This is a genomic window from Pseudomonas sp. 1912-s (assembly GCF_029269205.1).
GTDB lineage: Bacteria > Pseudomonadota > Gammaproteobacteria > Pseudomonadales > Pseudomonadaceae > Aquipseudomonas.
The window spans coordinates 1-57,671 of sequence record NZ_JARIXR010000007.1 but is presented as its reverse complement, the minus strand read 5'-3'; the positions used below and the strand labels follow the sequence as shown (position 1 = coordinate 57,671).

Annotated in this window: 47 protein-coding genes and 1 pseudogene (1 of these 48 running past the window's edge); 23 read left to right on the top strand and 25 right to left on the bottom strand. The window is 62.0% G+C overall.

Annotation, left to right across the window (positions count from 1 at the left end; all coding sequences use genetic code 11):
• From mraY to lpxC, 10 genes are all read left to right on the top strand, one after another.
• On the top strand, nucleotides 1–903 hold the 3' portion of the coding sequence (gene mraY, locus P3C29_RS11020) for a phospho-N-acetylmuramoyl-pentapeptide-transferase (protein ID WP_017738698.1). The gene continues 180 nt to the left of window position 1, outside the view; only the last 903 of its 1,083 coding nucleotides appear in the window; its start codon lies off the left edge, out of view; it ends in the stop codon at nucleotides 901–903.
• Nucleotides 904–909: 6 nt separating this feature from the next.
• A complete protein-coding gene (gene murD / locus P3C29_RS11015) occupies nucleotides 910–2,256 on the top strand; it encodes a UDP-N-acetylmuramoyl-L-alanine--D-glutamate ligase (protein ID WP_275964551.1) in 1,347 nt (448 codons plus the stop codon).
• The gene (gene ftsW, locus P3C29_RS11010; RefSeq protein ID WP_003216215.1) at nucleotides 2,253–3,476 is read left to right on the top strand and encodes a putative lipid II flippase FtsW; all 1,224 of its coding nucleotides are present in this window, start codon (nucleotides 2,253–2,255) and stop codon (nucleotides 3,474–3,476) included. The genes murD and ftsW overlap by 4 nt, the downstream gene beginning before the upstream one ends.
• Entirely contained in the window at nucleotides 3,466–4,536 is a 1,071-nt protein-coding gene (gene murG / locus P3C29_RS11005) for an undecaprenyldiphospho-muramoylpentapeptide beta-N-acetylglucosaminyltransferase (protein ID WP_201125342.1), read from the top strand. Before ftsW ends, murG begins: the two co-directional genes overlap by 11 nt.
• Nucleotides 4,529–5,974, top strand: a complete 1,446-nt coding sequence (murC, locus tag P3C29_RS11000; protein WP_275964550.1) for a UDP-N-acetylmuramate--L-alanine ligase — start codon at nucleotides 4,529–4,531, stop codon at nucleotides 5,972–5,974. Before murG ends, murC begins: the two co-directional genes overlap by 8 nt.
• The gene (locus tag P3C29_RS10995) at nucleotides 5,971–6,927 is read left to right on the top strand and encodes a D-alanine--D-alanine ligase (RefSeq protein ID WP_010170475.1); all 957 of its coding nucleotides are present in this window, start codon (nucleotides 5,971–5,973) and stop codon (nucleotides 6,925–6,927) included. Before murC ends, P3C29_RS10995 begins: the two co-directional genes overlap by 4 nt.
• A gap of 4 nt (nucleotides 6,928–6,931) precedes the next feature.
• Nucleotides 6,932–7,798 carry a cell division protein FtsQ/DivIB gene (locus tag P3C29_RS10990; RefSeq protein ID WP_029615882.1) on the top strand — a complete coding sequence of 289 codons (867 nt, stop codon included), beginning with the start codon at nucleotides 6,932–6,934 and terminating at the stop codon, nucleotides 7,796–7,798.
• Nucleotides 7,799–7,813: 15 nt separating this feature from the next.
• Nucleotides 7,814–9,076, top strand: a complete 1,263-nt coding sequence (ftsA, locus tag P3C29_RS10985) for a cell division protein FtsA (RefSeq protein WP_003216224.1) — start codon at nucleotides 7,814–7,816, stop codon at nucleotides 9,074–9,076.
• 66 nt (nucleotides 9,077–9,142) lie between these two features.
• Nucleotides 9,143–10,339 (top strand): cell division protein FtsZ, encoded by a 1,197-nt coding sequence (ftsZ, locus tag P3C29_RS10980; protein WP_010170471.1) that lies wholly within the window; start codon nucleotides 9,143–9,145, stop codon nucleotides 10,337–10,339.
• A 112-nt stretch (nucleotides 10,340–10,451) separates the two neighbouring features.
• The gene (lpxC, locus tag P3C29_RS10975) at nucleotides 10,452–11,363 is read left to right on the top strand and encodes a UDP-3-O-acyl-N-acetylglucosamine deacetylase (RefSeq protein ID WP_003216227.1); all 912 of its coding nucleotides are present in this window, start codon (nucleotides 10,452–10,454) and stop codon (nucleotides 11,361–11,363) included.
• A 109-nt stretch (nucleotides 11,364–11,472) separates the two neighbouring features.
• On the opposite strand, the gene P3C29_RS10970 is transcribed toward lpxC, so the two are convergent.
• The 3 genes from P3C29_RS10970 to P3C29_RS10960 all read right to left on the bottom strand — a co-directional run bounded on the left by P3C29_RS10970 (nucleotide 11,473) and on the right by P3C29_RS10960 (nucleotide 15,932).
• Nucleotides 11,473–12,978, bottom strand: coding sequence for a diguanylate cyclase (locus P3C29_RS10970; RefSeq protein WP_275964549.1), 1,506 nt, complete (start codon nucleotides 12,976–12,978; stop codon nucleotides 11,473–11,475).
• A gap of 51 nt (nucleotides 12,979–13,029) precedes the next feature.
• Entirely contained in the window at nucleotides 13,030–14,523 is a 1,494-nt protein-coding gene (locus tag P3C29_RS10965) for a sensor domain-containing diguanylate cyclase (protein WP_201125338.1), read from the bottom strand.
• 86 nt (nucleotides 14,524–14,609) lie between these two features.
• Nucleotides 14,610–15,932, bottom strand: coding sequence for an OprD family porin (locus tag P3C29_RS10960; protein WP_201125337.1), 1,323 nt, complete (start codon nucleotides 15,930–15,932; stop codon nucleotides 14,610–14,612).
• A gap of 349 nt (nucleotides 15,933–16,281) precedes the next feature.
• Here P3C29_RS10960 and P3C29_RS10955 point away from each other — a divergent pair, with 349 nt between their 5' ends.
• The 4 genes from P3C29_RS10955 (at nucleotide 16,282) to P3C29_RS10940 (ending at nucleotide 19,593) form a co-directional block, all read left to right on the top strand.
• Nucleotides 16,282–17,256, top strand: a complete 975-nt coding sequence (locus P3C29_RS10955) for a D-glycerate dehydrogenase (protein WP_201125336.1) — start codon at nucleotides 16,282–16,284, stop codon at nucleotides 17,254–17,256.
• Between the two features lie 96 nt (nucleotides 17,257–17,352).
• Entirely contained in the window at nucleotides 17,353–18,255 is a 903-nt protein-coding gene (locus P3C29_RS10950; RefSeq protein ID WP_010170462.1) for a chemotaxis protein, read from the top strand.
• A gap of 3 nt (nucleotides 18,256–18,258) precedes the next feature.
• Nucleotides 18,259–18,741 (top strand): N-acetyltransferase, encoded by a 483-nt coding sequence (locus P3C29_RS10945; RefSeq protein ID WP_169386279.1) that lies wholly within the window; start codon nucleotides 18,259–18,261, stop codon nucleotides 18,739–18,741.
• 108 nt (nucleotides 18,742–18,849) lie between these two features.
• Complete coding sequence (locus tag P3C29_RS10940; RefSeq protein WP_169386278.1) at nucleotides 18,850–19,593, top strand: YkgJ family cysteine cluster protein; 744 nt, start codon at nucleotides 18,850–18,852, stop codon at nucleotides 19,591–19,593.
• Between the two features lie 163 nt (nucleotides 19,594–19,756).
• Here the strand turns inward: P3C29_RS10940 and P3C29_RS10935 are convergent, their stop codons facing one another.
• From P3C29_RS10935 to P3C29_RS10925, 3 genes are all read right to left on the bottom strand, one after another.
• Nucleotides 19,757–21,334, bottom strand: a complete 1,578-nt coding sequence (locus P3C29_RS10935) for a PAS domain-containing methyl-accepting chemotaxis protein (protein ID WP_275964548.1) — start codon at nucleotides 21,332–21,334, stop codon at nucleotides 19,757–19,759.
• Between the two features lie 107 nt (nucleotides 21,335–21,441).
• A complete protein-coding gene (locus P3C29_RS10930) occupies nucleotides 21,442–22,233 on the bottom strand; it encodes a transporter substrate-binding domain-containing protein (protein WP_275964547.1) in 792 nt (263 codons plus the stop codon).
• Nucleotides 22,234–22,401: 168 nt separating this feature from the next.
• Nucleotides 22,402–22,644 (bottom strand): hypothetical protein, encoded by a 243-nt coding sequence (locus P3C29_RS10925; protein ID WP_010170456.1) that lies wholly within the window; start codon nucleotides 22,642–22,644, stop codon nucleotides 22,402–22,404.
• A gap of 214 nt (nucleotides 22,645–22,858) precedes the next feature.
• On the opposite strand from P3C29_RS10925, the gene P3C29_RS10920 reads away from it, so the two are divergent.
• From P3C29_RS10920 to P3C29_RS10905, 4 genes are read left to right on the top strand one after another with little or no spacing between them, the layout of a single operon-like run.
• On the top strand, nucleotides 22,859–24,025 hold the full coding sequence (locus P3C29_RS10920; RefSeq protein ID WP_010170455.1) for an efflux RND transporter periplasmic adaptor subunit: 1,167 nt from the start codon (nucleotides 22,859–22,861) through the stop codon (nucleotides 24,023–24,025).
• Nucleotides 24,022–27,117, top strand: coding sequence for a multidrug efflux RND transporter permease subunit (locus tag P3C29_RS10915; protein ID WP_201125331.1), 3,096 nt, complete (start codon nucleotides 24,022–24,024; stop codon nucleotides 27,115–27,117). Before P3C29_RS10920 ends, P3C29_RS10915 begins: the two co-directional genes overlap by 4 nt.
• A 31-nt stretch (nucleotides 27,118–27,148) precedes the next feature.
• The gene (locus tag P3C29_RS10910; RefSeq protein ID WP_003216255.1) at nucleotides 27,149–27,826 is read left to right on the top strand and encodes a heavy metal response regulator transcription factor; all 678 of its coding nucleotides are present in this window, start codon (nucleotides 27,149–27,151) and stop codon (nucleotides 27,824–27,826) included.
• Complete coding sequence (locus tag P3C29_RS10905) at nucleotides 27,816–29,180, top strand: heavy metal sensor histidine kinase (RefSeq protein WP_010170451.1); 1,365 nt, start codon at nucleotides 27,816–27,818, stop codon at nucleotides 29,178–29,180. The genes P3C29_RS10910 and P3C29_RS10905 overlap by 11 nt, the downstream gene beginning before the upstream one ends.
• A 13-nt stretch (nucleotides 29,181–29,193) precedes the next feature.
• On the opposite strand, the gene P3C29_RS10900 is transcribed toward P3C29_RS10905, so the two are convergent.
• Entirely contained in the window at nucleotides 29,194–30,162 is a 969-nt protein-coding gene (locus tag P3C29_RS10900; RefSeq protein ID WP_010170450.1) for a LysR family transcriptional regulator, read from the bottom strand.
• Nucleotides 30,163–30,343: 181 nt separating this feature from the next.
• On the opposite strand from P3C29_RS10900, the gene P3C29_RS10895 reads away from it, so the two are divergent.
• The 4 genes from P3C29_RS10895 to P3C29_RS10880 are packed head-to-tail and all read left to right on the top strand — an operon-like array spanning nucleotide 30,344 to nucleotide 35,110.
• A complete protein-coding gene (locus P3C29_RS10895; protein WP_275964546.1) occupies nucleotides 30,344–31,855 on the top strand; it encodes an efflux transporter outer membrane subunit in 1,512 nt (503 codons plus the stop codon).
• 10 nt (nucleotides 31,856–31,865) lie between these two features.
• Complete coding sequence (locus tag P3C29_RS10890) at nucleotides 31,866–34,049, top strand: FUSC family protein (protein WP_275964545.1); 2,184 nt, start codon at nucleotides 31,866–31,868, stop codon at nucleotides 34,047–34,049.
• The gene (locus P3C29_RS10885; RefSeq protein ID WP_003216262.1) at nucleotides 34,039–34,239 is read left to right on the top strand and encodes a DUF1656 domain-containing protein; all 201 of its coding nucleotides are present in this window, start codon (nucleotides 34,039–34,041) and stop codon (nucleotides 34,237–34,239) included. The genes P3C29_RS10890 and P3C29_RS10885 overlap by 11 nt, the downstream gene beginning before the upstream one ends.
• A 10-nt stretch (nucleotides 34,240–34,249) precedes the next feature.
• Nucleotides 34,250–35,110 carry an HlyD family secretion protein gene (locus P3C29_RS10880; RefSeq protein ID WP_275964544.1) on the top strand — a complete coding sequence of 287 codons (861 nt, stop codon included), beginning with the start codon at nucleotides 34,250–34,252 and terminating at the stop codon, nucleotides 35,108–35,110.
• 150 nt (nucleotides 35,111–35,260) lie between these two features.
• On the opposite strand, the gene P3C29_RS10875 is transcribed toward P3C29_RS10880, so the two are convergent.
• Complete coding sequence (locus tag P3C29_RS10875; RefSeq protein WP_201125329.1) at nucleotides 35,261–35,653, bottom strand: DUF4440 domain-containing protein; 393 nt, start codon at nucleotides 35,651–35,653, stop codon at nucleotides 35,261–35,263.
• Complete coding sequence (locus P3C29_RS10870; RefSeq protein ID WP_275964543.1) at nucleotides 35,650–36,840, bottom strand: MFS transporter; 1,191 nt, start codon at nucleotides 36,838–36,840, stop codon at nucleotides 35,650–35,652. The genes P3C29_RS10875 and P3C29_RS10870 overlap by 4 nt, the downstream gene beginning before the upstream one ends.
• A gap of 111 nt (nucleotides 36,841–36,951) precedes the next feature.
• Between P3C29_RS10870 and P3C29_RS10865 the strand changes: the two genes are divergently transcribed.
• Complete coding sequence (locus tag P3C29_RS10865; RefSeq protein ID WP_275964542.1) at nucleotides 36,952–37,815, top strand: LysR family transcriptional regulator; 864 nt, start codon at nucleotides 36,952–36,954, stop codon at nucleotides 37,813–37,815.
• A gap of 33 nt (nucleotides 37,816–37,848) precedes the next feature.
• Here the strand turns inward: P3C29_RS10865 and P3C29_RS10860 are convergent, their stop codons facing one another.
• The 16 genes and pseudogenes from P3C29_RS10860 to P3C29_RS10785 form a co-directional block, all read right to left on the bottom strand.
• Nucleotides 37,849–38,661, bottom strand: coding sequence for an SDR family oxidoreductase (locus P3C29_RS10860; RefSeq protein ID WP_275964541.1), 813 nt, complete (start codon nucleotides 38,659–38,661; stop codon nucleotides 37,849–37,851).
• A 20-nt stretch (nucleotides 38,662–38,681) separates the two neighbouring features.
• Complete coding sequence (locus P3C29_RS10855; RefSeq protein ID WP_201125325.1) at nucleotides 38,682–39,146, bottom strand: multidrug transporter; 465 nt, start codon at nucleotides 39,144–39,146, stop codon at nucleotides 38,682–38,684.
• Nucleotides 39,147–39,298: 152 nt separating this feature from the next.
• The gene (locus P3C29_RS10850; protein WP_010170433.1) at nucleotides 39,299–40,750 is read right to left on the bottom strand and encodes a mannose-1-phosphate guanylyltransferase/mannose-6-phosphate isomerase; all 1,452 of its coding nucleotides are present in this window, start codon (nucleotides 40,748–40,750) and stop codon (nucleotides 39,299–39,301) included.
• A 145-nt stretch (nucleotides 40,751–40,895) separates the two neighbouring features.
• Nucleotides 40,896–41,543, bottom strand: coding sequence for an alginate O-acetyltransferase AlgF (locus tag P3C29_RS10845; RefSeq protein WP_008434181.1), 648 nt, complete (start codon nucleotides 41,541–41,543; stop codon nucleotides 40,896–40,898).
• 16 nt (nucleotides 41,544–41,559) lie between these two features.
• Entirely contained in the window at nucleotides 41,560–42,744 is a 1,185-nt protein-coding gene (locus P3C29_RS10840; protein ID WP_201125324.1) for an alginate O-acetyltransferase, read from the bottom strand.
• A gap of 11 nt (nucleotides 42,745–42,755) precedes the next feature.
• The gene (locus P3C29_RS10835) at nucleotides 42,756–44,321 is read right to left on the bottom strand and encodes an MBOAT family protein (RefSeq protein ID WP_275964540.1); all 1,566 of its coding nucleotides are present in this window, start codon (nucleotides 44,319–44,321) and stop codon (nucleotides 42,756–42,758) included.
• 145 nt (nucleotides 44,322–44,466) lie between these two features.
• A complete protein-coding gene (locus P3C29_RS10830) occupies nucleotides 44,467–45,576 on the bottom strand; it encodes a mannuronate-specific alginate lyase (protein ID WP_169386266.1) in 1,110 nt (369 codons plus the stop codon).
• 8 nt (nucleotides 45,577–45,584) lie between these two features.
• Nucleotides 45,585–47,033 (bottom strand): alginate O-acetyltransferase, encoded by a 1,449-nt coding sequence (locus tag P3C29_RS10825; protein WP_010170425.1) that lies wholly within the window; start codon nucleotides 47,031–47,033, stop codon nucleotides 45,585–45,587.
• Between the two features lie 11 nt (nucleotides 47,034–47,044).
• Nucleotides 47,045–48,637, bottom strand: a complete 1,593-nt coding sequence (gene algG, locus P3C29_RS10820; protein WP_029615879.1) for a mannuronan 5-epimerase AlgG — start codon at nucleotides 48,635–48,637, stop codon at nucleotides 47,045–47,047.
• Nucleotides 48,637–50,124, bottom strand: a complete 1,488-nt coding sequence (locus tag P3C29_RS10815) for an alginate export family protein (RefSeq protein ID WP_010170420.1) — start codon at nucleotides 50,122–50,124, stop codon at nucleotides 48,637–48,639. Before P3C29_RS10815 ends, algG begins: the two co-directional genes overlap by 1 nt.
• A complete protein-coding gene (algK, locus tag P3C29_RS10810; protein ID WP_169386265.1) occupies nucleotides 50,121–51,512 on the bottom strand; it encodes an alginate biosynthesis TPR repeat lipoprotein AlgK in 1,392 nt (463 codons plus the stop codon). Before algK ends, P3C29_RS10815 begins: the two co-directional genes overlap by 4 nt.
• Nucleotides 51,513–51,514: 2 nt before the next feature.
• Nucleotides 51,515–52,684: an alginate biosynthesis protein Alg44 gene (locus tag P3C29_RS10805; RefSeq protein ID WP_201125320.1), complete on the bottom strand. Its 1,170-nt coding sequence runs from the start codon at nucleotides 52,682–52,684 to the stop codon at nucleotides 51,515–51,517.
• 36 nt (nucleotides 52,685–52,720) lie between these two features.
• Complete coding sequence (gene alg8 / locus P3C29_RS10800; RefSeq protein WP_169386264.1) at nucleotides 52,721–54,202, bottom strand: mannuronan synthase; 1,482 nt, start codon at nucleotides 54,200–54,202, stop codon at nucleotides 52,721–52,723.
• Between the two features lie 84 nt (nucleotides 54,203–54,286).
• A complete protein-coding gene (locus P3C29_RS10795) occupies nucleotides 54,287–55,603 on the bottom strand; it encodes a nucleotide sugar dehydrogenase (protein ID WP_010170413.1) in 1,317 nt (438 codons plus the stop codon).
• Between the two features lie 892 nt (nucleotides 55,604–56,495).
• Complete coding sequence (yaaA, locus tag P3C29_RS10790; protein ID WP_275964539.1) at nucleotides 56,496–57,275, bottom strand: peroxide stress protein YaaA; 780 nt, start codon at nucleotides 57,273–57,275, stop codon at nucleotides 56,496–56,498.
• A 212-nt stretch (nucleotides 57,276–57,487) separates the two neighbouring features.
• Nucleotides 57,488–57,671 (bottom strand): annotated as a pseudogene (locus P3C29_RS10785) (IS481 family transposase); the annotation flags it as partial.

Genomic DNA, 57,671 nt, shown 5'->3' with positions numbered 1-57,671 from the left:
GGCCCGCAGTCGCACCTGTCCAAATCAGGCACCCCGACCATGGGCGGCGCGCTGATCCTGTCGTCCATCGGCATCAGTACGCTGCTGTGGGCTGACCTGCATAACCGCTACGTCTGGACCGTGCTGCTGGTGACTTTGCTGTTCGGCGCCATCGGCTGGGTGGATGACTACCGCAAGGTGATCGAGAAGAACTCCAAGGGGCTGCCAAGCCGCTGGAAGTATTTCTGGCAGTCGGTGTTCGGCCTGGGCGCGGCGATCTTCCTGTTTATGACTGCGCCAAGTGCGGTGGAAACCACCCTGATCATCCCGATGCTCAAGGATGCCAGCATTCCACTGGGCGTCGGCTTCGTGGTGCTGACCTACTTCGTGATCGTGGGCTCCAGCAACGCGGTCAACCTGACTGACGGCCTCGACGGCCTGGCGATCATGCCGACGGTGATGGTGGGCGGCGCGCTCGGCATCTTCTGCTACCTGTCGGGTAACGTGAAATTCGCTGAATACCTGCTGATCCCGTATGTACCGGGCGCGGGTGAACTGATTGTGTTCTGCGGCGCGTTGATCGGTGCGGGCCTCGGCTTCCTGTGGTTCAACACCTATCCAGCGCAGGTCTTCATGGGCGACGTCGGCGCACTGGCGCTGGGCGCGGCCCTGGGCACCATCGCGGTGATCGTCCGTCAGGAAATCGTCCTGTTCATCATGGGCGGTGTGTTCGTGATGGAAACCCTGTCGGTGGTGATCCAGGTTGCTTCCTTCAAATTGACCGGGCGCCGCGTGTTCCGCATGGCGCCGATTCACCACCACTTTGAACTCAAGGGCTGGCCTGAGCCGCGGGTGATTGTCCGTTTCTGGATTATCACCGTGATTCTGGTCCTGGTCGGCCTTGCCACCCTGAAACTGAGGTAGAAACGAGTGTCCCTGATCGCTTCAGACCACTTCCGCATCGTTGTCGGCCTCGGCAAGAGCGGCATGTCCCTGGTTCGCTTCCTGGCGAACCGGGGCACGTCGTTTGCCGTGGCCGATACGCGGGAAAATCCACCGGAGCTGGTCACGCTGCGCCGTGACTACCCGCACGTGGAAGTGCGTTGTGGCGAGCTGGATGTGGAGTTTCTGTGCCGTGCCGACGAGCTCTACGTGAGCCCCGGCCTGGCGCTGGCGACCCCGGCCCTGCAAGCGGCTGCGGCCCGTGGTGTGAAGTTGTCCGGCGATATCGAGCTGTTCGCGCGTAACGCGAAGGCTCCGATCGTGGCCATCAGCGGTTCCAACGCAAAAAGCACTGTTACCACCCTCGTGGGTGAGATGGCGGATGCGGCCGGCAAGCATGTGGCGGTGGGCGGCAACCTTGGTACGCCGGCGCTGGACCTGCTCAACGACAACGTCGAGCTGTACGTGATGGAGCTGTCGAGCTTCCAGCTGGAAACCACCGACCAGCTCAACGCTGAAGTGGCCACCGTGCTGAACGTCAGCGAAGACCACATGGACCGCTACAGCGGCCTGCCGGCCTATCACCTGGCCAAGCACCGGATCTTCCGTGGCGCGCGGCAAGTGGTGGTCAACCGCCAGGATGCCCTGAGCCGTCCGCTGATTGGCGAAGGCTTGCCGTGCTGGACCTTCGGCCTGAACAAACCTGACTTCAAGGCTTTCGGGCTTCGGGAAGAGAACCGCGAGAAATACCTGGCCTTCGAATTCCAGAACCTGATGCCGGTGCGTGAACTGAAGATCCGTGGTGCCCACAACCAGGCCAATGCCCTGGCTGCGCTGGCGCTCGGTCACGCTGTTGGCTTGCCGTTCGACGCCATGCTGTCGGCCCTGCGTAGCTTTGCCGGGCTTGAGCATCGCTGCCAGTGGGTTCGCGACCTCGACGGCGTCGGCTATTACAACGATTCCAAGGCCACCAACGTCGGTGCGGCGCTTGCTGCCATCGAAGGATTGGGTGCCGATATTCAAGGCAAGGTTGTGCTGATCGCCGGTGGCGACGGCAAGGGTGCTGACTTCAAGGACCTCAAAGGGCCAGTCGCTGCACACTGCCGCGCCGTGGTGCTGATGGGCCGTGATTCCGGCTTGATTGCCGATGCGCTGGGCGACGCGGTACCGCAGGTGCGCGCGCAATCCCTGGACGACGCCATCGCCCAATCCAGATCCCTGGCCCAGCCGGGTGATGTGGTGCTGCTGTCGCCTGCCTGCGCCAGTTTCGACATGTTCAAGAACTACGAAGAGCGCGGCCAGCTGTTCGCTCGCGCCGTGGAGGCCTTGGCATGAGTATCAATTTCCGGAACATCATCAAGCCGTACCCGTCGCCGATCATTACCGGGCGCGGTATCGACCTTGATTTCCCGATGCTCGCCGGTTGCCTCGCGTTGCTGGGCCTGGGCCTGGTGATGATCACCTCGGCGTCTTCGGAAGTGGCCGCGGTGCAGTCGGGCAACACCCTTTACATGATGATCCGCCACTTGGTCTACCTGGTGATCGGCCTCGGTGCGTGCATTGTCACCATGATGATCCCGATCGCCACCTGGCAGCGCCTGGGGTGGCTGATGCTGGTGGGGGCGTTCGGCCTGTTGGTGATGGTGATACTGCCCGGCATCGGGCGTGAGGTGAATGGTTCGATGCGCTGGATCGGCTTCGGTGCGTTCAACGTGCAGCCGTCGGAAATTGCCAAGGTGTTCGTGGTGATCTACCTCGCCGGTTACCTGGTGCGGCGCCAGAAAGAAGTACGCGAAAGCTGGATGGGCTTCTTCAAGCCGTTCATCGTGCTGCTGCCCATGGCCGGCCTGTTGCTGATGGAGCCGGACTTTGGTGCCACCGTTGTAATGATGGGCGCGGCGGCGGCGATGCTGTTCCTCGGTGGCGTGGGCCTGTTCCGCTTCACCTTGATGGTGGTGCTGGCGGTGGCCGCCGTGACAATTCTGGTGCAGGCGCAACCCTACCGGATGGCGCGCCTGATTACCTTTACCGACCCGTGGTCCGATCAGTTCGGTTCCGGCTACCAGTTGACCCAGGCGTTGATTGCCTTCGGTCGCGGCGAGTGGCTGGGCGTGGGCCTGGGCAACAGTGTGCAGAAGCAGTTCTACCTGCCGGAAGCCCACACCGACTTCGTGTTCTCGGTACTCGCCGAAGAGCTGGGCGTGGTCGGTTCGCTGTGCACCGTCGCGCTGTTCGTGTTTGTGTGTGTGCGCGGCATGTACATCGGCTTGTGGGCCGAAAAGGCCAAGCAATATTTTGCCGCCTACGTGGCGTACGGCTTGTCGTTCCTGTGGATCGGCCAGTTCCTGATCAACATCGGGGTGAACGTCGGCCTGCTGCCGACCAAGGGCCTGACCTTGCCGTTCCTCAGTTACGGCGGCAGTTCGTTGGTGATTTGCTGCGCCTGTCTCGGGTTATTGCTGCGCATCGAGTGGGAGAGTCGAACCCACCTGGGCAGCGAAGAGATGGAGTTCAGCGAAAGCGACTTCGCCGAGGAGCCGAACCATGGGCGCTAACGTGCTGATCATGGCAGGCGGCACCGGTGGCCACGTGTTCCCGGCGCTGGCCTGTGCCCGCGAATTCCAGAACCGCGGCTACACCGTGCATTGGCTCGGCACGCCCCGTGGCATCGAAAATGACCTGGTACCGAATGCCGGCTTGCCCCTGCATTTGATCAACGTCACCGGCCTGCGGGGCAAGGGCAAATTGTCCCTGCTCAAGGCGCCGTTCGTGTTGCTCAAGGCGGTATGGCAAGCGCGCAAGGTGATCCGTGAAGTGAAGCCGGTGTGCGTGCTGGGCTTTGGTGGCTACGTCACCGGCCCCGGCGGCGTCGCGGCAAGACTCGCCGGCGTGCCGGTGATCGTCCACGAGCAGAACGCCGTGGCCGGCACTGCCAACCGCCTGCTGGTGCCATTGGCTGCACGGGTGTGCGAGGCCTTCCCGAAAACCTTTGGTGCCGCGGACAAACTGCGCACCACCGGTAACCCAGTGCGTACTGAACTGTTCATGGACATCGCCCGCCAGCCGTTGGCCGGTCGCAAGGCGCACCTGCTGATCCTGGGCGGGAGCCTGGGTGCCGAACCCTTGAACAAATTGCTGCCTGAAGCAGTGTCGCAACTCCCTGAGGCGCTGCGGCCCGAGATCTTCCATCAGGCCGGCAAGAATCACGATGAAGTGACCGCTACGCGTTATCGCGATGCGGGCGTGGAGGCGAATGTGCAGCCTTTCATCAAAGACATGGCCCAAGCCTATGGCTGGGCCGACCTGGTGGTCTGTCGCGCAGGTGCGTTGACCGTCAGTGAACTGGCCGCCGCCGGTCTGCCGTCCTTGCTGGTGCCTTTGCCCCACGCCATCGACGACCACCAGACCCGCAACGCCGAATATTTGGCCGGGGAGGGCGCTGCCTTCCTGCTGCCGCAAAGAACGACTGGCGCCGCCGATTTGGCCGCACGCCTGACCGAGGTATTGATGCAACCGGAACGACTGAACAGCATGGCGAGCACCGCAAGCCGCCTGGCCAAACCTGACGCAACCCGCACCGTGGTCGATATCTGCCTGGAGGTGGCCCATGGTTGAGAATCAGAAAGCCATGCCACAACCGGAAATGCGCCGCATCCGTCGCATCCACTTCGTCGGTATCGGCGGCGTGGGCATGTGCGGCATCGCCGAAGTGCTGCTGAACCTGGGTTACCAGGTGTCCGGCTCCGACCTGAAAATGTCGCCGGTCACCGAGCGCCTGGAATCGTTCGGCGCAAAAATCTTTATCGGCCACCGTGCCGAGAACGCTGCCGAAGCCGACGTGCTGGTGGTCTCCAGTGCCGTGAACACCTCCAACCCGGAAGTGGCTACTGCCCTTGAACGCCGCATTCCCGTAGTGCCGCGTGCCGAAATGCTGGCCGAGCTGATGCGCTACCGCCACGGCATCGCCGTTGCCGGTACCCATGGCAAGACCACCACCACCAGCCTGATCGCCTCGGTGTTCGCCGCCGGTGGCCTGGACCCGACGTTCGTCATCGGTGGCCGCCTGAATGCAGCCGGCACCAATGCACAGCTCGGCACCAGCCGTTACCTGATCGCCGAAGCCGATGAAAGCGACGCCAGCTTCCTGCACCTGCAACCGCTGGTGGCCGTGGTGACCAACATCGACGCCGACCACATGGCGACCTACGACGGTGACTTCAACAAACTGAAGAAAACCTTCGTCGAGTTCCTGCACAACCTGCCGTTCTACGGTTTGGCCGTGGTGTGCCTGGACGATCCGGTGGTGCGTGAAATCCTGCCACTGGTCAAGCGCCCGACCGTGACCTACGGCTTCAGCGAAGACTGCGACGTGCGCGCGATCAATGTGCGCCAGCAAGGCATGCAGACCTTCTTCACCGTGCTGCGCCCTGACCGCGAGCCGCTGGATGTCTCGGTGAACATGCCGGGCAACCACAACGTACTCAACTCCCTGGCGACCATCTGCATCGCCTCCGACGAAGGCGTCAGCGATGAAGCCATCGTTGAAGGCCTGTCGGGTTTTGCCGGTGTGGGGCGTCGCTTCCAGGTCTACGGCGAACTGCCGGTGGACGGCGGCAACGTGATGCTGGTGGACGACTACGGTCACCACCCGACGGAAGTCGCTGCGGTGATCAAGGCCGTACGCGGTGGCTGGCCGGAGCGCCGCCTGGTGATGGTGTATCAGCCGCACCGCTACAGCCGTACCCGCGACCTGTACGACGACTTCGTCAATGTACTGGCGGACGCCAACGTGTTGCTGCTGATGGAAGTCTACCCGGCCGGTGAAGAGCCGATCCCGGGTGCCGACAGCCGCAAGCTGTGCAACAGCATCCGTCAACGTGGCCAGTTGGACCCGATCTACATCGAGCGCGGTGTGGACCTCGCACCGATCGTCAAGCCGCTGCTGCGTGCCGGCGACATCCTGCTGTGCCAGGGTGCCGGTGATATCGGTGGTCTCGCTCCTAAATTGCTGGCAAGCCCGCTGTTTGCCGCGGTAAAGGGGCAGTCGAAATGACCACTGACTACGGCTCCCTGTTCTCGACGATTCAACCTGCCGACTTCGGCCGCGTTGCGGTGTTGTTCGGTGGCAAGAGCGCTGAACGTGAAGTGTCGCTGAAGTCCGGCAATGCCGTGCTGGAAGCGCTGCAGAGCGCCGGCGTGAATGCATTCGGCATCGACGTGGGTGATGACTTCCTGTCGCGCCTGCAGGCCGAGAAAATCGACCGCGCGTTCATCATCCTTCACGGCCGTGGCGGTGAAGACGGCAGCATGCAGGGCCTGCTGGAGTGCCTGGGCATTCCGTACACCGGCAGCGGCATCCTGGCGTCGGCGCTGGCCATGGACAAGTTGCGCACCAAGCAGGTGTGGCACAGCCTGGGTATTCCGACCCCGCGTCACAGCGTATTGTGCAGCGAAGACGATTGTATTTCTGCAGCCAAGGAACTGGGCCTGCCTTTGATCGTCAAACCAGCCCATGAAGGCTCCAGTATCGGCATGGCTAAAGTGAACTCAGCCGCCGAATTGATTGACGCATGGAAAGCGGCCAGTACCTACGATTCGCAAGTGTTGGTGGAACAGTGGATTCAAGGTCCCGAGTTCACCATCGCTACGCTGCGTGGCCAGGTATTGCCGCCTATCGCATTGGGCACGCCCCACACCTTTTACGACTACGACGCCAAGTACGTGGCTTCCGATACCCAGTACCGGATCCCGTGCGGCCTCGATGCAACCAAGGAACAGGAATTGATGGACCTCACGGCGAAAGCCTGTGAGGCGCTGGGTATCGCCGGTTGGGCGCGGGCAGACGTGATGCAGGATGACCAAGGGAATTTCTGGTTCCTTGAAGTCAACACCGCACCCGGGATGACCGACCACAGCCTGGTACCCATGGCCGCTCGTGCCGCGGGCCTGGACTTCCAGCAGTTAGTGCTGGCGATCCTGGCCGCAAGCATTGAGCCACGAGGCTAAGACCATGAACGGCGCATCGCTTCGTCATCAGCAACCCGCTCCCGGCCGCAAGCCGGTGCCGCGTGGTGCCAGCCGAATGGTGGCTAAAGAGCCGATGTCGGCGCGCATGCCGAAAGCCAACTTTGGTTTTCTCAAGGCGCTGTTCTGGCCGGTGATTCTGGTGGCGTTGGGGTTTGGTACATACGAAGGCGCCCAGCGTCTGTTGCCGTATGCCGACCGGCCGATCACCAAGATCAGCGTGCAGGGCGACTTGAGCTACATCAGCCAGCAGGCCGTGCAGCAGCGAATCGCCCCGTTTGTGGCGTCGAGCTTCTTCACCATCGACCTGGCCGGCATGCGTTCCGAGCTGGAACAGATGCCATGGATTGCCCACGCCGAAGTACGTCGTGTGTGGCCGGATCAAGTCACGATCCGCCTGGAAGAACAACTGCCCGTGGCCCGCTGGGGAGATGGGCAGTTGTTGAACAACCAGGGCCAGGCGTTTGCGCCTCGCGAAGTGGCGAATTACGAACACCTGCCGCAGTTGTTCGGGCCGCAGCGGGCGCAACAGCAAGTGATGCAGCAGTACCAGGCCTTGAGCCAGATGCTGCGGCCATTGGGTTTCTCGATTGCGCGACTGGAATTGCGTGAGCGGGGCAGCTGGTTTTTGACCACGGGTGCAGGCAGTTCCGGCCCGGGTATCGAGTTGCTGCTGGGACGCGGCAACCTGGTAGAAAAGATGCGCCGTTTTATCGCCATCTATGAAAAGACCTTGAAAGAACAGATTACGAACATTGCGAGCATCGACCTGCGTTACGCCAACGGCCTTGCCGTCGGCTGGCGGGCCCCTGCGGCGCCCACGGCAGCGCAACCTGCTGTCGCGAAGAATTAAGAAGAGGCAGGACCCATGGCAAACGTGCAAAGCGGCAAAATGATCGTCGGTCTGGATATCGGCACCTCCAAGGTGGTGGCGCTGGTAGGCGAGGTCGCGGACGACGGCACGCTGGAAATCGTCGGAATCGGCACGCATCCGTCCCGGGGCCTGAAGAAGGGCGTGGTGGTGAATATTGAATCCACCGTGCAATCGATCCAGCGCGCCATCGAAGAAGCGCAGCTGATGGCCGGTTGCCGGATTCACTCGGCATTCGTCGGCGTTGCCGGCAACCACATTCGCAGCCTGAACTCCCACGGCATCGTGGCGATTCGCGACCGCGAAGTCAGCTCGGCTGACCTGGAGCGGGTACTCGACGCAGCGCAAGCCGTGGCGATCCCGGCTGACCAGCGCGTGCTGCATACCCTGCCGCAGGACTACGTGATCGATAACCAGGAAGGTGTTCGTGAGCCCCTGGGCATGTCGGGCGTACGCCTGGAAGCCAAGGTTCACGTGGTGACCTGCGCCGTCAACGCTGCACAGAACATTGAAAAATGCGTGCGCCGCTGTGGCCTGGAAATCGACGACATCATTCTCGAGCAGCTTGCCTCCGCGTATTCGGTACTGACCGACGACGAAAAAGAACTGGGCGTGTGCCTGGTGGACATCGGCGGCGGCACCACTGACATCGCGATCTTCACCGAGGGTGCGATCCGTCACACCGCCGTGATCCCGATTGCCGGTGACCAGGTGACCAACGACATCGCGATGGCGTTGCGCACACCGACCCAGTACGCCGAAGAAATCAAGATCCGTTACGCCTGCGCCCTGGCCAAGCTGGCCGGTGCCGGCGAAACCATCAAGGTGCCGAGCGTGGGCGACCGTCCACCGCGCGAACTGTCGCGCCAGGCGTTGGCCGAAGTGGTCGAGCCGCGCTACGACGAGCTGTTCACCCTGATCCAGGCTGAACTGCGCCGCAGCGGCTACGAAGATTTGATCCCGGCCGGCATCGTGCTGACCGGTGGCACCTCGAAGATGGAAGGCGCGGTCGAACTGGCCGAGGAAATCTTCCACATGCCGGTCCGCCTGGGTGTGCCCCATGGCGTGAAAGGCCTGGGCGACGTAGTGCGCAACCCGATTTATTCCACCGGTGTGGGCTTGCTGTTGTACGGGCTGCAAAAGCAGACCGACGGCATTTCCCTGTCGGGCCCGAGCAACCGCGACAGCTACAGAAGCGACGACGAAGCGAAAGCGCCGTTGTTCGAGCGGTTGCAGGCTTGGGTGAAAGGCAATTTCTGACGATTTACCGCAACACCGTTTCAAAGCAGTAGGCGAAAAAACTAGAGAAATGAAAGGAGAGGGAAAATGTTCGAACTCGTAGACAACATCCCCGCAAGCCCGGTCATCAAAGTGATCGGCGTCGGCGGTGGCGGCGGCAACGCTGTCAACCACATGGTCAAAAGCAACATTGAAGGCGTTGAATTCATCTGCGCCAACACTGACGCCCAGGCCCTCAAAAGCATCGGTGCACGCACCATCCTGCAATTGGGCACAGCCGTGACCAAGGGCCTGGGTGCCGGCGCGAATCCGGAAGTCGGCCGTCAAGCCGCTCTGGAAGACCGCGAGCGCATTGCTGAAGTGCTGCAAGGCACCAACATGGTGTTCATCACTACAGGCATGGGCGGTGGTACCGGTACCGGTGCTGCGCCGATCATTGCCGAAGTGGCCAAGGAAATGGGGATCCTGACGGTTGCCGTCGTGACCCGTCCGTTCCCGTTCGAAGGTCGCAAGCGCATGCAGATCGCCGATGAAGGCATCCGTCTGCTGTCCGAAAGCGTCGACTCGTTGATCACCATTCCCAACGAGAAGCTGCTGACCATCCTCGGTAAGGACGCCAGCCTGCTGTCGGCTTTCGCCAAGGCTGACGATGTACTGGCCGGTGCCGTTCGCGGTATCTCCGACATCATCAAGCGTCCGGGCATGATCAACGTCGACTTTGCCGACGTACGTACCGTGATGAGCGAAATGGGCATGGCGATGATGGGCACTGGCTGCGCCAGCGGTCCGAACCGTGCACGTGAAGCCACTGAAGCGGCCATCCGCAACCCGTTGCTGGAAGACGTGAACCTGCAAGGTGCACGCGGCATCCTGGTGAACATCACCGCCGGTCCTGACCTGTCCCTGGGTGAGTACTCCGACGTGGGTAGCATCATCGAAGCCTTCGCTTCCGAGCACGCCATGGTCAAGGTCGGTACGGTTATCGATCCGGACATGCGCGACGAACTGCACGTGACCGTTGTTGCTACCGGCCTGGGTGCAAAAATCGAGAAGCCTGTGAAGGTCATCGACAATACCGTCCATACCAGCCACGCCAGCCAGCAAGCTGCCGCTCCAGCGCCTGCGCGCCAGGAACTGCCGTCTGTGAACTACCGTGACCTGGATCGTCCGACCGTGATGCGCAACCAGGCTCAGGCCGGTGCTGCTGCCTCCCGTAGCCCGAATCCGCAAGATGACCTGGACTACCTGGACATCCCGGCTTTCCTGCGTCGTCAGGCCGATTAATGGAATGTATCAGGGCTATGAAGGTGATTGGTGTTCAGCAAAGGTCTGGTCTGCTATTATCGCCAGCCTTTGTTGATACCAGTTCGCAATTTGCGCTGAAGCGGTCCAAGCCATGATTAAACAACGCACCCTGAAGAATATTATCCGTGCCACAGGTGTAGGTCTGCACTCCGGGGAGAAGGTATACCTGACCCTCAAGCCCGCACCTGTCGACACCGGCATCGTGTTTGTTCGTGCCGACCTGGACCCTGTGGTGCAGATTCCTGCTCGCGCGGAAAATGTTGGCGAAACCACGATGTCGACCACGTTGGTCAACGGTGACGTCAAAGTGGACACGGTGGAGCACTTGCTCTCGGCCATGGCCGGTTTGGGCATCGATAACGCCTACGTCGAGCTCTCCGCGTCCGAAGTCCCAATCATGGATGGCAGCGCTGGACCCTTCGTATTCTTGATTCAATCTGCCGGCCTGGAAGAACAGGACGCAGCCAAGAAGTTCATTCGCATTCTGCGGGAAGTGACAGTAGAAGACGGCGACAAGCGCGCCACCTTCGTCCCGTTCGAAGGCTTTAAAGTGAGCTTTGAGATCGATTTCGATCACCCGGTATTCCGTGACCGCACCCAGAGTGCAAGCGTGGATTTTTCCAGCACTTCGTTCGTAAAAGAAGTCAGCCGCGCCCGTACCTTTGGTTTCATGAGTGACATCGAGTACCTGCGCAAGCACAACCTCGCACTCGGCGGCAGCGTTGAAAACGCCATTGTGGTCGACGCGGATGGTGTACTGAACGAAGACGGCCTTCGCTATGAAGACGAGTTCGTGAAGCACAAGATCCTCGATGCAATCGGTGACCTCTACCTGCTGGGCAATAGCCTGATAGGCGAGTTCAAAGGCTTCAAGTCGGGCCACGCCCTGAACAACCAACTGCTGCGCAAGCTGATTGCACAGACAGATGCCTGGGAAGTCGTGACCTTCGAAGATGCCAGCACCGCACCGATCTCTTACATGCGTCCCGTCGCGGCGGTGTAAGTAACAACTCTCTTTCCTTTTGTTTTTAAAGGCTGCCTTCGGGTGGCCTTTTTTTATGCCTGATCGTTCCCCACGCTCTGCGTGGGAACGGCTCCTGTGACGCTCCGCGTCACGCCTTTAAAGCGGACGCATCCACAATGCGATTACGCCCGGTGTGCTTGGCCTCATACAACGCCTGATCCGCACTGAGCAGTAACGCTTCCAGGGTGATACGGCTTTTTTTGGTCCAGGTACTCAGGCCAATGCTGACGGTAATCGGCACCCTGTCCCCGCCGACCCTTGGCAGGTGCTCGACGCTGCTGCGGATATGTTCGGCAATCAACAACGCACCCTGGCTGTCGGTATGCGGCAGCACCACCGCAAATTCTTCACCGCCATACCGGGCCGCGAGGTCGGCAGGGCGGCGGATATTGCCCTCGACCACCTGCGCCACCGTGCGCAGTGCCTCGTCGCCACCCTGGTGGCCATGCCGGTCGTTGAACGCCTTGAAGTGGTCCACATCAATCATCAGCACCGTCAACGGTTCGCCCGAACGCTGGGCGCGGTCCCATTCCAGGCGCAGGCGCTGGTCCAGGGTGCGGCGGTTGGCCAGGCCGGTGAGGGCATCGGTGGCTGCCAGTTCTGACAGTACCTGCTCGGCGCGGTGGCGCCTGCGCAGTTCCATGCAGAGCATCCAGGTCAGCCACAGCAAGCCGATGCACAAAATCCCGGTGGCACCGCTGATCAGCAACGCCGCACGTTTCCAGGGCGCGAATATGTCGTTGGTGGACAGGGCCACCACGACAACCAGTGGTAAGTCCCCCACGGTCGAGAAGGTGTAGAGGCGGCTCTCCTCATCCACACTGGAGGTGCCACGAAAGCTGCCGTCGCCGTCGTGCAGTATGCGCGCGACGTTGGGGCGCTGGCTGAGGTCCTTGTCGATCATGTCCCGTTCCAGCAACGGCTGTTGGGCCAGCAGGATGCCTCGCTGGTTAATCAGGTTGATGGTGCTGTCGTTGCCGATATTCAGGCTTCGAAACAGCTGCTGGAAATAGGACAGGCGCATGGACGCCACGGCAACCCCGAGGAACCGCCCGTCGGGCCCGGAAACCCGGCGGCTGAATGCGATACGCCATTGGTCGTCACACACGCAGCGCGCCATAAAGGGCCGGCTGATGAACAGGCCCAGGTCAGGATTCTGCCGGTGGGCCTGAAAGTAGTCGCGGTCGGCGAAGTTGGCGGCTTTTGGCGTCAGCAGCGAAGAGTCGGCAATCACCTCGCCGTTCTTGTCCAGCAGCAGGATATCGCCCTTGTACGGCGCCGCCTCCGAGCGGTCGAACAGCACCAGATGGCGGATGCTGGCCGATACGTCGGCCAAATCGCTGCGCTCGGCGGCTGCGATCAGGCCTTTGATCGACAAGTCGTACAGCTCGACGTTGCGCAGCACGTCTGCGTCGATCAGTTGGGTGATGTTGTTGGCCGTGCGCTGGGCGGCCTGCAAGGTGTTGGCGTGTTCGCGGATCAGCAACACCGCGACCACTGACAGGATCAGCAGCACCGTGACGCAACTGCCGATAATCAGCAGCAGCTCCGGACGGTGTGTCGGGCGGGGCGGGCGGGTGGTGCTTGGGCTCATCGGGCGTACTTCTGCTTCGAGGATGCCCTTAGCGTAGTTGCTGATAACGGCTCATGTGGCCTGACTGTGAACGATGCGGTTGCGCCCGGAATGCTTGGCTTCATACAGCGCCCGGTCGGCACTCAGCAGCAGCTCTTCCAGTGCGCCACGGCTGCGTTTGTCCCAGGTGCTGACGCCGACGCTGACCGTCACCGACAGCGCGTCACCGTCGGCGGGCGGCAAGTGCTCCACGGCGCTGCGGATATGTTCGGCGATGACGCTCGCGCCGTCGCCGTCGGTGTCCGGCAGGATGACTGCGAACTCTTCGCCGCCATAACGGGCGGCAAGGTCGGCAGGGCGGCGAATGTTGCTGCCGATGACCCGGGCCACGTTACGCAATGCCTCGTCACCGCCCTGATGGCCGTGCCGGTCGTTGAAGGCCTTGAAGTGGTCGACATCGATCATCAGCAGGGCCAGCGGCTCGCCGGAGCGTTGCGCACGCTCCCACTCCAGGCGCAGGCGCTGGTCCAGGGTGCGGCGGTTGGCCAGGCCGGTGAGGCCATCGGTGGCTGCCAGTTCAGACAAGACCTTTTCGGCGCGATAACGACGGCGCAGCTCCAGGCGCAGCATCCAGGTCAGCCACAGCAGGCCGACACACAGCACGCCGGTGGCGCCACTGATCAGCAGGGCCGCGCGCTTCCAGGCGGCGAACACGTCATCGCTGGACAGCGCCACCACCACAATCAGCGGCAGTGCGCCGACGTTGGTGAAGGTGTACAGCCGTTGCGTGCCGCTGATGGCGGAGATGCCGCTGAAGCTGCCGCTGCCTTCACGCAGCATGCGTTTGAAGTTCGGTCGCGCGCTCAGGTCCTTGTTGATCATGTCTTTTTCGAGCAGGGGCTGCTGGGCCAACAGAATGCCGTCGTTGTTCAGCAGGTTGATGCTGCTGCCGCTGCCGATGGTGAGGCTGTTGAACAGCTGGTCGAAGTACGCCAGGCGCATGGTCGCCACCGCCACCCCGGCAAACTCGCCGTTCGGCCCGGGTACACGGCGGCTGAACGCAATGCGCCAGACTTGATCGCAGTCGCAGCGGATCTTGAAGGGACGGCTGATGAACAACCCCGCATCGGGATTCTGCTGGTGCACCTGGAAATAGTCGCGGTTGGCAAAGTTGCGCGGCGAGGGTGTCAGCGTCGAGGAGTCGGCGGTGACCTCGCCGGCCTTGTCCAGCAGCAGGACTTCGCCTTTGAAAGGCGCGGCCGTGGACTGGTCGAACTGCACCATGTGCAGCACTTCGGCCGAGACCTGGGGCAAGTCGTTGCGGGTGGTCGCGGTGATCAGGCCGTTCAGGGCCAGGTCGTAGAGTTCAACGTTGCGCAACACATCGGCGTTGATCAACTGCGTGATGTTGCTGGTGGAACGTTTGGCGGCCTGCAGGGCGCTGGCGTGTTCGCGAATCAGCAGGACGGCAACGATGATCACGATCAGCGTGACGGTAAGGCCACTGCCCAGAATCAGCAAAAGCTCCGGGCGTGCAGGCAGGGTGAAGGCGCGGCGTTGACTCATGGGACTGGCTTCGGCACTCAAGATGCTGGCAGTTTAGTTCCATGCTGTGAAAAATAAGTCGTCGCCGCAAAAAGAAAGCGCGAACGTTAAAAAACGTCAATCGGGTAGTCGACGATCACCCGGTATTCATCCACGTCCCGGTCCACTGCCGCGTAGCCATTGCCGCCGCGGTTGGTCGCCCATTGCAGGCGCACGGCCAGGTCCTTGGCCTTGCCGCCTTGCACCACGTACTTGAGGTCGATGTCGCGCTCCCAGTGTTTGGCGTTCTTGCCGTCGGCGCTGTACCAGGAGGAATAGCCACGGCTGTCCGGATCGACCGTGGTCAGGTCGGTCTTGCCGCTGATGTAGGACACTGCCGAAGTGAGCCCAGGCAGGCCCAGCCCGACGAAGTCATAGGCGTACTTGAGCTTCCACGAACGCTCGTTGGGGCCGTTGAAGTCGGAGTATTGCTGGGAGTTATCCAGGTAGATGCTGTCGCCCTGGCTGATGTAGTCGAACGGGGTGTTGCCGTTGACCCGCTGGTAGGCGGCAGTGACGCTGTGATGGCCCACGCCCACGGTGAAATGCAGGCTGTAGGTGTTGTTGTCGATGTTACCCAGCAGGGCCTTGCCGGTTTCCTGGGTGTGGTAGTAGTGCAGGCCCGGGTTGAGGCTGACCAGTTCGTTCAGTTGCCAGGTGTAGTCGAGGTCGTAGTAGTACTGGTTCCAGATGTCCTTGAGCTCGGACGCGTACAGGTTGCTGGTCAACCCCGGCACGCCGCTGAAGGACACGCCGGCCCAGTCCAGGTGCCGGCTGTCTTCGCCGCTGGGCAATGCACCGTAGCTGGTGCCGATGCGCCGGTGGCCGCTCTGGTTGTAGAGCTTGGTGAAACTGGCCTGGCCGCCTTCGAACATCCAGCCGTCGAGGCTGTGATTGGTCAGGCTGACGCCACGGAACGTCTGGGGCAGCATGCGGGTCATGCCGCCGGCGATCACCGGGTTGTTGAGAAACAGGTCGCCGGCTTTCAGCTCGGTGTCGAAGGCGCGCATTTTCAGGGTGGCGCCAGCGGTGGAGAACGAGCCGGGAGCTTTGCCGTTGCCGGAGCTCACCGGCAGGATGCTGGAGCCGTCAGTGCCGCCACCGCCGTCGAGTTTGAGGCCGAGCATGGCGTTCGCGTCCAGGCCAAAGCCGACGGTGCCGGGGGTGTAGCCCGACTCGAAGATCCCGATGAAGCCCTGGCCCCATTCCTTGCTGTCATCGGTGTGAATGTCACGGCGATCGCGGTTCATGTAGTAGTTGCGGGTGTTGATCTTGAAGCTTGCACCGTCGACGAAACCGTCGGCGGCCGGGGTGTCTGCCGCGTGGGCAAGGGGAACGATCGTTGCAGCAATCGCGAGGAATAACGGGGTGAACGTCAGCGAGGTTTTCACCGGTGGAGCTCCTTTGGGTCAATCGTAACCGGCCAGTGTTGTTGGGGTTCCTGGCCTTTTTTCAGCGCAAAAAAAAGCCGCTGAACTCAGCGGCTTTAAGACAGATTCCCAGTGTAGAGCCCTGGAAATAAGTCGAGGGAAATCGGGGGAGAGCGGGTCGGTCTTAACCGCTGCGCTCATCGATGCGACAAATTAGCGCAGGTGAGCGGTGCGATACAGAGTGTAACAAGATAATGACTGTTGCCCAAATCGCAACAGTCTGGTGGTAAGGCTGCGGGGCGTCCTGACAACCCCACGCAAGAATGTTAGCGTGCTTGCCATTCCCACGTAGTCGATGAGCCCGCCTTCCATGAAAAAGACAGTCCTCGCCTTCAGCCGCGTCACCCCGGAAATGATCGAACGCCTGCAACAGGATTTCGACGTCATCGCCCCCAACCCCAAGCTGGGGGACATCAACGCCCAGTTCAACGAAGCCTTGCCCCATGCCCACGGCCTGATCGGCGTAGGACGCAAACTGGGGCGTGCGCAACTGGAAGGCGCGAGCAAGCTGGAAGTGGTCTCCAGTGTTTCGGTGGGCTATGACAACTACGACCTGGCGTACTTCAATGAGCGCGGGATCATGCTCACCAACACACCCGATGTACTCACCGAAAGCACTGCCGACCTGGCCTTTGCCCTGCTGATGAGCAGCGCCCGCCGCGTCGCCGAGCTGGACGCCTGGACCAAGGCCGGCCAGTGGAAAGCCAGCGTGGGTGCGCCGTTGTTTGGCTGTGATGTACACGGCAAGACCCTGGGCATCGTCGGCATGGGCAACATCGGTGCGGCCATCGCCCGTCGGGGTCGCCTGGGGTTCAATATGCCGATTCTGTACAGCGGCAACAGCCGCAAGGCCGAACTGGAACAGGAACTGGGCGCGCAATTCCGCAGCCTCGACCAGTTGCTGGCCGAAGCCGACTTCGTTTGCCTGGTGGTACCGTTGAGCGAGAAAACCCGTCACCTGATCAGCCATCGTGAGCTGGGCCTGATGAAATCCAGCGCGATCCTGGTGAACATCTCCCGTGGCCCGGTGGTGGATGAGCCGGCGCTGATCCAGGCTCTGCAAAACCAGACCATCCGTGGTGCAGGCCTGGACGTGTATGAGCAGGAGCCGCTGTCCGAGTCGCCCCTGTTCCAGTTGAGCAACGCGGTGACCCTGCCGCACATCGGCTCGGCCACCCATGAAACCCGTGAAGCCATGGCCAACCGCGCCCTGGAAAACCTGCGCAGCGCCTTGCTGGGCCAGCGCCCGCAGGATCTGGTCAACCCGCAGGTGTGGAAGGGTTAAACTCCGGCGACTTTCACGGCCCATCACGCTAAAGCATGGGCCGTGGGAGTCGATAACCCTCTATAGATCGTCATCCTTGATCCACAGAAGGTTTTTATGTCCACCACCAAAGTCCGCGCAGACTCACTCTCGCTTCTGCTCTTTACCTTGCGCAGCGGCAAGCTGATGGCGATCAACCTGCTGAAAGTCAGTGAAATCATTCCCTGCCCGCCGCTGACCAAGCTGCCGGAGTCGCACCCCCACGTCAAAGGCATCGCCACCTTGCGCGGCGCGGCCTTGTCGGTGATCGACCTGAGCCGGGCGCTGGGGGAAATGCCCCTGCAAGACCCGGACGGCGGCTGCCTGATCGTCACCGATGTGAGCCGTTCCAAGCAGGGCCTGCATGTGCAGGCGGTGAGCAAGATCGTGCACTGCCTGACCACGGATATCCGCCCGCCACCGTTTGGCTCTGGCGGCACGCGTTCGTTTATCACCGGCGTGACCCAGGTTGAGGGCGCTCTGGTGCAGGTACTGGACATCGAAAAAGTCATCCATGGCATCGCCCCGGCGCAGATCGAAGCGGCGCCCACCGACCTGACCATGGAAGAAGCCGAAGTGCTGGGCAACGCCCGAATCCTGGTAGTGGATGACAGCCAGGTGGCGCTGCAGCAGTCGGTGCACACCTTGCGCAACCTCGGCCTCACTTGCCACACCGCCCGCAGCGCCAAGGAAGCGATCGACCGTTTGCTGGAGCTGCAAGGCACGGTCGAGCAAATCAACGTGGTGGTCTCGGACATCGAAATGTCTGAAATGGACGGTTACGCCTTCACCCGCACCTTGCGGGAAACCCCGGACTTCCAGGACCTCTATGTGCTGCTGCACACCTCCCTGGACAGTGCGATGAACAGCGAAAAAGCCCGCCTGGCCGGCGCCAACGCGGTGCTCACCAAGTTTTCGTCGCCTGAGCTGACCAAGTGCCTGGTGATCGCCGCCCAGACCGTGGCGCAACAGGGCATCTGACCGGTGGGTGAATACTTCCAGCTGCTGCGCCGGGACCTCACCGGCAGCCTGCCCGCCCCGCAATGGCCGGCGGACATTCAGCTGGATCATTACCACGAAGCACTGGCCCCGGCGATTCACGCGGTATTAAGCCTGGCCCAGGAGCAGGGCGGCGGACGTGTGGGCCCTCTTGAGCATTGGCGCCAGCAGTTCGTCACCGACGCCGAGTTCGACCCGAAGCTGTGCCTGGTGGCCAGTAACGCCAGCGGCATTCTTGGGGTGTCGCAATGCTGGACCAGCGCCTACATCAAGAACCTGGCCATTCATCCGTGCGCCCAGGGCATGGGACTGGGCCGGGCCTTGCTGTTGCACACGTTCCAGGTGTTCAAGCAACGCGGCGAAGCGTTTGTCGACCTCAAGGTGCTGGAGTCCAACCAGCGGGCCCGGCACGTGTATGAGCGTGCGGGCATGGTGTTTGTGCTGCGGGACATCGCCCCCGAGGACTGAAGGCGCTGGCGCATAACTTGCTTTGTACAGGGGCAGAACGGTGAACAGAGGCAAAAACCCGCCACCGTTGATGAGTGCCTTCTGACCTTGCCTGGTGACAGATCCTCCATGAATACCCATTTTTCCTGCGTCGGTTGCGGCAAGTGCTGCACCGACCACCATGTACCCCTGACCCTTGAAGAAGCCCGGAGCTGGGCGGCTGACGGCGGTAATGTCATCGTGCTGGTGGAAGGATTCCTGGGCAGTGGCCTGGGGCTGCCCGAGTTGCAGCGCGAGCATGCACAACGCCGTTCCGCCGTCGTGCCCAGCGGCAATACCGAGGCGTATGTGGCAATCACCTTTGCTGCCTACAACGCCGGGCGCTGCCGGAATCTTGACGAAGACAACCGTTGCGGCATCTATGAGCGCCGGCCTTTGGTGTGCCGTATCTACCCGATGGAGATCAACCCGCATATCCCGTTGAACCCGGGCGCGAAGGATTGCCCGCCGGAATCCTGGGAGCAGGGGCCGGCGCTGATCGTCGGCGGCGAGTTGATGGACAAGGAACTGGCCGAGTTGATCCGCCGTTCACGCCAGGCTGACCGCGACGATATCCAGGCCAAGGAAGCGGTGTGTGGGCTGCTGGGTATTCACACCACCGCCCTCAAGGGTGACGGGTTTACCGCGTACCTGCCGGACATGGGCCTGTTCGCCCAGGCCATCGAGCTGGCGCTGCACGAGACGGTGCAGGCCAATGAGTGGGTGTTTCATGTGTCCGGGATGGATATTGCCGAGCAGTTGCTGGATGCCGGCGCCCGGATTGCCACCGAGGTGCCGGCCAACTATGCGTTCATTTCGTTGCGCGCGGCTTGAGTGGGAACGATGCCCGTTATGGTGAGGGAGCTTACTGTGGCGAGGGAGCTTGCTCCCGCTGGAGTGCGTAGCGCTCCCAAGATTTTGGGGCCGCTGCGCAGCCCAGCGGGAGCAAGCTCCCTCGCCACAGCAAGCCCCCTCACCACAAAAATAGCTCATGCCGCTACTGGCGCCGCTTGCCCCAGAACTCCTCCGCCAGCCGCCGCAAGTCATCCGCCAGCCCTGCCACATCCCCCGAGCTGAGCTGGCTTTGCTGGCCGGCGGTGACCGTCACTTCCCCGGCGTTGCGAATGCCGATGATGTTGCGGTTGATGTCTTCGCTCACCGCGCTCTGCTCTTCCACCGCCGCTGCGATCTGCTGGCTCATGGCGGTAATCCGGGTCACCCGCTGGCTGATCCCGTCCAGCGCGGCGGCGGCGCGCTGGGCCTGATCGACGCTGGCCTCGACATGCTGGCTGCTTTGCGCCATCGCCTGCACCGCGTCCCGGGCGCCGCCTTGCAGGGTGCTGATCATGCGCTGGATTTCATTGGTCGACTGCTGCGTGCGCTGGGCCAGGCCGCGTACTTCATCGGCCACCACGGCAAACCCACGCCCCTGTTCCCCGGCCCGTGCTGCTTCGATGGCGGCATTGAGTGCCAGTAGATTGGTCTGCTCGGCAATCGCGCGGATCACTTCCAGTACCCCGGAAATATCGCCGCTGTGGCTTTCCAGTTGATGGATCACTTCGGTGGCATGCGCCAGTTCCTGGGACAGCCGCAGCACCGCGTCGCGGCTTTCATCCACGCGCTGGTGGCCTTCCCGGGTCTCGCTGCCGGCCTGGTCAGCGGCTTTTGAGGCTTGTAATGCGTGTTCGGCGACTTGGGCCACGCTGGCGGCCATTTGATTGATCGCGGCGGCGACCTGATCGGTCTGGGTCTGTTGGCCGAGGCTGCTGCTGTGGCTGCTGTCCAACTGCCGCACCAAAGCTGCGGCATGCCCGGACAAGCGTTGCGACGCGTCGCCAATACGCCCCACCACGGCGCCCACCTGGGCTTCCAGCATCTGCATGGCAAACTCGATGCGCCCGAACTCATCCTCACGCCCGGTGTAGATCGCCTGGCTCAGCGGGTTGTCAGCAATCAACCGCGCTCGCCGGTTCAACCGGGCCAGGGGCCGCAACAACCCGTGAACGCCCGCTACCCCCACGGCACACCCCGCCGTTACCGCCAGCAGTTGCCAGATCACCGGGTAGCTCGCAAGCCCCAGACCCAATGCCCAGGTGGCGGCGCAAGTCCCCAAAACCCAGGCCGACAGTTTGAGGGGCATGCCCACCACGGGCCGCACTCGCCGCGTGCCGGCACGCAGGCGGGCATAAGCGCGCTCGGCCACGTGCACCCGCCGCGCATCGGGCTTGGTGCGCACCGACTGATACTCCACCCTCACGCCCTCCCGGGTGACCGGCGTGGCATAGGCGCTGACCCAGTAGTGATCGCCGTTCTTGCAGCGATTTTTCACCATGCCCATCCACGAGCGGCCGCTCTTCAACACCTGCCACATGTGGGCAAACGCAGCCGCAGGCATGTCCGGGTGGCGCAGCAGGTTATGGGGCGCGCCCAGCAACTCCTCTCGGGTGTAGCCGCTGATGTCGATGAAGTCCTGGTTGGCGTAAGTGATTGCGCTGGTCAGGTCGGTGGTCGAGAGGATGTTGGCGTCGGGGGCAAAGTCCACATTTCGACCGGTGACCGGCAGATTGATCTTCATGGAAACGCGCGCTCGTGATTGTTGGAGGAGTCGGCAGGGCGTCGACTCTAAGCGCACCGTTTGGGCAAATACTGATCCAGCTCATGTTCTGCGCAATTAATTGGCCATTACGGTTTGGAGGGCGGCGCCTCCAGGTGGTAGGGCTGGATGATGCGTTGGTACTCGCCACTCTGCATCAGTTGCTCAAGGGCGCCGTTGAGGGCATTGCGCAAGGCAATGTCGGGCTTGCGCAGCGCAATCGCCACGCCGTTGCCCAGCGATTCGGTGGAAATGGCGGGGCCGAGGAGGTCGAAATTCTGGCCCTCGTCGGTGTCGAGCAGTGCCTCACGGATCTCCACCACGCCTTGCAATGTGGCATCGATGTCGCCCGCCAGCAGGCTGCGGATCAGTTCGTCATTACGCCAGAAACTCTTGACGATCACACCCTTCGGCGCCCACTTCGACAGGGCAAAGGCCTCCCGGTTGCTGCCCACCAGCACGCCCACACGCTTGCCCTTCAGCGATCGTGGGGTCGGTTTGAAGCCTGATCGTTTACGGGCCACCAGGTGCGTGGTGATCGGATAAAGGTTATCGGTGAAGTTCACCCACTGGTGCCGCCTCGACGTAGGGGCCATGCCCATGATCGCGTCGAATTGCCTGGCTTCAAGGGCCGGGAAATTCTCCACAAGGATCTGATCCACCCAGGTGCACCGCACATTGAGCTGTATGCACAAGGCGTTGCCCAACTCGATGTTCAGCCCGACCAGTTCACCTTGTTGATTGCGACTTTGGAAAGGGGGGAATTGCGCGGCGACGGCGAAACGAATTTCGCGCCGTGGTTGATCACCGGCCGCAGCGGCGGAGAAAACACCGACCATCAGCGACAGGCCCAGCAGAGCACAGCTGCGTATCAGAATCACGGGAACGTCCTTTTCCGGAAAACCAGCGTCACCGCGGCGGGTCCCGAGAACAAGAATCGGGGCCCGCGGGTGTCATGCAAGCTTTCAAGAATTGGACGCAGGCCTACAAGGCGAAACGTCAGTAAACGTTGTAGGCACTCATCGCGATTGCGAAGGATTTGTTACCGGTCAGCGCTTGCCCATCGAACGACGGGTGCCGGGAGGTGCCATGCCCGGGCTCTTGGTATGGCCGTTCTTGGCGCCGTTTTTGTACCACGGCTGGCTGGCATTTTTCGCCCCGGCCAGTTCGCCCGGCTTGAACGGAAACTTGAATGCCGGGATCTCGGCCTTGGTTTCGCCTTCGACGCTGTCAGGATTGGCCTGTGGGTCGATGTCGACCGCTTCAGCAGCGGGTTGTGTCGGGGAATTCATGGTGGCTCCGGGGAGTGCTGAAAATGACGCGGGCCCGACTTGCAGGCCACACCGGCGCGCAGTATACCTGCGCGCCTCGGATCTTTAACCACTGCTCGTACGAATGGTCGGACTTTACTGACGGCGCTGTCAGTTAGCAGTCACTTTGCTGACCGGGTTGGCGGGCTATAAAGAACCTTCATTCTTCCGATCCTTTGCCCTGGCGCCTCACCCCATGCACATTCAACGAAAACCTGCCTTGATCGTGGGCGTCCTCGTGGTACTGGCCGTGGTTGCCTGGGCGCTGACCCGCCCGGCCAAGACCAAACTGACCGCGCCCACGGCGATTCCGGTGCGGGTGATCAGCGTCAAGGAGCAGGACATCCCGCGTTTTGTCAGCGGCATCGGCTCGGTATTGTCGTTGCACAGCGTGGTGATTCGCCCGCAGATCGACGGCATCCTCACCAAATTGCTGGTCAAGGAAGGCCAACTGGTGAAAACCGGCGACCTGCTGGCGACCATTGATGACCGTTCGATCCGCGCCAGCCTGGACCAGGCCAAGGCGCAACTCGGGGAAAGCCAGGCGCAACTGCAAGTGGCGCTGGTCAACCTCAAGCGCTACAAGGAACTGAGCATCGACGACGGCGTGTCCAAGCAGACCTATGACCAGCAGCAAGCCCTGGTCAATCAGCTCAAGGCCACGGCCCAAGGCAACCAGGCCGCTATTGATTCGGCCCAGGTGCAGCTTTCGTACACCCAGATTCGCTCACCGGTCACCGGTCGCGTCGGGATTCGCACCGTGGATGAAGGCAACTTCCTGCGCATGAGCGACACCCAGGGGTTGTTCTCCGTCACCCAGATCGACCCGATTGCCGTGGAGTTCTCCCTGCCGCAACAAATGCTCCCGACCCTGCAAGGCCTGATCGCTGCGCAACTGCCTGCGGACGTCAACGCCTACATGGGCGCCGACACCGATGGCGAGACCGGCGACCTGCTGGGAGAAGGCCGCCTGAGCCTGATCGACAACCAGATCAGCGGCACCACTGGCACCATCCGCGCCAAGGCCGAGTTCAGCAACGGTGCGCAAAAACTCTGGCCGGGGCAGTTGGTGACCATCAAGATCCAGACCGCCCTGCACAAGAATGCCCTGGTGGTGCCGACCACGGTGGTGCAACGCGGGCTGGATTCGCACTTCGTGTACCGGGTCAACGGTGACAAGGTCGACATCGTGCCGGTGCAAGTGGTGTATCAGGACAGCGACATCAACATCCTCCGGGGTGTGCAGGCCGGTGATGTACTGGTCAGCGATGGCCAGTCGCGGCTCAAGGCCGGCGCTCAGGTCGATGTGCTCAAGGAACCGCCACAAGCGATCCAGACGGTTGATGCCAAGGTGCAGCCATGAGTGGCAGTCGTTCGCCGTCGGCCTGGTGCGTCGACCACCCGGTCGCCACCTTGCTGCTGACTTTCGCCTTGGTGTTGCTCGGGATGATTGCCTTCCCGCGCCTGGCCATCGCCCCACTGCCGGAAGCCGAGTTTCCGACGATCCAGGTCAGCGCCACGCTGCCCGGCGCCAGCCCGGACACCATGGCTTCCTCCGTGGCCACCCCGCTGGAGGTGCAATTCAGTGCCATCCCCGGCATGACCCAGATGACCTCCAGCAGTGCCTTGGGCTCCAGCCTGCTGACCCTGCAATTCACCCTCAACAAGAGCATCGACACCGCCGCGCAAGAAGTGCAGGCGGCGATCAACACCGCGTCGGGCAAACTGCCCAGCGACATGCCGAGCCTGCCGACCTGGAAGAAGGTCAACCCGGCGGACAGCCCGGTGCTGATCCTCAGCGTCAGCTCCGACAGCATGCCCAGCACCGAGCTGAGCGACTACGTCGAAACCCTGCTGGCCCGTCAGATCAGCCAGATCGACGGTGTCGGCCAGATCAACATCACCGGCCAGCAACGCCCGGCGATCCGCGTGCAGGCGTCGCCCGATAAACTCGCGGCCATCGGCCTGACCCTGGCCGACGTGCGCCTGGCGATCCAGCAATCGAGCCTGAACCTGGCCAAGGGCGCGATCTACGGTGAGAACAGCGTGTCGACCCTGTCGACCAACGACCAACTGTTCCATCCCGAGGAATACGCCCAGTTGATCGTGTCCTACAAGAATGGGGCACCGGTCCAGTTGCGCGACATCGCTAAAGTCATCAACGGTTCGGAAAACGCCTACGTGCAGGCGTGGTCCGGCGACACGCCGGGCGTCAACCTGGTGATCTCCCGCCAGCCCGGCGCGAACATCGTCGAGACCGTGGACCGTATTCAATCCGAGCTGCCACGCCTGCAAGCCATGTTGCCGGCCTCGGTGCAGGTCAGTGTATTGACCGACCGCACCAAGACCATCCGCGCGTCCCTGCATGAAGTGGAAGTGACCCTGCTGATCGCCATCCTGCTGGTGGTGGCAGTGATGGCGCTGTTCCTGCGCCAGTTGTCGGCCACGTTGATCGTGTCCAGCGTACTGGGTGTGTCGCTGGTGGCCAGTTTTGCGCTGATGTACCTGATGGGCTTCAGCCTGAACAACCTGACCCTGGTGGCGATCGTGATCGCCGTGGGGTTTGTGGTGGACGATGCCATCGTGGTGGTGGAAAACATTCACCGGCACCTGGAGGCGGGCCTCGACAAGCGCGAAGCCGCGATCAAGGGCGCGGGGGAAATCGGCTTTACCGTGGTGTCCATCAGCTTCTCGCTGGTGGCGGCGTTTATTCCACTGCTGTTCATGGGCGGTGTGGTGGGGCGGTTGTTCAAGGAGTTTGCGCTGACGGCCACGTCGACCATCCTGATCTCGGTGGTGGTTTCACTGACCCTGGCGCCGACCCTGGCCGCCTTGTTCATGCGCGCGCCGACCCATCACGCCCACGACAAACCCGGCTTCAGCGAACGCCTGCTCGCCGGCTATGCGCGCAATCTGCGCCGCGCCCTGGCCCACCAGCGCACCATGGCCGCGATCTTCATGGTGACCCTGGCCCTGGCCGTGGTCGGCTACGTATTTATTCCCAAGGGCTTCTTCCCGGTACAAGACACCGGCTTCGTCCTCGGCACCAGCGAGGCGGCGGCCGACGTGTCGTTCCCGGACATGGTCGCCAAGCACAAGGCGCTCGCCGAGATCGTCAAGGATGACCCGGCAGTGGAAGCGTTCTCCCATTCGGTGGGCGTGACCGGCAGCAACCAGACCATCGCCAACGGCCGGTTCTGGATCGCCTTGAAGGATCGCGGGGACCGCGACGTGTCGGCCAGCCAGTTTATCGACCGTATCCGGCCAAAACTGGCGAAAGTGCCGGGCATCGTGCTGTACCTGCGTGCCGGCCAGGACATCAACTTGAGCTCCGGCCCCAGCCGCGCCCAGTACCAGTACGTGCTCAAGAGCAATGACGGCCCCACGCTGAATACCTGGACCCAGCGCCTCACCGAAAAACTGCGGGCCAACCCGGCGTTCCGCGACCTGTCCAACGACTTGCAACTGGGGGGCAGCATCACCCACATCAGCATCGACCGTCAGGCCGCCGCGCGGTTTGGCCTCACCGCCACCGATGTGGACCAGGCGTTGTACGACGCCTTCGGCCAGCGCCAGATCAACGAATTCCAGACCGAGATCAACCAATACCAAGTGGTGCTGGAGCTGGACACCCAGCAGCGCGGCAAGGCCGAAAGCCTGAACTACTTCTACCTGCGCTCGCCGCTGACCAACGAGATGGTACCGCTGTCGGCACTGGCCAAGGTCGACCCGCCTACGGTCGGGCCGTTGTCCATCAGCCATGACGGCATGTTCCCGGCGGCCAACCTGTCGTTCAACCTGGCGCCGGGCGTCGCGTTGGGCGATGCGGTGATCATGCTCAACCAGGCCAAGAATGAAATCGGCATGCCGACCACCATCATCGGCAACTTCCAGGGCGCGGCCCAGGCGTTCCAGAGTTCGCTGGCCAGCCAGCCCTGGCTGATCCTCGCGGCACTGGTGGCGGTCTACATTATCCTGGGCGTGCTGTACGAGAGCTTCGTGCACCCGCTGACGATCATTTCCACCTTGCCGTCGGCGGGGCTTGGGGCGCTGATCATGTTGTCGCTGATGGGCCAGGACTTCTCGATCATGGCGCTGATCGGCCTGGTGCTGCTGATCGGGATCGTGAAGAAGAACGGTATCCTGATGATCGACTTCGCCCTGGACGCCCAGCGGGTACGCGGCCTGCCGCCTGAAGAGGCGATTTATGAAGCGTGCGTCACGCGGTTCCGGCCGATCATCATGACCACTCTGGCCGCGCTGCTGGGTGCGGTGCCGCTGATGCTGGGCTCCGGCCCCGGTGCGGAAATGCGCCAGCCGCTAGGCATTGCGGTGGTGGGCGGGTTGCTGGTGAGCCAGGCGCTGACGCTGTTCACCACGCCGGTCATATACTTGTACCTCGAGAAGTTTTTCCATAGACCCAAACCAGCTCCCCAGCTGGCAACCACACACTGAGGCTGAGGCCCCGTCCTGGAACAAAAGGCTCATGCGTGTACTGATTATTGAAGACGAAGAAAAAACTGCCGACTACCTGCACCGCGGGCTGACGGAGCAGGGCTATACCGTCGACGTCGCCCGTGAAGGCGTCGAAGGGTTGCACCTGGCCCTGGAGAACGATTACGCGGTGATCGTGCTCGACGTAATGCTGCCCGGCCTGGATGGCTTTGGCGTATTGCGCGCGCTGCGGGCCCGCAAGCAAACGCCGGTGATCATGCTCACCGCCCGCGAGCGCGTGGAAGACCGCATCCGTGGCCTGCGCGAAGGGGCGGACGATTACCTCGGCAAGCCGTTCTCGTTCCTTGAACTGGTGGCGCGCCTGCAAGCCCTGACCCGTCGCAGCGGCGGGCACGAGCCGGTGCAGGTGACCATCGCCGACCTGTGGATCGACCTGATCAGCCGCAAGGCCAGTCGCAACGGGGTTCGGCTCGACCTGACCGCCAAGGAGTTCTCGCTGCTCAGCGTTTTGGCCCGGCGCCAGGGTGAAATCCTGTCCAAGACCTCGATTGCGGAAATGGTCTGGGACATCAATTTCGACAGCGATGCCAACGTGGTGGAAGTGGCGATCAAGCGCCTGCGGGCCAAGCTCGACGGGCCGTTCGAACAAAAGCTGCTGCACACCATTCGCGGCATGGGTTACGTGCTGGAGAACCGCAGTGTCGGCTAACTCCATCGCCCTGCGCCTGAGCGGGATGTTCACGCTGGTGGCGCTGCTGATCTTCCTGTTGATCGGCGGCGCGCTGTACCAGCAGGTGGACAAAGGCCTGGGCTTGCTGCCCGGTGCCGAGCTGGATGCGCGTTACAGCGTGCTGGAGTCCTCGGTGAATCGCTTTGGTACGCCGGACCATTGGGCCAAGATCACCGCCAAGCTCAAGCTGTTGGGTGAGGAAGACAAGCGCATCCGGTTCTGGGTGGTGAGCAGCGACCCCACCTACGAATATGGCAACCCGGACGCGCAGATTCGCGCCTTCGCCGAGGGCCCGACCGGCAAGCGTGATTTGCACCTGCCAGGCCATCATCATCCGTTCAAGGTGTTGGTCAGCCAGTTCCCGGCCAAGGACCAGCGCCCGCCGCTGCGCTTCATGATCGCGGTCGACACCGAGAATTTCCGCGCCACCCAACATCAACTGCTGGTGGCGCTGATCGGCCTGGCGTTCGTGGGGGTGCTCCTGGCGTCGTTGCTGGGGTTCTGGGTCGCACGTATCGGCCTCAAGCCGTTGATCAAGCTGTCGGATGAGGCGCAGAAACTCGCGCCGCCGAAACTCTCCGGGCGCCTGCAATTGTCGCCATTGCCGCCGGAGCTGAAGCAGTTCGTCAATTCCTTCAACTCGACCCTGGACCGGGTGGAGCAAGCGTACTCGCGCCTGGAATCGTTCAACGCCGACGTGGCCCATGAACTGCGCTCGCCATTGACCAACCTGATTGGCCAGACCCAGGTGGCGCTGACCCGTGGGCGTTCGGCCGAGCATTATTTCGAAGTGCTGCAATCGAACCTGGAAGAACTGGAGCGCCTGCGTTCGATCATCAATGACATGTTGTTCCTGGCCAGCGCCGACCAGGGCAGCAAGGCCACCAAGCTGATCACCAGTTCACTGGCGGATGAAGTGGCGACCACCCTGGATTACCTCGACTTCATTCTGGAAGACGCCCAGGTGCAGGTACGCGTGAGCGGCGATGCCCAGGTGCAGATCGAGAAGGCGCATCTGCGCCGGGCGCTGATCAATCTGTTGAGCAACGCGGTGCAGCACACGGCCCCGGGGCAGGTGATCGAGGTGAAGATCGAAGTGCTGGAGGATCATGTGGCGATCGGGGTGACCAATCCGGGTGATGAGATTGCCAGCGAGCATCTGCCTCGGTTGTTCGAGCGGTTCTATCGGGTGGACGCGTCCCGCAGCAATAGCGGGGCGAATCACGGATTGGGGCTGGCGATCGTCAAGGCGATCGCGCTGATGCACGGCGGGGATGTGTTTGTGCGCAGCGAAGGTGGCGGCAACACCTTTGGCATTACGCTGCCGGTGTAGCCGCTGACCACCCTCAGTTACTCAGCCGGGCCCCGCCCAGACTGCCACTCAGCTCATAGGCGGCCAGTTCCGCCTGATGCGCGGCCATGATTTCCGGCAGTGAACTGCGCAGGTATTCGACCCACGTCTTGATCTTCGCATCCAGGTACTGGCGCGAAGGGTAGATGGCGTACAGGTTGAGTTCCTGGGAGCGGTAGTTGGGCATCACCCGCACCAGCGTGCCGTTGCGCAGCCCTTCAATCGCCGCATACACCGGCAACAGGCCAACGCCCATGCCGCTGGTGATCGCGGTTTTCATCGCATCCGCCGAGTTCACCAGGAACGGTGAGCTGTTGATCGCCACGCTCTCCTGGCCCTCTGGCCCGTTGAACGACCATTTGTCCAACTGAATCACCGGGCTGACCAGGCGCAGGCACGCGTGGTTGAGCAGGTCGCTGGGCCGTTGTGCACAGCCGTTGGCCTTGACGTAAGCCGGCGAGGCACAGGCGATGCTGTAAGTTATCCCCAGGCGCTGCGAGACAAAACCCGAATCCGGCAGCTCGCTGGCCAGCACGATGGACACGTCGTAACCCTCATCCAGCAGGTCCGGCACGCGGTTGGCCATGGTCAGGTCAAAGGTCACGTCCGGGTGGGTGCGGCGGTAGCGGGCAATCGCATCGATCACGAAGTGCTGGCCGATGCCGGTCATGGTGTGCACTTTCAGCTGCCCGGCGGGGCGGGCGTGGGCGTCGCTGGCTTCGGCTTCCGCTTCCTCGACATACGCCAGGATCTGCTCGCAGCGCAGCAAATAGCGCTTGCCGGCCTCGGTCAGGGCGATGCGGCGGGTAGTGCGGTTGAGCAAACGGGTTTGCAGATGGGCCTCAAGGTTGGAGACCGCGCGCGAGACGTTGGCAGTGGTGGTATCCAGTTGCACGGCGGCGGCGGTGAAGCTGCCGGCTTCGGCCACACAACTGAAGGCGCGCATGTTTTGCAAAGTGTCCATGGGGTGCTCTCAAGGGAGATGGCAAATTGTGACACGAAGTTGCAGGATCCAGTGATCCCTACCAAAAGATTATCGCCTGAACGGTAACAAAGATTCACAAGAATCCCACCTTATCGCCATCCGGCCCGCCCCTTAGAATTGCGCCACCTTCCCCGCAACACCCTCTCAGGAATTCGCAGCAGTGCCGCGTCGCATCAGCAGAGAGCTGAAGACTCTCAGTGTTTGGGCCTTATCGTTAGCAATCAGCGGCTGCATCGGAACCGGAGGAATTGCCCCCAAAGGGCAGGCACTCGCCGCCAATACATTGGCCACCGACGAAGCGATCAAAACCGCTGCCCAGGACGCCCACTGGCCCACTGCGCAATGGTGGCAAGCCTACGGCGACCCGCAACTCAACCACTGGATCGACCTCGCCGTGCAAGGCAGCCCGAGCATGGCCATAGCCGCAGCGCGCGTGCGTGAAGCCCGGGCCATGGCCGGGGTCGCCGAGTCGGCCGAGTCGGTGCAAGTCAATGGCGACGCCACGCTCAAACGCCATAACTGGCCCAGCGACCAGTTCTACGGCCCGGGCGCGCTGGACAATTCCACCACTTGGGACAACAACGCGTCCCTGGGCTTCAGCTATGCCCTCGACCTTTGGGGCCGCGAAAGCAATGCCACCGAGCGCGCCGTGGACATGGCCCACATGAGCGCCGCCGAAGCGCGCCAGGCCCAGCTCGAATTGCAGAGCAACGTGGTGCGTGCCTATATCCAGCTGTCGCTGCACTTCGCCCAGCGCGACATCGTCGCCGCCACCCTGGCCCAGCAACAACAGATCCTCGATCTTGCGCAAAAGCGCTTGAATGGCGGGATCGGCACCCACTTCGAAGTCAGCCAGGCCGAGACACCGTTGCCGGAAACCCATCGGCAACTGGACGCCCTGGACGAAGAGATTGCCCTGAGCCGCAACCAGTTGGCTGCGCTGGCGGGCAAAGGGCCGGGGGCGGGCGCGCAGTTGCAGCGGCCCACCCTGTCCCTCGGTGCACCGCTGAAATTGCCCTCGAGCTTGCCCGCCGAACTGCTCGGCCAGCGCCCGGACGTGGTTGCCAGCCGCTGGCAAGTGGCGGCCCAGGCCCGTGGCATTGATGTGGCCCACGCCGGGTTCTACCCCAACGTCGACCTGGTGGGCAGCCTCGGCTACGTCGCCACCGGCGGCGGGATGCTGGAGTTCCTGACCGGCAAGAAACTCAATTACACCGCCGGCCCGGCCATCAGCCTGCCGATCTTCGACGGCGGTCGCCTGCGCTCGCAACTGGGTGAAGCCAGTGCCGGCTACGACATCGCCGTGGCCCACTACAACCAGACCCTGGTCAACGCGCTCAAGGGCATCAGCGACCAATTGATCCGCCGCGAGTCGATGGACAAGCAGCAGGCCTTCGCCGCCGAGTCCGTGGCCTCGGCGCAGAAAACCTACGACATCGCGATGATCGCCTACCAGCGCGGCCTTACCGACTACCTCAACGTGCTGAATGCCCAGAGCCTGTTGTTCCGCCAGCAGCAGGTGCAGCAACAGGTCCAGGCCGCACGGCTGAGTGCCCACGCCGAACTGGTGACCGCATTGGGCGGTGGCCTCGGCGCCGGCAGCGATGTGCCTCAGGACAGCAAGACCTTACCGAGCAAGACCCCGGCGGCCCTGGCCGTGTTTGATCACTGAGTAGGATGCGATGACTCCCTTGCCTGCACCGCTGCGCTGGTTGCACTCGCTTGAGTGGCGCCGTGGTTTCTTCGATTGGGCACGCAGTGACGGCGTGACCTGGGTCTATATCTTCAAGGTGCTGATCGCGGCCTTCCTGACCTTGTGGCTCGCCATGCGCCTGGAGTTGCCGCAACCGCGCACCGCGATGATCACCGTATTTATCGTGATGCAGCCGCAAAGCGGCCAGGTGTTCGCCAAGAGTTTTTACCGCTTCCTTGGCACCCTGGCGGGGTCGGCGGTGATGGTGTTTCTGATCGCGTTGTTTGCGCAGAACACTGAGCTGTTCCTCGGTTCGCTGGCGATCTGGGTCGGCATCTGCACCGCTGGCGCGACCCGTAACCGCAACTTCCGCGCCTACGGTTTTGTACTGGCCGGCTACACCGCCGCGATGGTCGGGCTGCCGGCCCTGGCCCATCCCGACGGCGCGTTCATGGCGGCGGTCTGGCGGGTGCTGGAAATTTCCCTGGGGATTGTCTGCTCCACGCTGGTCAGCGCCGCGATCCTGCCGCAAACCGCCAGTGCCGCGATGCGCAATGCCTTGTACCAGCGCTTCGGGGTGTTTGCGTTGTTCGTCACCGACGGCCTGCGCGGTCGCAGCGAGCGCGAAGGGTTTGAACGCAGCAACGTGCGCTTTATCGCCGAAGCCGTGGGCCTGGAAGGGCTGCGCAGCATCACCGTGTTCGAAGACCCGCACATGCGTCGGCGCAATGGCCGTCTGACCCGTTTGAACAGCGAGTTCATGGGCATCACCACTCGTTTCAACGCCTTGCACCAATTGCTGGAACGCCTGCGCAGCAATCAGGCTGACCATGTGGTGGCGGCCATCAAGCCGGGCCTGCAAGACCTGGCCGAATTGCTCGACGGCTTCTCCGGTCGCGCCCTCACCAGCCCCGACGCGGCGCGCCTGCTCAGCCAACTGACGGCTTACAAAGAGGGCCTGCCCGCCAAGGTCCGCAGCCTGCGGGCGAGCTTTCAGGAAAGCGCCCCCAGCGACGCCGAGCAGCTGGATTTCCACACCGCCTACGAGCTGCTGTACCGCTTCGTCGACGAGTTGCACAGCTACGCACAAACCCATGCGTCCCTGGCCGACCACAGCCACGAGCGCGAACACTGGGACGAACCCTACACCCCGAAAACCAACTGGCTGGCCTGCGCCGCCTCAGGGATTCGCGCGTCATTTATCCTGATCGTGCTCGGCAGTTATTGGGTGGCCACCGCCTGGCCCAGCGGCGCCACCATGACCCTGATCGCTGCCGCGACGGTGGGCTTGTCCGCCGCCACACCCAACCCCAAGCGCATGGCGTTTCAAATGGCCTGCGGCACGTTGATCGGGGCGCTGGTGGGCTTTGTCGAGATGTTCTTCGTGTTCCCCTGGATCGACGGGTTCCCGCTGCTGTGCGTGATGCTCGCCCCGGTGATCATCTTCGGCTCGTTCCTGGCCTCGCGCCCGCAATACGCGGGAGTCGGCGTCGGGTTGCTGATCTTCTTCAGTACCGGTTCGGTGCCGGATAACCTGACGATCTACAACCCCTACACCTTCATCAACGACTACATCGCCATGGTCATCGGCATGCTGGTGTGTGCGGCCGCGGGCGCGATCATCCTGCCGCCCAACAGCCGCTGGTTGTGGCGCCGGCTGGAGCAGGATTTGCGCGAGCAAGTGGTGTTCGCCATCAGCGGCAAGCTCAAGGGCCTGGCGTCAGGTTTCGAAAGCCGCACCCGCGACCTGCTGCACCAGGCCTATGGCTTTGCCGCCGGGCAACCGCAGGTGCAACGCAACCTGCTGCGCTGGATGTTCGTGGTGCTGGAAGTCGGCCACGCAATTATCGAGTTGCGCAAGGAACAGGCGATCTTGCCGGTGCACCCGGCGTATGCCGAGTCCCAGCCGTGGCGCCAGGCGATCCGGGTGATGGGCCGTTCGCTGGTGCGGCTGTTCCTGCAACCCAGCGCCAGCAACCTGGAACGCAGCCTGATCGCCGTCGACCATGCCATCAGCCGCGTGCAGGCCACCGACGAACCCTTCGCCCCGCACTTCGACACCTCGGCCCTGCGCCGGGTGAAAAGTTACCTGCACTTTATCCGCACCTCACTGCTGGACCCGCAATCACCCCTGGCTGCCCTCAAGCCCGAAGGACCCGCTCATGCCTCGTGAAATCGCCTTCCACGGCGTGTACATGCCCACCATGACCCTGATGTTTCTGATCGCGGCGGGCCTGGCCTGGGCCCTCGACCGGTTCCTGGCCGGCTTTGACCTGTACCGTTTTTTCTGGCACCCGGCGCTGCTGCGCCTGAGCCTGTTCGCTTGCTTGTTCGGCGCCCTGGCGCTGACCGTCTACCGTTGAGAATGCCCCGATGAAAAAGTTTTTCAGCCTGCTCGCGACCTTGCTGGTACTGGCCCTGGCGATCTGGATTGGCCGCACGTTGTGGGTGCAGTACATGGAAACCCCCTGGACCCGCGATGGCCGGGTGCGTGCCGATATCATCAACGTCGCCGCCGACGTGACGGGCGAGGTGGTCAACGTCCCGGTGCGTGACAACCAACAGGTGAAAAAGGGCGACCTGCTGATGCAGATCGACCCCGAGCACTACCAGATTGCCGTCAAGCAGGCGCAGTCGCTGGTGGCGTCCCGCAAGGCCACCTGGGAAATGCGCAAGGTCAACGCCCACCGCCGCGCCGACCTCGATGCCCTGGTGATTTCCAAGGAAAACCGCGACGACGCCAGCAACATCGCCGACTCCGCCCTGGCGGATTACCAGCACGCGCTGGCGCAACTGGAAGCGGCCGAACTCAACCTCAAGCGCACCCAGGTGGTGGCGGCGGTGGATGGCTACGTCACCAACCTCAACGTGCACCGGGGCGACTACGCGCGCATCGGCGAGGCGAAGATGGCGGTGGTGGATATGAACTCGTTCTGGGTGTACGGCTTCTTTGAAGAAACCAAGCTGCCTCACGTCAAAGTCGGCGACAAGGCCGACATGCAGTTGATGAGCGGCGAAACCCTCAAGGGCCATGTGGAAAGCATCTCGCGCGGGATCTACGACCGTGACAACCCGGAAAGCCGCGAACTGATTGCCGATGTGAACCCGACGTTCAACTGGGTGCGCCTGGCCCAGCGGGTGCCGGTGCGGATTCACATCGATGAAGTGCCGGAGGGTGTGCTGTTGGCGGCGGGCATCACCTGCACCGTGATTGTTAACCAAACACAGAACTGATTTTCTGTGTTGATGAGGGGGCTTGTCCTGTGGTGGTGTGGGGGCCTGTCCTGTGGTGAGGGGGCTTGTCCCCCGTTGGAGTGCGAAGCGCTCCCGCTTTTTTTGCGGCCGCTGCGCAACCCAACAAGAGACAAGCCCCCTCACCACAGGTCAGCAAAACGTCTCGTGCAAGTGGCGCCACAGCAGGGCGCCACTGGCCTGCTTTTCAAACACCACCGTCGAACGCCGGTCGGTGTGTGTACCGCTGCCATCCACCTGTTGCTCGCGATAACTCACTGTTGCGCCACGAGCATGTCGGTCAATCCCGGCAAATTCGCTGAGGCTGATCTTGAACCCGGACCGCTTGCCGCCCGCCTGGCTGAACAGCTGCTTGAGCATCGCAAAGTCCAGTTGTTTGCCAGCCGGGGTGATCATGGAAAAGTCCGGCGAAAAACGCCCCAGCAAAACCTGCAGTGTTCCCTCGGGTGCCGTCCCGGCAAACCATTGTTCGATCTCGACATGGGCCTGGATCACTTCATCAAAAAAGTCGCGGTAATCAATCATCGTGTGGGCTCGCTGGCAGGGTGAAGCAGTGTCCGTACCGTGGACGCATCCAGGCACAGTACTGCAAATAAGGGGAACAGGGTCAACGCCGCGGCAATCACGAAAGTCGCGGTGAAGGAATGCAGTGTCGCCAGTACCGCACTGAGCAACGCCGCCCCGAGGCAAAAACTTAACTGGCGATTGATGTTCCACAAGGCGCTGGCGTGGCCCATGCGGTCGGCCGCAATGTCGAGAAAGGCCAGGGTTTGCGCGGTGCTGCTGCACAGGCTGCCGCCCAGGCCCATCAGGGTGTAGGCGAGCACCACGACCAGCGGGTGTGGCTCGATCAACAACACGATGCCAATGGCTTGCAGCAGCATGCCCGCCAACAACAACGGCCTCGGCCCGCAGCGATTGAACAGCTTTTTGCTCAAGGCGATGGCTATGCCTGACGCCATCGCCCAAGGCAGCATCAGCGCGCCGATGTGGCTGGCGGTAAACCCCAGGCCGTGCAGGTAAAGAATCGCCACCAGGCTGGTGCCGATAAAGACGCCCGGAATGAACAGGTAGACCAGCATCGCGACCCGCAGCATTGGCTGGCGAATCTGCCCCAGGATGGCGCCGAGGTCCAGGGACGGGCGCGCGGAAGCCGGGGTGTCGGTCTCCAGCCAGCGCCACGTCAGCATCAGGGTGATCAGCGCCAACGGCAGGTTGGCGAAAAAGATCCAGCGCCACGACACACTGTCCACCACCACCCCGCCCAAGGCGGGCGACAGGGCTGGAATCAGCAGCGCCACGAACATGACTTTGGCCGTCAACTGGCTGCGTTCTGCCGGCGGAAATTGCCGATAAGCCAACGCCTGGCCCACCGGGATCAGCAAGCCGCCGCCCAAACCCTGGAGCAGGCGCCAGCCGATCAGCGCTTCAATCGATGCGGCCTGGCCCACCAGCACCGAGGCCACGCCGAACAGCAACAGGCTGACGGCAATCAACCGGCGCTCACCCAGCAGCGCCGCCAGCCACACACTCAGGGGAATGACGACGGTCAGGCCGAGCATGTAGGCGTTGCCGATCCACGCCAGTTGCGTGACCGAAGCGTGCAACTCGCGGGCGATATCCGGGTAGGCGATGGTGGCGACAAACATGTTCACCAGGTCCAGGGCGAAGCCCAGTAGAAAGATCCAGGTGACTTTCGAGCGGTAGGTCATTGCGCTGTTCCTGCAGTGGATGGCGGCAGGGTAGGCGGGTGCGGGCACTTGGGAAACAGCGGTTTGACTGTTAGTTTGTCAAAAATATTTTGACAAAGGAGGGTGTGGCCAATGGTCAGCCTCGATCGATTCGACACCTTCAAGGCCGTGGTCGAGGCCGGTTCGTTGACCGCAGCCGCGGATTTCCTCGGGCAGACGCGGGCGGTGGTGAGCTTCAACCTCAAGCGCCTGGAGGCCGAACTGGGCGTCACCCTGTTGACCCGCAGTACTCGCCAATTGGCGCTGACCGATGCCGGTGAACGCTTTTACCTGCGCTGCACACGGATGCTGGAAGAGGCGCGTCTGGCAGTGGAAGAGGCGCGCTCGGAGCACAGCCAGCTCAAGGGCACGCTGCGCGTCACCACCACCGTCGAATACGGATTGGCGGTGGTGGTGCCGGCACTGGAAACCTTTCGCGGCCTGCACCCGGAATTGAACATCCAGTTATCCACCTCCTCCAGCCATGCCGACCTGATCTCCGAGCGGTTCGATGTGGCCATCCGGCTGGGGCGCATGCTCGATTCCAATCATCGGGCGGTGCAGCTGTCGAGCTACGAGATCTTTGCCGTGGCCGCGCCGGGGTTTGCCGGAATCTCCACGCTGGATGAACTGGAGCAACTGCCCAGGCTCGGCCATGGACGGCTGACGGAGTTGGCGGTGGTCGACCCGGCAGGCCACGAGCACCTGTATCGCCCCGGGCCTGGCAAGGCTTCACTGGTTGCGGACAGTGCCGCCATTCTCCAGGCCTTCGCCGTGCGCGGGCATGGCGTGGCGATCCTGCCCCAGTGGCTGGTGCAGGATGACCTCGATGCCGGGCGTTTGGTACGGCTGCTGCCGGATCATCGATTTGCGCCGCAGGGCGTGTATGCCCTGTACCCGGACACCCGGCACCTGCCGCTGAAAGTGCGGGCCTTCATTGATTTCATGAAGGGCTGATCCGTCGAGGAGTCGCACACCGTGTGGCTGCTGTTACAAGGTTCCGCTCAGGCCAAAGCGTTTTTTCAATACGGTCTCCAGCAACCCCTTGGGCAACAACGCCGCCATCCACGGCAGCGCCTGGCTGCCATTACCCGAGCGCAACAGGCGTGGCGGGGTGGTCTGTTGCACGGCCTTGAGCACGTGCGCCGCAAACTGGCTGGCGGGTGTCGGCCGGTCCTGGGAGGCCTTGGCCCGCGCGCGGATACTTTCGCGCAGCGGCCACCAGGGCGATTGCTCATTGATCAACAGCTCGGCCTGGGTACCGGCGTTTTTCGCGAAGCTCGTGTCAATGGCGCCCGGCTGCACTTCCATCACCCGCACGCCAAACGGCGCCAGTTCCATGCGCAACGCGTCGCTCAAGGCGTGCACCGCCGCTTTCGAGGCGCAGTAGGCACCGGCAAACGGCGTGACCAGCACCCCTGAGACGCTGCCGATATTCACCACCAGGCCTCTGCGCCGGCGCAGGGCCGGGAACAGCGCCTGGGTCACCCCGACCACGGAAAACACATTGGTCTCAAACTGCTGTTGCATCGCCTGGGTGCCGCCGTCGAGCAACGGGCCCATGGCGCCGTAGCCGGCGTTGTTGATCAGCACGTCCAGTTCGCCGATCTGCCCGGCCAATTCAGCGAGCGCGGTGCTGTCGTTGACGTCCAGCCGTACAGCGTTGAAGCCGGCGGCGCTCAGTGCGGCGACATCTTCGGTGCGTCGGGCGCTGGCCCACACGTCAAAACCGGCGTGCTTGAAGGCGTCCGCCAGGGCACGGCCGATGCCACTGGAACACCCGGTGATGAGTACGTTGGGCATGGATCAGTCCTTTGTCGTGATTAGTCGGAGAAGCTGCCTTGCAAATGCTCGGCGCGAAACTCCAGGGTTTGCGGGCGGTAGCCGGGGCGCAGCGGCGGCACCGGCAGGCAGTCTTCCCAGGTGGCGCCGGCCTGCAATTCGCCGGGGCCGCGATAGCGCGGGGCAGCGTACACGTTGTCGGCCAGGTTGACCGTATCGCCCGGCGCATAGGCAGCGATGCGCCAGCGCAGTTCAGTCAGCGGGACGCTGTTGCCGTTGTTCAAGGTGAGCTTGAGCGGGCGGTCCGCCGGGCATTCTTTGGGGGCGTAGACGGTGCGCAGTTCCAGGCGCGCCAATTGCTGGGCTTCGCGGTTGTCCAGCCACACCACCCATACCGCCACCAGGCCCAGCCCGACGGCAGCCGCGAGGGAAACCGGCAACGCCTTGGCCGGGTAGCGCAGCAGGAGGATCAGCCAGGTGATAATCAGCAAGACACCAAAGAACATGGCAACAACCTCGAAAACGGAACGAGCATCCTAACCAAGCGTAGGTGGAGTTGACCATCTTCGGGTTCCCGGCCCCAAAGAAAAAGCCCCCGGCCCACCGGCTGCGGATAGGGACGCAGTCGGTGGGGCGGGGGCTTCTTGTGTTGCTCTGTTTACTGCGCGATGGTTTTCACCGATACGCCACGCTCGATCGGCGTAGACCGACCGTAGATATCTTCAAAGCGCTCGATATCGTCCTCACCCAGGTAGCTGCCGGACTGCACCTCGATAATCTCCAGGGGAATCTTGCCCGGGTTGCGCAAACGGTGCACCGAGGCAATCGGGATGTAGGTGGACTGGTTTTCGGTGAGCAGGAACACGTTCTCGTCACAGGTGACTTCGGCGGTGCCGCTGACCACAATCCAGTGTTCGGCGCGGTGGTGGTGCATCTGCAACGACAGGCACGCGCCCGGCTTGACCGAGATGTGCTTGACCTGGAAGCGGCCGCCCATGTCCACCGAGTCATACGAGCCCCACGGACGGTAGACCTCGCAGTGGTTCTGGGTTTCGCTGCGGCCCTGTTCGTTGAGGGTGTTGACCATCTGCTTGACGCCCTGGACCTTGTCCTTGTGGGCAATCATCATCGCGTCCTTGGTTTCCACCACCACGATGTTTTCCAGGCCGATCACCGACACCAGTTTGCCGTTGCCGTGGATCATGCAGTTGCGGCTGTCCTGGATCACCACGTCGCCCTTGCTGACGTTGCCGTTGGCGTCTTTTTCATTCACGTCCCACAGCGATGCCCAGCAACCCACGTCGCTCCAGCCGGCGGTCAATGGCACCACGCAGGCCAGCTGGGTTTTTTCCATCACGGCGTAGTCGATGGAGTTGTCCGGGCAGCAGGCGAAGGTGGATTCGTCGATGTCGATGGTGTCGGCGGTGTGGTTGCTGCGTTCCAGGGTCAGCAGGCAGGTGTCGTAGATGTCCGGGTCGTGCTTTTTCAGCTCTTCCAGGAAGCGGCTGGCGCGGAACAGGAACATGCCGCTGTTCCAGAAATAACCACCGCTTTTGACGAACTCGGTGGCGCGTTTTTCATCGGGTTTTTCGACGAACTGCTGTACCCGGCTGACGCCCTCGGGCAGCAGCGAATCGTTGGTCGACTTGATGTAGCCGTAGCCGGTTTCCGGACGGGTGGCCGGTACGCCGAACAGCACCATCTCGCCGCGCTCGGCGGCCACGGTGGCCAGGGCCAGGGCGCGTTGCAGGGCTTTCTGGTCGTCCAGCACGTGGTCGGCGGGCAGCACCAGCATCAGCTCGTCACGGCCTTCGTTGACCAGCATCATCGCGGTCAGGGCCACGGCCGGCGCGGTGTTGCGGCCGAACGGTTCCATCAGGATGCGCTGGGTGTCCAGTTTGCGGGCGGCCAGTTGCTCGTTGACGATAAAGCGGTGGTCCTTGTTGCAGACCACGATGGGCGCGTCCATGCCGTCGAATACCAGGCGCTCCAGGGTTTGCTGGAACAAGGTGTGTTCGCCGGTCAGGGCCAGGAACTGCTTGGGAAACTGTTTGCGGGAAAGCGGCCAAAGACGTGAGCCGCTACCACCGGAAAGGATTACTGGGATCATGTGTTTCTCCTTGAATCGATATGGGTCAGAGCTACGAAGGTTTGTCGTTTCACTCTTGTTTTTGTCCGGGCCTGAGTTGAAGTGCTGACAATGTGGGAGCAGGCAAGCCAACCCCCACAAGGAGCGTGTCAACTCAGATAAATAGTTAGCGGGTCGACACAGGGCGCTTGACCCACACTGGCGACAGGTTGGCGCCGGTGCCGGTGACGTACAGCACTGCTGCCTCACCGCGCTCCAGGGCCACTGGCTTCACATCACCGACTTTCTTGTCGCCTTCATACAAGGCCAGGCTGACCTTCACCGGGTTGATCTCGCGCTCGCCACGGCCCTTGGCGGCCACGGCCTGGACCACGTCGGTCTTGCCGTCGGCGGTTTTCAGGGTCAGCGACTTGTCACTGAGGTTCTGTACGCGTACCAGGGATTTCTGCTTGTTCTTGAACGGCGGTTCTTCGATCAGTTGTGGCTGGCCGCTGCCGCTGCTGACCAGGGTGTAGTAGTGGTCGGCGGCGAGCTTGACCGGCAGGGTCTGGCTGCCGACCTTGGCGCTGTAGTCACCGCCCGGCATGAAGCTGAAGTCGCTGCTGGCCAGCGGTGCGACCTCGTTGAGGTTGGTGCTGCCGACGGTTGCGCTGACTTCCTGGTTGCTGGCGTTGTACACCCGTACAAAGCTGGAGCCTTTTGGCGCGACGGGACCGTAGAGGGCGGCGTCACCACCGGCGAAGGCAGACATCGAAACAACGCTCATGCCGGCGACGAGGGCAAAAGTTTTTGCGAGGTTAGTAGTGAAAGTCATGTGAGTTACCTCTCTTTCAGTTTTGCGCCCGGTCGGGCGTCTCGGATTTTTGGGTTTTAACTGGGGTGTTCAGTGCCATGTTCTGTTGGCGCGTACCGGCTTGTTTGAGCTGCGCAACCCACTGCGGGTCGGCGTCGCCGATTTCGTTGTTCACGGGCAGATAACGTTCGGGAAACTCCCAGATCAGCACCTGGGGCGGGCTGTTCTTGAAGTCGTCGCTTTTCAGGTAGCTGAGCATCGGCAGGATCGGGCCATGGCCGTCTTCGGAGTAGTTGATGACGTCGCTGCCCAGGGCTTGCTTCAGCGCGCCGACAAAGTTCCAGTTCGGGTTGGCGCTGTAGCTGGTGCCTACCAGCGCCACCGGGGTTTCGCTGTCGGTGAACAGCGCGTCGTCGCCTTTGGTTTCAGCCAGGTGAGTCACGCGCTTTTGCAGTGGCTCCTTGGGCGGCATCAGGTTTTCGAACAGCGGGTCCAGGGGCAGGAACAGGCGCAGGTCGCCCTTGTGCGGTTCGGTCTTCTCGGCTTCGGTGACAAAGCGTTGAGGCTCGCCGCTCAGTGGGGTTTTATCTTTAATCGTCTTGGCCAGTTGCTTGGCGGCCACTTCAGCGCCATCCGGGGTCCAGTGAGTGTCGGTACGCAGGAACACTTGCTGGCCGTGCAGCTTGGCCTGTTGCAGCGGGCCCATCAGATCGGGGGCGACGATCTTGGCGGCGGCCATGCGGGCATGGAAGTCCTGGTACAGGCCGGCGTGGATGCTGGCCGGCTGCACTTCACCCAGGTGTTCCGGGTACAGGCGCACCTTGGCCGGCACGATCGCCATCACCAGTTGGATGCCCTGGGCCTTGAGCTTCTGGCGCACGCCTTCCACCAGGGCGTAGTTGCCCTGCAGGTTCTGGTCTTCGTTGACGATGGGGTTGAATTCCTCGTCGCTGTACAACCAGTGATCGCGGCCAATCACCACGCCGGGACGGCCTTCATTGAACAGCTTGTAGTCCAGGGCTGCCCAGAGGTTGGTGCCCAGGCGCTTGATCGGGAACTGGTCGTCGTAATGGGTCTCGACGGCCTTGGTCCAGCGACCGTTGAGCACGGTCGCGTCGGCGTTGGTGCTGAAGCCCAGGAAACTGCGCATCGACCAGGCCCCCAAGGCCAACAGCACGGCCAGGAACAAGGCGATATAGAGGACGCGTAATGAACGGGTCATGGTCGGCTCCCTCAGAACTGGAAGTAAAGGAACGGCGAGAAGCTCTGCGCCGAAAGTTTGAGAATCGATGCCACGAACAGCAGCAGCACTGCAGCGCGCATGGCGTAGCGTGGCCAGGTGGCGCTCCAGTAGGCCGGTTGCACGGTGGCCTCGGTGCCCACGGTGTAGCCGGGCTCATGGATGCTGCCCGGGTTGTCGCCCGGTACGGCCTTGATCAAGCCCGGTTGGGCAGTGGCCGGGCCACCGGCCTGGGTGTTGACCGCAGGCTTGGTTTTTTCCGGTGGGCGGTTGCTGTAGAAATCCCGCAGGCCGAAGAACGCCAGGGTTGCGTACGCCACCACCAGGGTTGCCACTTGCAGGCCGGTGAGGCTGGCGCGGTTGAGTTCCGACAGCGACCATTCGCCGAAGCTGAACATCGCGCCGTACATGCGGCCGGCGACGTGCAGGTTTTCCGAGCGGAAGATCACCCAGCCCATCACCACCAGCAGGAAGGTGAAGGCCCAGCGGACGACGTTGAAACTGCGCGGTGCGGTGTTGAGGCCGATGGCTTTTTCAATCGCCAGCCACATGCCGTGCCAGGCGCCCCACACGATGTAGGTGATGTTCGCACCGTGCCACAGGCCACCGAGTAGCATGGTCAGGAACAGGTTGCGGTAGGTGGTCAGCGTGCCTTTACGGTTGCCGCCCAGGGTGATGTAGAGGTAGTCACGCAGCCAGGTGGACAGGCTGATGTGCCAGCGCCGCCAGAACTCGGTGATCGACTGGCTGATGTACGGCTGCTTGAAGTTTTCCATGAAGCGGAAACCCATCATCAAGCCCAGACCGATGGCCATGTCGCTGTAGCCGGAGAAGTCGAAGTACAGCTGCGCGGTGTAGGCCAGCGCGCCGAGCCAGGCGTCGCCCGTTGTCGGGTTTTGCAGGGCGAAGCAATGGTCGGCGACCACCGCCAGGGTGTCGGCGATGAACACCTTCTTGATGAAACCCTGCATGAACCGCGTGCAGCCCTCGGAGAATTTATCGAGGGTGTGGGTGCGGTTGTTGAACTGGTCGGCCAGGTCGCGAAAGCGCAATACAGGGCCGGCAATCAGGTGCGGGAAGATCGCCACGAACGCCGCAAAGTCGATCAGGTTGCGGGTGGCCGGAGTGTCGCCGCGGTACACGTCGATGATGTAGCTGATGGACTCGAAGATGTAGAACGAGATCCCGATCGGCAACAGCACGTGGGTCAGGATGAAGGGCTCCAGGCCCGCCGACTTCATCATCAGGTTGATGCTGTCGACGCCGAAGTTGGCGTACTTGAAGTAGCCGAGAATGCACAGGTCGACCGCCACGCCCAACAGCAGCCAGCGCTGGGCCGGCTTGGTGCGCACGCCTGCCGCACCGACCTTGAGGCCGATCCAGTAGTTCCACAGCGTCACGGCGGCGAACAGTGCCAGGAAGTCCACTCGCCACCAGGCGTAGAACACGTAGCTGGCAATCAGCAGCAGCAGATTGCGATAGCGTTGCCCGCTCAAGTAGTACAAGCCGAGGAAGATCGGCAAGAACAGAAACAGGAACACATTGGACGAGAAAACCATCCCGATCTCTCCATGTTTAACCAACAGTCAAGGGCCAACGGCCCCCCCAACCCCCCCACGAATCTGGGAGGGTGTACGCGTTCAGTGTGGGAGCAGGCAAGCCAGCTCCCACCTTTGGACCGAGTCCAGGTGTGGGAGCTTTGTATCAGCTGCCTTTGTTGCCTTTCTCGTGCGCCGGGTCGAAGACCTTGGTCAGGTCGCCCCCGAGGCGGAAGGTCTTGAACGGCTGCATCCCGTGCTTGCGCTCGATCACGTCCGGCGCGCAGGTGTAGAGGGTGCAGAAGGGCTCAAGCCAGGCAAATTTCATGTCCTCCTTGAGGTCCTTCATGTCCTGCTCCTTGCCGTTCTTCTTCTCGAAGATTTCCGGGTCTTTCACCCCGGCCAGCACCTTGTCACCCAGGCGTTTTAGCGCGCCGTTGTTTTCCTGGCGCAGGTCCACACCGTTGACCAGCGCAAAACTGGCGATCATCGACAGCGGCGGCAGGGCGTAGTTGTGGTACGACAACGCCCGTTGCTGACGCTTCAATTCGTTCGGCAGGAAGCCCTGGTCGTCGACCTGATTGGCGCCGACCTTGTATTCCTTCACGGCCCAGTCAAACAGGTCGCGGCGGTTCACGGCGATGGAAGTCGCCATGACGGACCAGGCGGCCCAGTAGGAGTGGTTGTTGGTTTTATCCAGCGGCAGGTTGTCCCAGTCGCTCACCACCTGGTCAGCCATTTTGCTGAACCAGGCCTCGATCAACTGTGACTCCTGCTGATGGTTGGCCAGCGGGTGGGAGTCGGAGAACTTCAGGCGCACATAGGCCGAGGCCATGCTGCCCAGCGCCCATTTGCGCATCGACTTGCCGGTGTGGTTGAAGTCCTTGGACATCAACGCATCGGCCTTGGCCCAGCTGGTGAGCCAATTCAAGGTGCATTCCAGCTGCTCCGGGCGACCGTCGCGCATGAACTGCATCACGCGCTTGCTGGTGTCTTTTTCCAGCTTGGTGATGTCGGCGGTGCTGTCGCGAAAGGCTTTTTCCGATTGCACATTCAGCGTGGAACGGGCCTTGTCCGAACCTTCGTACTTGCTGCGAAACTGCAGCGAACCGGTGTACGGCGCAGGCATGGTGTCGCAGTCATTCTTGAAGTCGCCGGTCTTGAACGCTTCCACCGGGGCGAAATAACCCTGGGGCGGACGCAGTGGCGCGGCGGCGTTGACTGAGCCGGCGAAGATCGCCATGCCCAGTAAAGTTGGAATCAATAACTTCTGCATAAGTAACCTCATTGCCCGAGTTGGGCGGTCTGTTGACCACCGCTTGGGAATACGTTGCGTGTGCAAATTTTCGCTTCAACCTTCTGCGCGGCCTGACCCGCTTCGGGGCCCTGCACTTCCACGGCCAGCAGGTTTTGCGTGGCCCAGTCTTCATCGGTGCGCAGTTCAAAGGCGAAACGCCCGTCTGTATCGGATGTTTCGGGTTTCTCGATCTTGATGTCCTCGTGGCGCCCGTTCATGTACCAGAGGGTGGCTTGCAGGGTTTTCACCGAAGGGTCGGCGAAGCGGATGTCGACCTGATGGCTGGCATTGCGCAGGTCTTTGTTCGAACTGTTCACCAGCAATTCGTTCTTGCCGGGCTTCAGCGTGGTACTGGCGGTCATCTGGGCGGTCTTGCCTTCGCAGCCGTTGTCCAGCAGCGACATCATCTGGCGGTAGATGGTCTCCTGGTCCAGGCGATACAGCGGCGAGAATTCCCAGATCAGAATCTTCGGCGGGGTCTTCTGGAATTCTTCGCTGCCCAGGTACTGGATCATCGAGCCTTCGAGGCCACCGCCGGGAAAGGCGACGTTGAGGATGTCGGCACCGATTTCCTGTTCCAGGAAGCCGGCGAAGTTGTAGTTCTTGCCGCTGTGGCTGGTGCCCACGAGGGTGATCTGCGGGTTGCCGGAATCGCCGAACAGGTCGCCGTCGCCCGCTTCGCCCTTGGGCTCGGTGGTGAACTGGTCCATGTACTGGATCGCGTAGCTGGTGCCGCACAGTTGCCCGGCCATGTTGTGCAGGGTGCCGGTCTTGCCCATGCGCCCGGACCGTTTGGTCTCGAATTCACGCTGCGGGATACCGGCAAATTCAGGCATCGCGCGCACTTTGGCGCCGACGATTTTGGCGGTGCGCTGGGCGCCGTACGGCGTCCAGTGTTGGTCACCGCGGAAGTAGAAGTCGTGGGCCGGCAATTCATCCGGCAGCTGCTCGTTGGTCAACGGCGACAGGTCCGGCACCACGTAGCCCATCTTGGCGAAGCGGCCGAGCATGGTCTTGTAATTGCCCAGGGCCTTGTCGAAATCGAACTTGGCTTTCTCTTCCGGGTTGAGCTTGTTGCGGTTCACCAGGCCACGGGTCGGCTGGTACACCACCACCAGTTCCACGCCCTTGCTCTTGAACGCATCGTGCAGCTGTTGCATGCGTTTGTAGCCGGCGGGGCTGGTGTCGAATTCGGTGCGCAGGTCTTCCTGGGTACGGAACAGCCAGTCACCCTGGGCTTGTACCAGGGTGGTGAAGTTCTGTTGGTAGCGCGTGGTGTAATTCTTCGCGTCGTGGGCGGCCGGGCACAGGCTGCAGCACGGCTCGGCGCTGAACTTCGGGGCCTGTACTTCGTCGGCGCGCACGCCCTGGCTGGCCGCGAGCAGGCCGAGGGTCAAACCCGAAAGGCTGAGCAGTTTGATCATGTGTGGGTGCATAAAGGTCATCCTCAGTCCTGCATTTCGGTCTGGCGTTCGACAGGGTCGATCAGCACGGCTTTCTTCTGGCGTACCAGCAAGTCGAGAATCTCTTCCTGGCGATCGCCGAGAACGCCCGAGAAGCTGATGCCACTGGATTTGGTCGGCGCAAGCATCGACACGCGGTACAGCTCGACACTCAACGGCGAGTCGATGGACAGCGGCCCGCTGCCGTTGGCGGCCAGTTCACCGCCGACCACGATCAGCGAGACCTTGGTGTCGAACGGGTCGAGGGCGATGTCGCGGTCGGTGTCGGTCAGATCCTTGATGTGGCCGTATACGCCGGTCAGCCCGTTGGCCATGGCCACGTTTTCGTACAGGCGAATGTTCACGCTGTTACGTATGCGGATGCCGTGGCGACGGTTGCTGATCACCTTGTTGCCCCACAGCAGGTTATCGCCGCTCTCATAGAGGGTGATGCCGTCGGTGTGGTTGCGGTAGATCTCGTTGTCGGCGATCAGGTTGTTGACGCTGTTACGGTCGATCACCAGGCCCGAGAGCTTGTTGTCGAAACTACGGTTGTTGAAGATGAAGCTGTCGTTCACTTCCCGGGAAATGATGATGCCGTGCTTCTTCTTCGTGCCGTAGACAGTGTTGTCGGTGATGATCAAGCCGTGTGACCGGTCGTGGGGGTCAATGCCGTAGACGATGTTGTCTTTATAGGTATTGCCCTTGAGCACAAAGCCGGTGGTCTCATAGCAGTAGAAGCCGTACCACATGTCCGAGAACTCGGAGTCGACGATCCAGCCCGTCGGCTCGGGACGCTTGAGCACCTTGGCCATGTTCGGCGTGTACTGGGAAATACTCACGCCATACGACTTACTGTTGGCGTAGCCGAAGCTGGCCATCTTGCTGTTGGCGATGTAGGTCTCGGTGCCGCCCCAGGCCAGCAGGAACGGACGGAATTCCTTGGGCGACTGGAAGGTCGCCGGGCCGTTGGTCTTCTCGCGCCAGCCGGTGATTCTGGTGTCGCGCACAAACAGCTGGCCGTCGTTGATCAGGAACGAACCGGCCTCCTGGGACAGGCGCAACTCCTGGGTCTGCTTGTCGATTTCGAGGATGCCTTTACGGCCCACCACGATCGGCAACTTGGCCAGGAACACCCCCGGCGAGGTTTCGCTGAAGTACTGCTTGGGCACTTTCTTCAGCAGGTCCTTGAGGTTCATGTAGCCGTCGTCGACAAAGATCGCCTGGGGAATGCCGTGCTGGCGCACCACCCATTCAGCCATCTTGTTGTCGCCGCCGATGAAGTCCTTCAGGGCGTCTTCCTGCATCATCCGGCGGATACTGATTTTGCCCGGCTTGCTGCGCACGATTTTCTTCGCGATATTCGCCGCGGTGTAGCCGGACACGTCCGGCAGCGCCGGCTTGGCCATTTCCAGCGGCTCGGTCGGCGGGCTCGAAATGGTGTAGGTCTTGGCCTGTTGCAGCTCTTTGGCGATGGTCGGCGCCTTGACCTGCTGCGCGACATCGGCGAAGGCCGAAGTGCTGGCCAGCAGCATGGCTGCGACCAGCAGGCTGACCGAGCCTTTGAGGGCTTGAGGGTTCATTGCGCAGGCTCCCATCAGAACTTCCAGATCACGTCGACAAAGGCGCGATGCATGTACGAGTCGACCTGGCTGCCATAGGCGTCGCCCGGTTTGAACACACCGGCACGGAAGCGCACCAGGGCCGACGGTTCGTCGATCGACTGGCTGAGCCCGGCCGGCAGCAGGCCTTTCTTGAAGTACTTGGTGACCACCAGGTCCATCTCCTGGCCCAGGTCTTTCTTGCCGTCTTCAAGCGGCAGGGAAGTGCTGGACAGGATCGCGCCGGTCACGTCATCGGTGTTGTTCTGCACGGCATCGATGCCGTTGCTGCCGACCGGCTTGTTGCCGTCGACGCGCCAGAACTTGTGGTACACGAGGCTGGCGTCATAGTCCTCGCGCAACTGCCAGGAACCGAACAGGCTCATGGACTGCATGTTGTTCATTTCGCCACGGAACGCTTCGCCGAAGCGGTGGACGCGGGACTGGGTACCGGTCCAGTTCGAACGGTTGCTTTGCAGGCCGTTCTGCTCGTATTCGGCGCTCGCGCGCGAGTAAGCCGCGCCCACTTGCCACTGCGGGTCCAGACGCAGGCGCACACCCAGGTCGGTGGCCCAGCCATTCACGTCATCGCTGCGCTTGGCATTGGCGGGGCGGGTGCCGTCGGCGTTCAAGGCGTTGACCGTGTCGCGGTCGCCCTGCATGCCGGTGACGCTTGCCCAGTAGTTGACGGTGTTGGTGTTGCGCCAGTTGTAGGCGTCGCTGTTGGCTTCGATGCCGAGCCAGGTCAGGTCGCCGTTCTCGCGTTTGTCCAGCGAGTCGGTGGCCACGCCCGGTTGCGGGTAGTCGAGCTTGCCGTCGTCATGGGTGTGGTGAGCGCGCAGGCCGATCCACTGGCCTGGCGTCCACTGATAGGCGGCGTCGGCGTAAAGGTGCTGGCGGTCCTTGTCCTTGGGCGACAGTTCCTTGAGGTCGGTGCGGTATTCGCTGAAACGCTCGGCGACGCCGACATTGGCCTTGAGCAAGGTGGTGTCGAAGGTCCAGTTCAGCGCTTCGATGTTGGTGTCGCGCCATTGGCCGTCGTCATTGCGCAGGCGTTGGCGACCGAGCTTGAGGATCTCGCCGGGGTAGGGCGTGAAGCCGCCGTAGGCGACCCAGAACTCGCGCATCGCCAGGTAGTTTTTCTTGCTCTTGCGGTCGTCATTGCTGGTCTGTTGGGTGGCGTCATCCGAGGACTGTTGCAGGGTGTCGGTCTCGATGATGTCGCTGGACGTCACGGCCTGGCCCATGGCGTAGGCGCTCCAGTTGCCGCTTTCGCCGTAGATCCACGGGCGCAGGTCGAGGCCGATGCCGTTGACGTCGCCGCCTTTCTGGGTGCCCAGGTCGCGGTCATCTTCGGACTGGCCGGTGACTTTCACTTCCAGGCCGAAGTTCTTGGCTTCGGTCAGCGCGGCCAGGGTCGGGCACGACCACAGCAGGGCGAAGGTCAGGCCGATGCCGGCCTTGACGAATGGATTGAGCTTCATAGGGATTCCTCGCCGTCTTCTTCTTGCAGGGCGTGCAATTGCAGCGTGCTTTGGGCCAGGGTGCCGCGCGCGGCCAGTTCCTGTTGCACCAGGCGTTGGCCTTCGGCGCGTTGTTCCGGGGTCAGCGGGGCTTCGAGCTGGGTGGCCAGGTCGTTGGCTTCCGGCGTGTCCTGGGCCTTGGCCAACTGGCTGAAGACATAGGCGTTAAGCGGGTCGGGCTTGGTGCCCTTGCCTTGGGAAAACAGTTGGGCGATCGCGAAGTCGGCGCTGTTCTGGCCGTTGCGCGCGGCGGTCAGCAGATGGTCGAGGGCCTTTTGCGAATAGACCTTGCCCAGGTAGCCACGGCGATAGATCTGGCCGAGGTAGTAATCGGCAGCCACTTCGCGGCCAACGGCTTTCTGGAAGTGTTCTTCGGCAGCCTTGGCGTCAGCCGGGACCCACTTGCCTTCGTAGTAGAGCTTGCCCAGCAACAGTTCGGCGCGGGGCTGGTCGGCGGCGCGGCCGTTGTCGAGGTACTTCATCATCTGGTCGACGTCGCCCAGTTCCGGGAAGTCGTAGAGCAGTTGCGCCAGGCTGACCCAGGATGCCGGGTAGCCCGGGGCGATTTTTTCCAGCAGGGCCTGGGCAGTTTTTTCGTCGGTCTTGCCCAGGGTCGCATCGCCCAACACACGGGCAACACTGTCGACCCGTTGGGCGGTCACGGCGCCACGGCTGTAGCCGGCTTCCATCTGTTTCAGCAGTTCGGCCTGTTTTTCCGGCTCGGCTTTTTTCTGGTAGACCGTGGCCAGCTCGACGTAGCAGATATCCGTGGTGTTCAGCGCGGCCTTGCAGATGCTCTCCACTTCGTCCAGATGCTGGTCGTAGGTGTCCTGGGTGCGGTACAGCAGCACCTGGGCGAGACCTGCTTCCGGGTAACCCGAAGCGCGCCATTTGCTGATTTGCTGCTGGGCGTTGATGTTCGGGAAACTGTGCGGGTATTGCAGGTACAGCATCGCCAGCGGGATCAGGGTGTTGCCTTCGCCATTGGCAAAGGCTTTTTTCAACAGGCCTTCGGCTTCATGGTGCTCGGCTTCGGTCGCGCCAGGCTTGGCCACCAGCAGGCGGCCCAGGCGTGCCTGGGCACGGGGCGAGGTGTCGGCGGCCGCGCGATACGTGGCTTCGGCCTGCTTGATTTGTTCGGGGTCGCGGGTGCCGACCTGGATGTCAGCCAGGCCCACCTGGGCCTCGCTGTAGCCCAGGTCTGCCAGCTGCTGGTAGTTCTGCTGCGCGGTGACCGTGTCGCCACGCTTGAGGGCTTCGTTGGCCAGGCGTTGGTCGGGCAGGCCGGCGCACCCGGCGAGGGCGATGGCCAGCGCCAATGGAACCGGCAGGGATCGAAGGGCGCTCATGGTTAAAGACCTGCAGCCATGGCTTTGTCGATCAGCCAGTTCAGGGACGGGCCACGGTCGCTGGTCACTTCAACCGGGCGACCGGCGTAGGTGCTGTCCAGCGGGGCATCGGGTTTGATCTGCACACGGATGTCGGAGGACATTTCGGTGCTGTTGAGGCTGGTGCTGCTGACGATGGTGCCGGTGCGAACCTGCTCTTCATCCGCCACCTGGAAGTTCACACGGGTGCCCGGGCGAACGTCGGCAAACTGGCGATAGGAGAAGCGTGCATCCACGTTGGCCTGGCTGCCGCGTGGCACCAGCTGGAAGATCACGTCGCCTTTGCTGGCGTACTGACCGTCGGCGACCAATTGCTGGGCCACGACGCAGTCGCACGGGGAGGTGAGGGTGCCGGTCATTTGCTTGCCGAACAGCTCTTCCACCTTGGCCGGTTGCAACTGGTCTTCGTCCAGATGGCCTTTGAGCACGTCGAGCATGCTGGTGCTGAAGGTCGCCAGTGGCGCGCCCTTGGCGGCCACTGCATCTCCTTTGATCAGGCTCTGCACGGTGCCATCGCGCGGCATGGTGACGTTCATCCCGGGTACGCTCACCAGTCCGGAGGTGGCGTGGCTGACGAAGTACATGCCGTACACCGACTTGACCACGAAGCCGAAGGCGACCAGGCCCACCACGAAGATCCCGAGGCTGAAGGTCACGGCCCGCAGGCGGCCGCCGACGCTCATGTTGCTGCCGCTGTCCTTGACCTTGCGCGCCTTGGTGAAGTTGTCGCGTTGCAGGGTTGCCAGCACGTCGCCCATGGTCACGATGTCGCCGGACAAGTGCGAGGTGATCAGGTGGCGCAGGGTCGAGATGTCTTGTGCGTCGAGGTTCTGGAACTGGCAACCGGTGCGGCCGGTCTGGCGGTCGTAGGAGCGAATCTGCAGCTCGACGTCCATCGCCAGGCCGAGGTTATCGATCACGAACTGCAAGCGACCCTTGTGCACATCGCCGACTTTCAGCGGCTGCTGCGGGGCGTTGAACGCCAGGCCGCCGGCGGACAGGTCGATGACGCGTACTTCCATCGGCGTGTGGTCGGCGCCGAAGAAGCGCAGCTTGGCCGGGATTTTTACCCGGGCGTGTTGGCGCTGGGCTTCGGACTCGTGGACAACGTTGGCGTTTACTTGGCTATTCATGGTGTGTAGTTCCTAGTTAATTCAGGCTTGGCAGGGTCAAACCATCATCAGCAACACGGCGACGAAAATGCTGCCGGCGGAGAAGGTCATGGTCCGAGACGACCAGGTGTTGAACCAACGTTGAAAGCTGGCCAAATCGCGGGTCAGTTTGGTGTCCTGGCGTGTCCAGGACTGTTGATCAAGGCGGAAGAACACGTAGATCTTCACCAGCGCGCCCATGATCTGGTTGTAATAGAGAATCACCGGGTAAGCCGGGCCGATCCGGTGACCGGAGCACGACAGCAGCAGGGTCAGGATCAGGCGGGTGATGCCGATCCACAGCAGGTAGGCGAGGATGAACGCGCCGCCGTATTTGAACGTGGCGATGATCGCCACGGTCAGGCCCAGCAGCGAAGTCCACATCGACACGCGCTGGTCAAACAGCACGATGCTGGTGAACAGGCCAAGCCGGCGCATACCCAGGCCGAGGGCACGGGAGTTCTGGCGCAGGTTGTTGCCGTACCAGCGGAACATCAGCTTGCGGCTGGCCTTGATAAAGCTCTTTTCCGGCGGGTGTTCCACGGTGTGGATCGCAGCGTCCGGCACGTAGAAAGTGTCGTAGCCCAGGCGCATCAGGCTGAACCAGCTGGACTTGTCGTCACCGGTCAAAAACTTGAAGCGGCCCAGGCGCCAGTGTTGCAGCGAGTCGCTTTCCACGTCGGCGATAAAGCCCGGGTCGGTGACCACGTTGGCGCGGAACACCGACATGCGGCCGGTCATGGTCAGCACGCGTTTGGACAAAGCCATGGAGCACATGTTGATGTGGCGCTGGGCGAAGCGCAGCTTGTGCCACTCGCTCATGATGTAGCCGCCGCGCACTTCGCAGAACTCGTTGGTGGTCAGGCCACCGACATTGCCGAACAGCTGGAACCACGGCACGGTCTTGCGCACGACGCCCTCGGCGAGCACGGTGTCGCCATCGATCACGGCCACCACGGCGCGGTCGTCCGGCAGGTGGCGGGAGATGGCGCGAAAACCGAAGGCCAGGCCGTCACGCTTGCCGGTACCGGCGATACGCACGAAGTCCAGCTTGACGTGGTCGGGCGGGTTCATCCTGGCCCACAGGCTCTTGACCAGCAGCTCATCGGACATTTCCACCAGCGAGCAGACCACGGTGGTAGGGAAGCCACATTCGATGGCTTCGCGGATCACCGAGCTGTAGACCTGGGCCGTGGTCAGCGCGTCGATCCGAAAGCTTGTCACCATCAGGAATACGTGGGACGGGTCTGCTGCCTTGCCCAGCTTGCGCACTTTGCGCCGCAGGTGCGGGTAGACCACGTACAGGAACAGCATGCCGCGAAAGAAATGCGTAGCACCCATCGAGTAGCGCCAGATACCGACGGCGCCAATCAGGAAAATAAAATTCTTCGACTCGGAGTCGAACGTACTCGCCGGCAACAGCAGGGCGAGTCCCATCAGCAGGCTCAGGAAAAACAGCCAGCCGGCGGATTGGAGGAGTACGTGTTTTAACTTGGACATAGGCGTCATTCCGCAGGTGAAGGAGGCTTCAAGCGGCAAGCGCCGGGGATCAGGACGCTTGCCGCTTGAAACTTGCCGTTGCTGTTACCAGCAAATGCCTTCGGTACGGCCGCTCACGCTGGTGGCCTTGGACATGAAGCCCACCAGGTCGACCACTTGCTTGCCGTGGGGAGCGTTATGCGCCAGGGCACGGAACTTCTCATCGCGGTTGCCCAGGATGATCACGTCGGAGTTGTTGATCACTTCGTCGAAGTCCGAGTTGAGCAGGGACGACACGTGCGGGATCTTGCCCTCGATGTATTCCTTGTTCGCGCCGTGCACGCGGGCGTATTCGACGTTGCTGTCGTAGATGCTCAGGTCGAAACCCTTGCCGATCAGCATTTCGGCCAGTTCCACCAGCGGGCTTTCGCGCAGGTCATCGGTGCCGGCCTTGAAGCTCAGGCCCAGCAGGGCGACTTTGCGTTTGTCGTGGCTGGAGACGATGTCAAAGGCGTTTTGCACCTGGGACTCGTTGCTGCGCATCAGCGAGTTGAGCAGCGGCGCATCCACGTCGAGGGAGCCGGCGCGGTACGTCAGGGCGCGCACGTCTTTCGGCAGGCACGAGCCGCCGAACGCGAAGCCCGGGCGCATGTAGTACTGGGACAGGTTGAGGGTCTTGTCCTGGCAGACCACTTCCATCACTTCGCGGCCGTCGACACCCACCGCCTTGGCGATGTTGCCGATCTCGTTGGCGAAGGTCACTTTAGTCGCATGCCAGACGTTGCAGGTGTACTTGATCATCTCGGCGACGGCGATGTCCTTGCGGATGATCGGGGCGTCGAGTTCTTCGTACAGCGACTGCAGGACATCGCCGGAGGCTTTGTCGAACTCACCGATGACGGTCATCGGCGGCAGGTCGTAGTCGGCGATGGCGGTGCTTTCACGCAGGAACTCAGGGTTTACCGCGACGCCGAAGTCGACACCGGCTTTCTTGCCGGAGCAGTCTTCGAGAATCGGGATGACCACATTCGCCACGGTGCCTGGCAGCACAGTGCTGCGGACCACGATGGTGTGGCGGGTGGTCTTGTCACGCAGGACAAAACCGATCTCGCGGCACACCGATTCGATGTAGTTGAGTTCCAGGTCGCCGTTCTTCTTGCTCGGCGTGCCGACGCAAATCATCGACAGGTCGGTATCACGGATTGCTTCGGCGAAATTGGTGGTGCCGCGCAGTCGGCCAGTTTGAATACCCTGGCTCAACAGCTCGCCCAGACCCGGTTCAACGATGGGCGATTTGCCCGCGTTGATCAGGTCGATCTTTTCCTTGGAGATGTCTACGCCGACGACCTCATGGCCTCGTGCAGACAGGCAACCGGCACATACTGCGCCGACGTAACCTAGACCAAATATGCTGATGCGCATCGCATTTACCTCATTGTTAATCGTGCCATTAGATGGCCGGAGTTCATGTTTTGAAGCGTCACTCAGACACTGGGAAGTGCGACGAATAAACGTCGATATATCCAGTGCAGGCATACTAAAAGTCGAGTGACTAACTAATGCACTCAAGTTGTGCGCAACTTGGCCTTATTGTTGGGGCTTGCCCTGAAATGCAGCCAGCCTTCCTGGGGAAGGGCCTGGCGCCAGTGCCTCAAGGCGTTGACAGGGGCTTTAAGACCTTATATATCAACGGCTTGGGTTGTCTCACTGACCCATACAGGTGAGCTCAGCCTTGGCCTTTTCGGAGAAAGTAGTGAAACCTCTTCGTCCGCCTTCAACTAGTCAGTTGATGGTTTGACCATTGAGTCAAAGTTAGATGACAACTTTGCTACTTCATTTGGTCGCCGCGTAAGTCATCTCTTACATTTGCAGAGATAATCGTTACCGGTGGTATGAGCGGTGCTTTGGGACATAGTTCCGGGCCGCTCATCCTGTTTCCGGAAATTTCTTGAAATATTAGGAAAGATGGCACTAGTACTATTGTGATAGCACTTGCTATTTGGGCCAGTAGTTGCGGGGAGTTGCGAGGGCTAAATAGTTTTGTGCCACTACTCTTTGAAAAAAGTGGTGCCACTACGAAAAAAATTGACGAATGTCGAGTGAAATAAATGTTAGGAATTCTGAAGAAATATTTTTGACGCCAAATAAATGACGATTAGATGGGCTGAAGAGGGGTTTATTCGAGGGAATTGTTGTGGCGAGGGAGCTTGCTCCCGCTGGGGCGTGCAGCGGCCCTGGCTTTTTTGGGGCCGCTGCGCAGCCCAGCGGGAGCAAGCTCCCTCGCCACGGGTTTCCGGTTTTCAGAAAGACTGAGTTATTCCGGTGCGTGATCCCGCAGGAACACCAGGTTATCCGGTTTCGACTGCTCCGCATTGAAGCGGTAGCCCTGCACGTCAAATTCCTTGAGTTTGGCCGGGTCGTTGATGCGTTCTTCAATCACGAAGCGGCTCATCATGCCCCGGGCCTTCTTGGCGTAGAAGCTGATGATCTTGTACTGGCCGTTTTTCAGGTCCTTGAACTCGGTGTTTATGATCCGCGCGTTCAGTGCCGGGCGCTTGACTGCCGAAAAGTACTCGTTGGAGGCCAGGTTGAGCAGCACGTCATCGCCTTGTTCGGCCAGGGCTTCGTTGAGCCACTCGCTGATGCGGGTGCCCCAGAAAGCGTACAGGTCCTTGCCACGGGCGTTGGGCAACTTGGTGCCCATCTCCAGGCGGTACGGCATCATCAGGTCCAGTGGGCGCAGCAGGCCGTACAGGCCGGAGAGCATGCGCAGGTGGTCCTGGGCGTAGGTGAAGTCGGCGTCTGTGAAGGTTTCGGCGTTGAGGCCGGTGTAGACGTCGCCCTTGAAGGCCAGCAGGGCCTGTTTGGCGTTGGCTTGGGTGAAGGCTGGGGTCCAGCTGCCGAAGCGTGCGGCGTTGAGGCCGCCGATCTTGTCGGAGACGTGCATCAGTTCGCTGATCTGCGCCGGGCTCAGTTCACGCAGTTGTTCGATCAGCTCCTGGGAGTGGTCGAGGTATTGCGGCTGGGTGAAGCGCGGGGTGACCGGCTTTGACTCGAAATCGAGGGTTTTGGCGGGGGAAATCACCGTCAGCATGAAGTCGTCTCCTTTAATCGTGGGGGGATTCTAGGGGGTAGGGAGGTTTGACTCCACCTATGATGGTGATAGAGGAGTGGGTTTGTGTTGTGGACATATCCGTTGCTGCGGTAACGGCCGCTATTGGTTCCGCTCTTACAGCGGGTCACTTTGGAAAAGCCTGTACGGACCGGACACATGGTGGACACATGTACGGGGACATGGTTGACACATTATGAACCGTAATCAGGCTGCTTCACGTCGATCGTTCGCAAAAAGTGATGGCAGAAATAGACATCAAACAGCCCGTCACTTTCAGTGTTCGGACGTAGTGCAACGTGATGTCCAGCCAGGCCTTTGGCGATCCTGAAGTAGCGCTTCTGAAACTTAAATCGACTGTGATAAACCTTGGCCTTT

What these genes read in the sequence shown, in the direction of transcription:
- P3C29_RS10885 (WP_003216262.1), top strand. Translation starts at nt 34,039, where the DNA reads ATGCCTCGTGAAATCGCCTTCCACGGCGTGTACATGCCCACCATGACC.
- ftsA (WP_003216224.1), top strand. Translation starts at nt 7,814, where the DNA reads ATGGCAAACGTGCAAAGCGGCAAAATGATCGTCGGTCTGGATATCGGC.
- P3C29_RS10805 (WP_201125320.1), bottom strand. Translation starts at nt 52,684, where the DNA reads ATGAATAGCCAAGTAAACGCCAACGTTGTCCACGAGTCCGAAGCCCAG.
- alg8 (WP_169386264.1), bottom strand. Translation starts at nt 54,202, where the DNA reads ATGTCCAAGTTAAAACACGTACTCCTCCAATCCGCCGGCTGGCTGTTT.
- P3C29_RS10880 (WP_275964544.1), top strand. Translation starts at nt 34,250, where the DNA reads ATGAAAAAGTTTTTCAGCCTGCTCGCGACCTTGCTGGTACTGGCCCTG.
- lpxC (WP_003216227.1), top strand. Translation starts at nt 10,452, where the DNA reads ATGATTAAACAACGCACCCTGAAGAATATTATCCGTGCCACAGGTGTA.
- P3C29_RS10950 (WP_010170462.1), top strand. Translation starts at nt 17,353, where the DNA reads ATGTCCACCACCAAAGTCCGCGCAGACTCACTCTCGCTTCTGCTCTTT.
- P3C29_RS10970 (WP_275964549.1), bottom strand. Translation starts at nt 12,978, where the DNA reads ATGAGCCCAAGCACCACCCGCCCGCCCCGCCCGACACACCGTCCGGAG.
- P3C29_RS10915 (WP_201125331.1), top strand. Translation starts at nt 24,022, where the DNA reads ATGAGTGGCAGTCGTTCGCCGTCGGCCTGGTGCGTCGACCACCCGGTC.
- P3C29_RS10910 (WP_003216255.1), top strand. Translation starts at nt 27,149, where the DNA reads ATGCGTGTACTGATTATTGAAGACGAAGAAAAAACTGCCGACTACCTG.
- P3C29_RS10935 (WP_275964548.1), bottom strand. Translation starts at nt 21,334, where the DNA reads ATGAAGATCAATCTGCCGGTCACCGGTCGAAATGTGGACTTTGCCCCC.
- P3C29_RS10830 (WP_169386266.1), bottom strand. Translation starts at nt 45,576, where the DNA reads ATGCAGAAGTTATTGATTCCAACTTTACTGGGCATGGCGATCTTCGCC.
- P3C29_RS10955 (WP_201125336.1), top strand. Translation starts at nt 16,282, where the DNA reads ATGAAAAAGACAGTCCTCGCCTTCAGCCGCGTCACCCCGGAAATGATC.
- ftsW (WP_003216215.1), top strand. Translation starts at nt 2,253, where the DNA reads ATGAGTATCAATTTCCGGAACATCATCAAGCCGTACCCGTCGCCGATC.
- P3C29_RS10825 (WP_010170425.1), bottom strand. Translation starts at nt 47,033, where the DNA reads ATGCACCCACACATGATCAAACTGCTCAGCCTTTCGGGTTTGACCCTC.
- P3C29_RS10850 (WP_010170433.1), bottom strand. Translation starts at nt 40,750, where the DNA reads ATGATCCCAGTAATCCTTTCCGGTGGTAGCGGCTCACGTCTTTGGCCG.
- murC (WP_275964550.1), top strand. Translation starts at nt 4,529, where the DNA reads ATGGTTGAGAATCAGAAAGCCATGCCACAACCGGAAATGCGCCGCATC.
- yaaA (WP_275964539.1), bottom strand. Translation starts at nt 57,275, where the DNA reads ATGCTGACGGTGATTTCCCCCGCCAAAACCCTCGATTTCGAGTCAAAG.
- P3C29_RS10900 (WP_010170450.1), bottom strand. Translation starts at nt 30,162, where the DNA reads ATGGACACTTTGCAAAACATGCGCGCCTTCAGTTGTGTGGCCGAAGCC.
- P3C29_RS10940 (WP_169386278.1), top strand. Translation starts at nt 18,850, where the DNA reads ATGAATACCCATTTTTCCTGCGTCGGTTGCGGCAAGTGCTGCACCGAC.
- P3C29_RS10845 (WP_008434181.1), bottom strand. Translation starts at nt 41,543, where the DNA reads ATGACTTTCACTACTAACCTCGCAAAAACTTTTGCCCTCGTCGCCGGC.
- P3C29_RS10860 (WP_275964541.1), bottom strand. Translation starts at nt 38,661, where the DNA reads ATGCCCAACGTACTCATCACCGGGTGTTCCAGTGGCATCGGCCGTGCC.
- murG (WP_201125342.1), top strand. Translation starts at nt 3,466, where the DNA reads ATGGGCGCTAACGTGCTGATCATGGCAGGCGGCACCGGTGGCCACGTG.
- P3C29_RS10795 (WP_010170413.1), bottom strand. Translation starts at nt 55,603, where the DNA reads ATGCGCATCAGCATATTTGGTCTAGGTTACGTCGGCGCAGTATGTGCC.
- P3C29_RS10920 (WP_010170455.1), top strand. Translation starts at nt 22,859, where the DNA reads ATGCACATTCAACGAAAACCTGCCTTGATCGTGGGCGTCCTCGTGGTA.
- P3C29_RS10835 (WP_275964540.1), bottom strand. Translation starts at nt 44,321, where the DNA reads ATGGTTTTCTCGTCCAATGTGTTCCTGTTTCTGTTCTTGCCGATCTTC.
- P3C29_RS10865 (WP_275964542.1), top strand. Translation starts at nt 36,952, where the DNA reads ATGGTCAGCCTCGATCGATTCGACACCTTCAAGGCCGTGGTCGAGGCC.
- ftsZ (WP_010170471.1), top strand. Translation starts at nt 9,143, where the DNA reads ATGTTCGAACTCGTAGACAACATCCCCGCAAGCCCGGTCATCAAAGTG.
- P3C29_RS10875 (WP_201125329.1), bottom strand. Translation starts at nt 35,653, where the DNA reads ATGATTGATTACCGCGACTTTTTTGATGAAGTGATCCAGGCCCATGTC.
- P3C29_RS10990 (WP_029615882.1), top strand. Translation starts at nt 6,932, where the DNA reads ATGAACGGCGCATCGCTTCGTCATCAGCAACCCGCTCCCGGCCGCAAG.
- P3C29_RS10965 (WP_201125338.1), bottom strand. Translation starts at nt 14,523, where the DNA reads ATGAGTCAACGCCGCGCCTTCACCCTGCCTGCACGCCCGGAGCTTTTG.
- P3C29_RS10855 (WP_201125325.1), bottom strand. Translation starts at nt 39,146, where the DNA reads ATGTTCTTTGGTGTCTTGCTGATTATCACCTGGCTGATCCTCCTGCTG.
- P3C29_RS10840 (WP_201125324.1), bottom strand. Translation starts at nt 42,744, where the DNA reads ATGACCCGTTCATTACGCGTCCTCTATATCGCCTTGTTCCTGGCCGTG.
- algK (WP_169386265.1), bottom strand. Translation starts at nt 51,512, where the DNA reads ATGAGCGCCCTTCGATCCCTGCCGGTTCCATTGGCGCTGGCCATCGCC.
- algG (WP_029615879.1), bottom strand. Translation starts at nt 48,637, where the DNA reads ATGGGAGCCTGCGCAATGAACCCTCAAGCCCTCAAAGGCTCGGTCAGC.
- P3C29_RS10815 (WP_010170420.1), bottom strand. Translation starts at nt 50,124, where the DNA reads ATGAAGCTCAATCCATTCGTCAAGGCCGGCATCGGCCTGACCTTCGCC.
- P3C29_RS10925 (WP_010170456.1), bottom strand. Translation starts at nt 22,644, where the DNA reads ATGAATTCCCCGACACAACCCGCTGCTGAAGCGGTCGACATCGACCCA.
- P3C29_RS10995 (WP_010170475.1), top strand. Translation starts at nt 5,971, where the DNA reads ATGACCACTGACTACGGCTCCCTGTTCTCGACGATTCAACCTGCCGAC.
- P3C29_RS10890 (WP_275964545.1), top strand. Translation starts at nt 31,866, where the DNA reads ATGACTCCCTTGCCTGCACCGCTGCGCTGGTTGCACTCGCTTGAGTGG.
- P3C29_RS10870 (WP_275964543.1), bottom strand. Translation starts at nt 36,840, where the DNA reads ATGACCTACCGCTCGAAAGTCACCTGGATCTTTCTACTGGGCTTCGCC.